The organism is Halosimplex halobium, assembly GCF_051414055.1.
Lineage (GTDB): Archaea > Halobacteriota > Halobacteria > Halobacteriales > Haloarculaceae > Halosimplex > Halosimplex halobium.
Map to the genome: position 1 here is coordinate 1 of NZ_JBLKNX010000010.1, position 55,677 is coordinate 55,677.

Here is a 55,677-nt window from a genome sequence, read left to right on the forward strand (position 1 = left end):
ACGCGCGGGTCGCGACCCGGACGCCCCCGCCGACCGCGAGTCCCGCGCGAGTTCCGGCCGCGCAGGGTCGCCCGACCGTCGACAGGGCGAGTCGGCGGAGCCGCGGACGACCGACGCGCGGGCGAGCGATCCGGGCCACGACGCGGTCCGCGACCAGGCCGGCGGCGCGGCCGATTCGCCGGGACGGACCGCCGACGCGGGCGCTCCCACGGACGAGCCCCAGGGGACCGGCAGGGGCGCCGACGCCGGGAACGCGGCGGGCGCCGCCACCAGTCCGGACCAGCTGGAGACCCACTCCATCCCGTCGCTGGACCCCTCGCGGACGACCAGCCGGGAGTCCGACGACGGGGCCGCCGCCGCTGCGGCGACGCCCGACGACGCTGCGGCGACAGGCTCGCCGAACCACGCCGCCACGTCGGCGGTCGAGGACCGCGCCGACTCCGCCTCGCCCGCCCGCGAGGGCGGCGACCGGGGCGGCAGGACCGATCCCCGCGACCGGGGGACCGCGAACGCCTCGGAGACGCGCCCCGAAGCCCAGTCGAGCGAGCCGCGGACCGCGAACGGGTCGCCGGCGGAGTCGCGGGCGAGCGAGCCCGAACCCCGGCGTCAGGGGGCCGACGAGCGGGTCGCGGAGCTCGAAGAGGAGCTGGCCGACCGCGAGCGCGAGATCGAGCAGCTCGAGGCGGATCTCGCGGCCGCCGAGGACGAACGCGACGACCTCCGGTCGCAGCTGGAGGACGTGCGCGCCGAGCGTGACGACCTGCAGTCCCGCATCGAGCGCGTCGAGTCCGAACGCGACGACCTGGAGCGCGAACGCGACGAGCTGGAGTCGGAGGTCGCGGAGCTACAGTCCGAAATCGAGCGACTTGAGGGCCAGATCGCCGAGATCGAGGAGGAATTCGGCGCGGCGGTCGACGCCGAACAGCGGCTGAGTCCGGGCGAGGCGCTCGACCAGACGAACCTCTTCGTCCGCTACGGGTCGAAGGGCAAGCCGACGCTGGAGACGGCCCACGCCGGCGAGGCGGGCCGCCAGGAGGTCGCCGAGAACCTCGGCCTGGAGTACCACACCCAGTTCGACAGCGACTCGGTCTCGGTCGGCGGCCGCCCGTTCGACGAGTTCCTCCACGACACGATGCAGTTCCGCTTCGTCACCTGGGTGATCGAGGACCTGCTCTACGAGATCCGCGACACCGGCAAGGTGTCGGCGCTGCAGGACCTCTACGACGCGATCCCGAAGATCGACCGCGCCGAGCTCAACGGGTCGGTCAGCACCGAGTACACCGAGGACGGTCAGGAGCGCCGGAGCCAGGAGTCGTTCGACGTGGTGATGCGCGACCGGATGGGCAACGCCCTGCTGACCGCGAATATGAACGACTCCCGGCAGGCGGCCTCCGAGAGCATGATGTCGTCGCTCGTGACGGCCTCCTCGCACGTCGGCGAGTCCACGGAGTCGCTGGGCGCGTCGTTCCTCGTCACGTCGAGCTTCTTCGAGCCGGAGGCGCTGGAGACGGCCGCAGAGGCGACCAGCGGGGGGCTGCTCAGCCGCGACAAGCGGGAGAGCTTCGTGAAGCTGACCCGCAAACAGGGGTATCACCTCTGTCTCGTCGAGGCGCGAGAGGAGAAGTTCCACCTGGCGGTCCCGGAACTCTGAGACGGTCCCGAAAGCGCAGTGCTCGACTGCGGTCCCGAAAATTCAGTTCTCGACTTCGGCCGCTTCCTCGATCTTCATGCCCTCGAGCTTCTCGATGATATGGTCGATCTTGTCGTCCAGGTCCTCGACGAACTCCCCCGTCTGTTCCGTCGTGATGGCCCCCTGGCTCGACGGCTCGATGAGGTTCTCCTCCTCGAGGACGCGCAGCGAGTAGCGAACCTTGTGGTGGGGGTAGCCCGTCTCGTTGGACATCTTCACGATCCCGATCGGCTCGTTCTGGATCACCATCCGCAGAACCTGCAGATGACGCTCCAGCATATCTACTTCCTTCTCAAGTCTGTCTATCATGGCAATTGTTAACTTGTGTTTGAGGGTTTTAAAGGTTGCTGTCGGTCCGGGAATCGACGGAGGGCGAGCGGCCCCGACCGCGGCGTTCTTGCCGGAGGCCGCGCGACCGGCTAACACTTTCGGACTTCCCCGTGGTACCAGTTAACGATTCCGGTCGGGCGGGCGGCCGACCGGCAGCGGTCGATCGCCGGACAGCGCACGGACTGTCGGGAGCGACACCCGGTCGGCCGGGCGGCGGGGCGACCCGGCGGGGCGAACGCCGGACCGTAATCTGTTTACACCGGCCAGCGGAATCTCGGGTGTATGACCGTCACCATCGTCGGTTCGCAGCTCGGCGACGAGGGGAAGGGTGGCATCGTCGACGTCTACGGCGAGGCGGCCGACGTCGTCGTTCGCTACCAGGGCGGCGACAACGCCGGCCACACCGTCGTCCACGAGGGCGAGGAGTACAAGCTCTCGCTCGTGCCGAGCGGCGCGATCCGCGGCAAGGTCAACGTGCTCGGCAACGGCTGCGTCGTCAACCCCCGCACGCTGTTCGACGAACTCGACGCCCTCCGCGAGCGCGGCCTCGACCCCGACGTGCGCGTCGCCCGGCGCGCCCACGTCATCCTCCCGTACCACCGGCTCCTCGACGGCATCGAGGAGGAAGTCAAGAGCGAGGACGACGACGAGATCGGTACCACCGGCCGCGGCATCGGCCCCACCTACGAGGACAAGGCCGGCCGCCGCGGCGTCCGCGTCGGCGACCTGCTCGACCCCGAGGTCCTCCGGGACCGGCTGGAGTACGCCGTTCCGCAGAAGCGCGCCCTCGTCGAGGACGTGTTCGGCCTCGACGCCGACGACCTGGACGACCCCGAGGCGCTCGACGTCGAGGCCCTCTACGACGAGTTCGCCGGCTACGGCGAACGGCTCGCCGAGGAGGACATGACCGTCAACGCCGGCGACTTCCTGGCCGACCGGCTGGCCGCCGGCGACAACGTGATGTTCGAGGGCGCGCAGGGTACGATCCTCGACATCGACCACGGCAACTACCCGTTCGTCACCTCCTCGACCCCGACGGCGGGCGGCGCGGCCGTCGGCTCCGGCGTCGCCCCGGGCGTCGTCGGCGACGGCGAGGTCGTCGGCATCGTCAAGGCCTACCTCTCGCGGGTCGGCAGCGGCCCGATGCCGACGGAACTGGGCGGCGTCCCCGGCGACACCCCGGGCTACGACGGCGACCCCGAGAACCCCGAAACGGAACGCGAGGAACTCGCGACCTACATCCGCGAGGAGGGCGGCGAGTACGGCACTGTCACCGGCCGCCCGCGACGGGTCGGCTGGCTCGACGTGCCAATGTTGCGCCACGCCGCCCGCGTCAACGGCTTCACCGGGCTTGCCGTCAACCACGTCGACACCCTCGCCGGGCTCGACGAGGTGAAGGTCGGCCACGCCTACCGGCTCGACGGCGAGGAACTGCACACCATGCCCGCCACGACCGAGCGGTGGGCCGACTGCGAGGCCGAGTTCCGCACGTTCGACGGCTGGGAGGAGTGTGACTGGGGCGAAGTCGCCGAGGACGGCTACGACGCGCTGCCCGAGAACGCGAAGACCTACCTCGCGTACCTCGAGGACGAACTCGACGCTGACGTGTACGCCGTCGGCGTCGGCCCCGGCCGCTCGGAGACCGTCGTTCGCGAGTACCCCTTCTGACCCCGGCCCGGACGACCCCGCCGGTTTATGGCCGCCGGCCCCGTCGGTTCGCGGACACTGACCCCGTCGGCCCGGGACACCGACCCCTCTCGGCCCGGGACACCGGCGCCTCGTCCCCACCACGACCGACCCCTCCTGCAATATTTTCCGCTCCGCGAAAGGTACTTGCCCGCTGCCGATCCACGGGTATGTGTATCAGACACACGGACGGGCTCGGCCGGGTCGGCGAGCCCGGGGAGTGATGAACCGCGGTCGGAGTCGCACGAGGGAACAGTGTCAGCACACGACTCACCGATACGGCGGAGCGTCGAGGTCGAGTACTGGGTGATAGACGAACGGGGGCGGCTGACGGAGCCGGGGGCGCTGGTCGACGCGTCGCCCGGCGCCGAGCGGGAGTTCGTCGAGCCGCTGCTGGAGATCAAGACGACACCCTGCGCGACGACGGCGGCGCTGCGCGAGGAACTCACGGAGCGGGTGGCGACGGTCCTCGACCGTGCCGACGAACTCGGCAAGCGGCTCGTCCCGCTCGCGACGCCGGTCCACGCCGATGAGATCGCCGAGATCCCGTCGGCCCGCACGCGCGTCCAGAACGAGGTCGTCGGGTCGGACTTCGAGTACGTCCGCCACTGCGCGGGCACGCACGTCCACGTCGAGCAACAGCCCGGGGTCGCGGTCGACCAGCACAACGCCTTCGTCGCGCTCGACCCGGCGCTGGCGCTTGTCAACGCCTCGCCGTACTTCCGGGGCCAGCGCCTCGCCGCGGGCGCGCGCTCGAAGCTCTACCGCTGGATGGCCTACGACGACCTCCCCCACCAGGGCCGGCTGTGGCCGTACGTCGACGACCGCGAGGAGTACACCCGCCGGCTGGAGCGACGCTACGAGGACTTCGAGACGGCCGCCATCGACGCGGGCGTCCAGCGCCGGGCGGTCGCGAAACACTTCGACCCCGAGAGCGCCGTCTGGACGCCGGTCCAGTTCCGCGAGGCGTTCTCGACCGTCGAGTGGCGCTCGCCCGACGCCGCGCTCCCGAGCGACGCGGTCCGGCTCGCCGACCGCCTCGCCGCGCTGGTCGGCCGGCTGGACGAGGTCGACGTGCGGATCGAGGGCGACCGCGGCCGGATCGGTCACGACGAGCTCGTCCTCCCGGAGTTCGACGCCGTCATCGGCTACGTCAACGACGCGATCCGGGACGGGCTTACCTCCTCGTCGGTCCGGTCGTATCTCGACCGGATGGGCTTCGACGTGTCCGCCTACGACCCCGTGTCCCACGAGATCGACGGCCGGGCGACCGTCTCCCCGTCCGAGGCCCGCGACATCCGGCTGGAACACGCCGACCGGCTCGCCGCCGACGTTCGCCGGGTCGGGCCGCTCGTCGGCGACTGACCGGGCCGTTCGTCAGTGACGGACCGCGCAGCTCGGCGGGGACGACCCGCACTCCGCCGCCGACGGCGCCTACTCGTGGTGGTGGACCCAGTCGGCGAACTCGACGAACGACGAGGCGCCACAGCCGCCGCAGGCGTCCGGCGGCTCGAAGCTGTGGCTCCCGCCGGACTCGTGGATGGGAACCCCGGCGTGGACGACCAGACACCGTTCGCAGACGTACCGTTTCGGCTCCTCGGGGAGGTGTGCCATGGCGGCGCTACCGCCGCGGATGCAATAGCGCTGTTGCCGGCGCCTCCCGGGTGACCCCGGGCGGCATGGGCCGCGGGTCGAGTCGGACTGTCGGCGGCGTCCCGTCCCGGGTAGTCGAGTCGGACTGTCGGCGGCGTCCCGTCCCGGCCGGCGCGGGGTTCGACGGCGGCTCGCACCCGTCCGGCACGCTTTTTTGCTCGCCGTCCGGAGGTGTGGCCATGAAGGAGGACCTGCTGGACATCGTCTGCTGCCCGCTGGACAAGCACGACCTCGAACTCGACGTCACCGAGCGCGACGACGAGGAGATCATCTCGGGGACGCTCACCTGTACCGACTGCGGCGAGGTCTACCCCATCGAGGACGGCATCCCGAACCTGCTGCCGCCGGACATGCGCGACGAGGCGCCGGCCTGAGCGGCGGACGGCCCTGAACCTTTTTCTACCGGCCGCGCCGACTCGGAGACGTGCCAGGGGATACGCTGCCCGTCCACGTCAACCGGGACTCGCTCCACGCGCTGGAGGTGCCCGACGCCTTCGAGACGGACGGGTCGTTCGACATCGGCGTGGTCAACCACGGCGGGTCGGTCCACGTCCACCTCCACCTCGACGACGACCTCTCGGAGATCGCGGCCCTGGAGGCCAGCAACCACTTCGTCGACGGGGAGAGCCGTCGGGCGGTCCACGTCGGCGTCGAGGGGGCGGGCGAGGCGACCGGGACGCTGAAGATCGCCTCCGCCTACGGCGCCGAGACCCGCTACGTCACCGTCCGGATCACCGAACCCGAGGAGGAAGAGTCCACCGTCGAGGTCGACGAGTCCCTCTCGGAACCCCAGCCCCGCGAGCCCGACGAGGGCAGCGACGGCGGGTCCGTCCCCGTCGCCGCCAGCCCGCAACTGGCCGTCCTCGGCCTCGGCGTCGCCGCGCTGGCCGTCGCCGCGGTGCTCGTCGTGTTCGTCGACGACATCGTCGTCGTCGCCGGCGCGGTCGCCGTGCTCGTCGGCGTCCTCGTCGCCGTCTACATCGCGCTCGCCGGCGAGTGACCCGGTGACCCGGGGCGCCCAGCCCTGGTCTACTCGCTCGCTTCCTCGTCTGCTTCCTGCTCGTCGGCCGACCCCGCCTCGCCGTCACCGCTTTCGGCGTCGTCGTTCGCGTCTCCCCCTTCGTCAGGCTCGGTCGGCGTGCCCGAGAGGTTTCCCTCCTCGTCGAAGCGCTTGGCGCGGAGGAATCGCGCGCGATAGCGGTTGGCGTCGTCTCGCACGTCGGCCTCGCGGATCTCGTCGGCGCGGCCGTCCGCGACGGCGTCGATTATCGCCTCGACCTGTTCCTTCTCGCTGGGCGTGAGCTCGAACTCGTAGGTACGGGACTGCTCGCCCTCCAGTTTCGTCCAGCGGCGGGCGGCGGAGATGACCAGCGAGCACGGTTCGCGGCAGGGGAACTCGCCGTCGCCGCCGTCCACGTTGAGGTCGGTCTCGTCGTCGTACTGCCACTCCCGACGCTTGAGACACTGCGAATCGTCGCAGCAGGCCTCCGCGACCCAGTCGACGTGCTCGTGGCCCTCGCCGCGGTCCCAGGTGCTGACAACCCCGTAGATCCCGGTCTGGCGGTCGACGGTGTCGCGCCAGTGGGACACGTCGAGGTCGCCCTGCCGCTCGCGGTGCCAGTTGGCGACCGTCGCCGGGTAGAAGTACTCGACGGCGGTGACCAGGTCGGCCGCGTCCAGGTCGGGGAACCACCAGCCGGTCCGCAGCGTGGGCGCGGTCTTGAGCGGTCGGTAGCGCTCGCGGTCGTCGTGTTTCGCGATCTCGCGGGCGTCCAGCGGGTCGTCGTGGTCGTCGAGGTCGGCGGGGTCGGCGTCGGCGTCGTCGACGTGGCGGAGGTCGTAGCGCCGGGTGCCGGTCCCGTCGACGGTGGCGGTGACCCGTAGCTGGCCCCACTCGCGGGTGAGGCCCGCCGCGAGCGCGTCGTATCGGTCGGGGACCCGCTCGTCGTCGGCGCGTTCGAGCCAGCGGAGAAAGGCCCACCGCTCGTCGGCCTGCGGCGCCTCGGCGTGCCAGAAGTACCAGTTGGTGACGTGGGCGGCGTAGTCGGCGGCGGCGTCGGACAGGTCCTCGCCGTGGACGACCCGCTTCGACCCCTCGTCGGTGGCGAGGACGTACCCCTCGCCCTCGGTCTCCGCCGCGAACCCGTCGAACTCGATGCCGTCCGCGGCGGCCTCGGCGACCGCCTCCACCTGCGCCGGGTCCACCTGCGCGTTCATACCCGGAGTGAGGGACCGCGCCCGAATAAAGCCCTCCGTCTGCGACGAACGACGGTCACCGCCGGGGGGTCCACAGCCCGTAGAGGATACAGCAGAGGCCGACGACCGTCGCCAGGTCGGCGGCCAGCGCGAACGCGGTGCGGACCGTCGACCGCAGGCCGGGGGCGAACGTCGCGACCGCGTCGAGGAGCGCGAACCCGCCGAACAGGACGCCGGGCGTCCAGAACGCGACGAGGAAGCCCGCGGCGACGAACAGCATCGGCAGGCTCTCGTTGCGGCGGTAGCCGCGGTAGGCGACGTAGCCGACGGCGAATCCGAGGACGGCGATCAGGGTGGTCGTGACAGCCGGGACGAGTCCGCTGGCCGTCGCCGCGAAGTGTAGCGGTGCGCTCATCTCAGGTCCTCCACGAACTCGGTGAAGCGGTCGGCCATCCGTCCGGTGCGGCTGAGCCGTATCTCGAAGCCGTCCTCCGTGAGGTCGACGACGGCCCGGTCGAGCGTCGCGGTGTACACCTTGTAGTGGTGGCCGTCGTCGTCGACGCGGGTCTGTTCGGCGACCAGGTCCTGCTCGCGAAGCGTCTCCAGGCGGCGGTAGACGGTCGGCCCGGACACCGAGCAGCGCTCGGCGAGTTCTTCCGCCGAGAGCGGTTCGGCGGCCGTGGCTTCGAGGATCGTCCGCGCGCAGTCGTCGCCGAGCAGCGACGCCACGGTGTCGACGTCGGTGTCCTCATCCACACGTATCCACCGTCCTCCCGGAGTGTCAAGCCAGTGGCTCGACTTCACCCAGTGAAGCCGCGGCTACCATCTTAACTGGTTCGGCGCGCTACGTTCGAGTGCAATGGTCGCAATCGACGAGACCACCCTCGGCCTCGCGTTCGCCGTCCTCGGCGTCGTGTTCTCGATCGCGTGGCTCGCGCTCGGGCTGTACGGCATCAACTCCCTCCGCGAGATCCGCGCGGCGCTCGCCGACGACGACGCCGAGGTCGACGGTTCGTAGCCGCCCCTGACGCATCGCCCTCCAGTCACCGCCCCGCCGGCGGTCACCCGCCGGGTCGTCCGACGGTCGTCGACCTCAGTCGTCGGCCGGTTCGGCGCTCCCGGTCTCCGCCCGCACGCGCTCGACAGCGTCGGCCACGTCGGCGCCCGCGTCGGCAGCCCGTTCGAGCACCACGTCGGCCATCAGCGGCTCGGTCCCCACGGCCCCGGAGTACCAGATCCGGTGGCCGTCGACCTCGGCGGGGGTGTCCCAGCCCTCGCGGTAGTCGTCGGTCAGCCCCATGTCCTCGGGGATGTCCTCCTGGGTGTGGTAGCCGTCGGCGATGAACAGGGGTACGACGACGACGTCGTCGCTGTCGAAGAAGTCGGTCACGTCGTCGACCTCGGGGTCCTCGTCCATGAACAGCGCCTCCACCTCGTCGAACCGATCCATCTCCGCGATGCGGTCGGCGTGGTACTCGATGGCCTTCGCGGAGTTCTCGTTGCGCTCGGTGCCGTGGCCGACGACGGCGAGGCCGAACCCACCGTCGGAGAGACTCCGACGAGCCTCCGAGTCTGACGAGTCGGAGACCTCGCCCACGTCGGGGTCGCCGGTCACCGACTCCGCACGGCGGACGATCACGTCGCTCATCGCCTCGTGGGTGCCGACCGGGCCGCAGTAGTGGACCGTCTTGTCCACGTCCGTCGCTTCGAGCGTCGCGTGCGTGGCGCTGGTGCCGTCCGAATCCCAGGCTTCGGGGTCCCAGTCGTCGAGGCGCAGTTCGCGGGGGATGACCTCCTCGGTGAAGTAGCCCTCCGAGACGAACAGGGGGACGACGTACACCTCGTCGCTCTCGACGGTCCGGAGGACCTCGCGGAAGGACGGTTCCTCCTTCCAGAACCCCTCCCGGACCTCGTCGAATGCGCCGGTGGCGCGGATGGTGTCTGCGTGGTCGAACGTCGGTGCGCTCGACCCCGCGTTGAGGTGCGAGCCGTGGGCGACGATGACGAGCGCTTCCATACACGCCGATACGGACGAGTCCCCCAAAGGGGTGTCGTTGGCCGTCGCCGACGGCGGCGCCGGAGCGACAGATTTCGACCGCACCCCGGGATTTTTCGCACCCGGCGTCCATCCGGCGGGTATGACACTCGCCGCGGACACCCGCGAGGCCGTCCGGCGCCACCCGTTCCTGTACGACGCGCTCCGGGCGGGCGTGGTCAACTACACCGCCGCCGCCCGCTTTCTCGACGTGGATGGCGAGACCGATGCGGTGGTCGCCGCGCTCCGCCGGTTCGCCGAGGATCTGCCCGACTACGAGCGCCCAGGCGATGCCCCGCCGGTGAGCATGGAGAGCGGACTGGGCGAGGGTGACCCCGCCGACGCCGTCCTCGCGGTGGGCGACCTGGCGCTCGTTCCGGACGCGGGGTCGCTGACGGCGATCACCGCGGGCGGCGAGGCCGACGCCGCGGCGCTCCGGCAGGTGCTCGGCCGGCTGGCGACCGCCGGGGTGGCCGTGGAGGCGGCCGCCGTCGGCGGCGGGTCGCTGGTCGTGGTCGTCAGCCGCCGCGACGGCGCGGATGCGGTGCGGGCCGTCGAGGACGCGCTCGGAGGGTGACCCGGGTCCGGACGCCGGACTTTCTTGACACCGGGCGACCGACTGGTGCCCATGGCCGGCCACGACGTCCTCCTGGTCACTATCGACAGCCTCCGCCGGGATTTCCTCGGTGCGTACCGCGACCGACCGCGCGTGTGTGATTATGACGTCGCGACGCCGAACCTGGACCGATTCGCCGAGCGGGCCGCCGTCTTCGAGAACCATTACGCCGGGAGCCTGCCGTGTATGCCCCAGCGTCGCGAGTTCATGTGCGGGATCCAGGAGTTCCTCTGGCGGCCCTGGGGTCCGGTCGAGCCGTACGACGCGACCGTCCCCGCCCTCGCCGGCGAGGCCGGTGCCGTCACGCAACTGGTTACCGACCACTACCACTACTTCGAACACGGCAGTCACGGGTACTACGAGGACTACGACGGCTTCGAGTTCGTCCGCGGCCACGAGTACGACCACTGGCAGACCGCACCGCGGTTCCCCGACGAGCGACTCCTGGCCCAGGACAACCGCCACGACGTCGACCCGGCCGACCCCGGACCCGGACGTGCGGGCGCGTACGCTCGCAACGTCGCCGAGTTCGACGACCTCGACGAACGGGACTTCTTCGCCCCGAAGGTGTTCTCCCGGACCGCGGAGTGGCTGCGTGACAACGACGAGTGGGACCAGTGGTTCTGCTACGTCGACTCCTTCGACGTCCACGAACCGTTCCACTGCCCGGAGCCGTACGCGTCGATGTACACCGACGAGGATCCGACGGACCGGGAGCTGGTTCACTGGCCGGACTACGCTCCCGTCGAGCAGCAGGGGCTGACCGACCGCCAGCTGGAGTTCGTCGTCTCGCAGTTCGCCGGCAAGGTCACCATGGTCGACCGCTGGTTCGGTCGCGTGCTCGACCGGCTCGACCGCCAGGACGCCTGGGACGACACCGTCGTCGTCGTGACCACCGACCACGGGGAGATGCTCGGGGAACACGGGTTCGTCATGAAGAACTACATGCCGGTCTACGACGCCATCGCGAACACGCCGCTCATGGTCCACCACCCCGACGGCCACGCGGGACGAGTCGACGCCCTCACGTCCGCGGTGGACGTCTACGCCACCCTCCTGGAGAGCCTCGACGCCGAGGTCCCCAACCGTACCCATAGCCGGAGTCTCCTCCCGCTCGTGCGCGGTGACGCCGACCACCATCGCGACTACGCCCTGTACGGTTACTTCGGCGCGGACGCCTGCGTCACTGACGGCCGGTACACCTACTTCCATCCCGGCGACACGGACGCGACCGTGAACATCTACTCGACGATGCACATGCGCGGGAAAGACGGGGAGGCGGAGGTCGACAGCTTGCCGTACGCCGACGACGCGGTCTGGCGGTACCCCGCCGGGTCGGGGCGTCGACAGGCGGCGGAACCGATGCTGTTCGACACCGCCGAGGACCCGGGCCAGGAGCGGAATCTCGTCGACGAACGGCCGGCGGAACTGGAGCGCATGCGCGGACTCCTCGGGGACGCCCTGGCCGAACTCGACGCGCCGGCCGAACAGGTCGAGCGGTTTGGACTGTCCTGACTGGTTCTCACGCGGAGACGGACCCGCGGCGCGTGTCGCCGGGTGGCAGTTCCCGACACGCATCCGACGGATTGAAGCGCACGCCCGCGCTGGCATCCGACAATGACGCTCCAGCTTTCGAACACGCTCACGGGCGAGCGGGAGGCGTTCGAGCCGGTCGACGACGACGAGGTCACCCTCTATCTCTGCGGCCTGACGACCTCGGACCCGGCCCACGTCGGCCACGCCCGGACGTGGACCCACACCGACGTGGTCCACCGGTGGCTGGAGTACCTGGGCTACGACGTGCGCCACGTCGAGAACTTCACCGACGTCAACGAGAAGATCGTCGCCCGCGTCGGCGAAGTGGGGGAGGACGAAGCCGAGGTCGCCCGCCACTACACCGAGTCGTTCATCGAGGACATGCGGGCGCTCAACCTCAAGCGCGCCGACGTGTATCCCCGCGTCTCCGAGCACATCGACGAGATCATCGCGATGGTGGAGACGCTGATCGAGGAGGGCTACGCCTACGAGTCCAACGGGTCGGTGTACTTCGACGTGACCGCCGACGACGACTACGGCAAGCTCTCCAACCAGGAGGTCGAGGAGTCGGAGGTCCAGGGCGACGAGGACGAACTCGCCGAGAAGCGCAACCCCGCGGACTTCGCGCTCTGGAAGGCCGGCGGCGTCGACCCCGAGGAGATAGCGGACCACCAGCACGAGGACGCGGCGCCCGCAGAGGAGGCCGCCCAGCAGGCGCAGACCTGGGACTCGCCGTGGGGCGAGGGCCGGCCGGGCTGGCACATCGAGTGCTCGGCGATGTCGACCACCCACCTCGGGGAGACCTTCGACATCCACGTCGCGGGGTCGGATCTGGTCTTTCCGCACAACGAAAACGAGATCGCACAGAGCGAGTGCGCGACGGGCCAGGAGTTCTCGAAGTACTGGCTGCACACCGGGATGGTCCAGGTGGCCGACGAGAAGATGTCCTCGAGCCTGCAGAACTTCACGACCGCGCGGGCGGCCATCGAGGAGTTCGGCGTCGACACCCTCCGGACGTTCTTCGTCTCGACCGTCTATTCGGCGGATCCGACCTTCTCCGAGGAGACGCTGGCCGAGGCCGAGGAACGGTGGGAACAGCTCGAACGCGGCTACGAGCGGGCGGTCGAGGCCGCCGACAGCGTCGACGCCTACGCGAACGCCGCCGACCCGGCCCTGCGGGAGGCCGTCGAGTCGGCTCGCGCGGACTTCGAGGCGGCGATGAACGACGACCTCAACACCCGCGAGGCGATGGCCGCCCTCCTCGAGCTGGCCTCGGCGGTCAACGCCCACGTCGACGACCGCGACCGCTACGACTTCCCGGGGCTCAAGCGGGCCATCGACGCCTTCGAGGAACTCGGCGGCGACGTGTTCGGCCTCTCGTTCGGGACGGCCGACGGCGGCGAGGTGCGGGTCGCCGAGGACCTGGTCGAACTCGTGCTCGACCTGCGCGAGCAGGAACGCGAGGCGGGCAACTACGAGCGGGCCGACGAACTGCGCGACCGCCTCGACGACATCGGCGTCGCGGTCGAGGATAGCGACGACGGGCCGACCTACCGCTTCGAGTAGCACGGGCATCGACTTCCGCCGGTGTCACTCGCCGCCGCTCCCCGGTCCGCGCCGGCGGGTTTATCTTTCGCCGCGATAATTTCGGTTACATGATACGGTCACGCGAGGCGGGTATCGGCGTCACGCTCGTCGTCCTGCTTGCGACGGCCGGGTGTATCGGCTTTCTCACCGGGAGCGAACCGCTCGGGTTCGCCGCGAACGCGACGGAGGTCGACGACGCGACGCTGGAGGAGACGGGCTACCAGCTGGCGGCCAGCGGCTCGCCCAACAGCACGCACAACGTCTCGGTGGCGGGCCAGACCCGCCAGGTGGTCGTCTCTAGCGAACTCCGGCGGTACAACCGCACCGTCACGCTGGCCGAGGGCGTGGAGGGCGACTTCGCGCGGGTGACCGTCTTCACGTCGCCCGCCGCGACGGTCGCGGGCACGTCGGTCAACCCCATCGGGTCGCTCTCGGACGAACGGCTCCTCCGCCGGTTCGTGAGCGCCTCGTCCGGGCTGTCGGACGTGGAGTTCCAGTCCAACCGGTCGGTCGAGTTCCTCGGCGAGTCGCGGACGGTCTCGGAGTACACCGCCACCCAGCGGATGGGCGGCGTGGAGACGAACGCGACGATCCACCTCGCGACGGTCGAACACGACGGCGACTTCGTGACCGTCGTCGCCGTCCACCCCGAGGCGGTCGACGAGCGCTCGCGGGTCGACACGTTGCTGGCCGGACTCCGCCATCCGCCCGAGTGAGAGGACAGCCGCCGCCCGAGCCGTTTTCGCTTCCTCTCGATTATCCGCCGCCGCCGGCGACGCCGCTCCCGATCGCGGCGCCGCAGTCGGCGCACCCGACCACGTAGAACCGCTTGGAGGAGCGGAAGATCCCGGCCATCTTCGCGTCCATGTCGACGAACTCCACGTCCTCTTTCTCGGCGAGTTCCGTCTCGCATTCAGGGCAGTGGACCATACACTCGGCCACTCCGCGGGACCCGGTAAGTGTCTTGTCCCGCCGGAGTTGTCCTCCGCGGTGGCGAGCGCGGCAGAGAGCGACCAACGCCTGACGGCCGACGGGCGACTGCAGCCGGCATACGCTTTTGTCGCTCGCGGCCGTCGGAGAGGGACATGAGAGCGGCGCTCCCGGTCGGCCTCGCGCTCACCGCGGCCGGCACCGTCGGGTACGCGGTCGCCGTCGCCGCACCCTACCCAGGGCGGTCGCTGTCGGTGACCGCCGTGATGGTGGGCGTCACGCTCGCGGCCATCGGCCGGTCGAAGCCGCCGGAGGGCGAGTCGTGACGGCCGCGCTCGTCTACCGGGCCGAGGAAGTCACGGAGTACGACGACCTCGCCGCGGCCCGCGCCGCGCGGGGGACGACCTGGGTCCACGCCGCGGACGCCGACCGCGCCGAGATGGACCGGGTCGCCGAGGCCTTCGACATCCACCCGCTGTCCGTCGAGGACGTGTGCAAGGGCGTCCGCCCCAAGACCGAGGAGTACGACGACTACACCCTCGTCGTCGTCAAGCGCGCCGCGCTCCGCGGCGGCGAGACCACCTTCGACGAGGAGATCCGGGACGTGCCCGTCGGCGTCTTCGTCGGCGACGACTGGCTGGTCACCCTCTCGCCCGGCCCCGCGGACCCGGTCGACGGCGTCCGACAGGCGGTCCGCTCGGGCGACGAGCGGCTCCTCCACCGCGGCGCCGACTTCACCGCCTACCGCGTCGTCGACGTTGTCGTCGACGAGTACTTCGCCCTGCTCGACGAGATCGAGGACGACATCGAGGCCGTCGAGGAGGCCGTCACGACCTCGACGGACATCGAGACGCTCGAAGCCATCAACAGCGTCCGCCGCGAACTCCTCTCCTTTCGCAAGCTCGCCTGGCCCACCCGCGAGGCCGTCGGCGTCCTCGCCCGGGGTGACCCCGCCCAGGTCGACGAGGAGACGGAGAAGTACTTCCGGGACGTGTACGACCACCTCGTCCAGCTGGTCGACCTCACCGAGACCTACCGCGACCTGGCCTCCGGCGCGCGGGACATCTACCTCAACACCCTCTCCCAGTCCACCAACGAGGTGATGAAAGTCCTCACCGTCGTCGCGACCATCTTCATCCCGCTCACGTTCGTCGTCGGCGTCTACGGCATGAACTTCGCCGACAGCCCCTACAACATGCCCGAACTCGCCTGGCCCTACGCCTACCCCGCGGTCATGGTCGGAATGTTGCTCGTCGCCCTCGTCATGCTCTCCTATTTCCGCGGGCAGGACTACATCTGAGCGCCTGTGACCGTCCGCCGTGGCGCGCGCTGGAGCGCGCTTTCATGCGCGCGACCGTAGCCGCGCGAGGGATGAGGGAGCGAGCGGAGCGAGTGAGCGAATCGGCTGGGGAGGCTCGTGGCGGTCTGCGGTGCTGTGCGGGGCGGTCTGCGGTGCGGTCCTGGCGGACTGAAAGGGCGAGGCGGGCTCGCGTTCATTTTAGTCGTCTGAGCGGGCACTATCCGCGCGGGCGGTGCGGAGAGCGCGGATATCCCGTCTCAGCGACCGCGAGCACGCCGAGGGCTTTCAGCGCTTACTGTCGAGTGCGGTCGATCCAACTCCTGGCGAGCGCGCCGAGGGCGTTCATCATCTGCTGTCCCCTGCAGTCGAGACGACAGGTAACGAGCACCGAACTCGCGGTCTCGAAAACAAGTCACGATCACCCACTCAAACACCCAGAATCAACGGAACCAACAACACACCCATCAGCGAGGCCCGGCGAGCGCCGAACGTCACGGGGACCAGCCCGACCACCGTCGAGGCACCGAACACGCCGACGCCGAGCGGGCCGGTCAACACGGCGATCACGACCACGACGAGACAGAGCACGCTCACAGAGAGCCGCGTGTAGTCGGCCCGGCCGACCAGCCGCAGGTACCCGTCGCCCAGCGTCACCACGAGCACGAACCCGCAGGCCGCGGCGGCGAGGACGCTCCCGAGCAACAGCGGCAGGTCCAGCGGCACGCCGGCCTCGTCCATCGCGACCATGACGCCGGTCCGGGGTGTCCCGAGGGCGATCAGCGCCAGCAGCGCAAATATCGTATTCGCGGTGTTCACGCCGCTGGTCGTGACGACGAATCCGCGCGCACCGTCGGGCTCGCGCTCCGCACCGATCCCGCCACCGCCGGGGACGGCGAGCAACGCGACCGTCGCGGCGATGGCGCTGGACACGCCCGGGACGTACCCGACCACCGCGCCGGAGAGGGTCCCCGCGAGCGCGAACCCTGCGACGGTACGCGGAGCGGTCGCCACGGCGGGGTCGTCCTGCGGGGGGACGCCCTCGCCGGTCAGCGCGTCCAGCAGGACCGGCGCGCCGAACAGCCCGGTGAAGATGGGCGCGAGCATCCCGCCGGAGTCGACGAGCCCGCCCGCGGGGAGGTCCAGCGCGACTGCGCCCAGTCCGCCGCTGGCCGCGACCGACAGCGCGGCGCCCACTCGCCCGCGGTTCGTCGACTCCGTGGCGACGAGGACGAGGACGACACCGGCCAGCAGGATCGACAGGTTCGCCCGAAGCGTCGGGTAGAGTGCGGTCATCGCCCGGGTCATCGGAACTGCGAGGGGGACCGCGAGCACCACGGCGCCGGCGCTCCCCAGCGCGGACAGCCGGAGCGCCTCGCGACCACGACCGGCGAGGACCAGTCGGTGGCCGGGCAGCGCCGAGCTGGCCATCGCCGGGTCGGGCACGCCCAGCGCGAGCGCCGGCACCACGTCGAGGAACGTGTGGACCGTCCCGGCGGCCAGCATCGCCGCGCCGACGTACCGGACCGGCCCCGGGATCGCCGGCGCGATCCCGGCGAGCAACAGTGCGAACGTGTTGGCGTGGATCCCCGGCGTCAGCCCGCTGACGGTCCCCAGGGCGACCCCGCCGGCCACGAACCCGCAGAACAGCAGCGTCGCCGACGGGTCGACGGCCAGGCCGGGGCCCAGTGGGTCCATCGCGCCGGAGTGGTCCCGGGATGGCGGATAAACTCTGGGTCCCCGGGTCGGTCGCCCTCCGTCTTCCCCGGCAGCGAACCTCACCGACCGCCCCGGAGGTTTATATCGGAGAGCGGGACCAGCGACTCGCGTGTCCAGAGTGGCCCGGCTCGCGGCGGTCTGTCTACTGGTCGCGGGAGCGGTCGGTCCGGCGGTCGGTGTGGTCGCCGACCCCGGAACACCGTCGAAGGCGACGGGGGCGAACCAGCCGACGGACCCGCGGATCGCGGCGGTCTACCCGAACCCCGTCGCCGACGGCGACCACGGCGAGTTCGTCGTCCTCGACACGCCGAACGGAACCGATCTCGGCCAGTATCGGCTCTCCGACGGCGACGGCGAGCTCGTCCTGCCGAACCGGACGGTCGGCGGTCGCGTCGCCGTCACGACCACGCCCCGGCCGGTCCGGAACCTCACTCGCCGCCCGGTCGTCGCGGCGGACGGGAGCGTCGCACTGGCCAACGGCGGGGAGCGGATCCGGCTCCGGCGCGGCAACGCGACCGTCGCGCGCGCCCGGTACCGCGAGGCGCCCGAGGGCGAAATCGGCCGGTTCGGCGACCGCGGGACCCTCTCGTGGCGACCGCTGGGCCGGACCGACCGGCCGGTCGTCACCGCGACCGGGGGAACCGCGCGGGCGTTCACGCTCCCCGACGCGCCGGGCGTGCCGCTCGACGTGCTTCGCAGTGCCGACAGCCGGATCCTGCTGGCGGGCTACACGTTCACCTCCGGGCGCGTCGCGCGGGCGCTCGAACGGGCAGAGCGGCGCGGCGTCGACGTGCGCGTCCTCCTGGACGCCGAGCCGGTCGACGGGATCACCGACCGGCAGGCCCGGCTGCTCGACTCGCTCGTCGACGCCGGCGTCACCGTGAAACTCCTCGGCGGACCCCACGGCCGCTACGCGTTCCACCACCCCAAATACGCCGTCGCGGACGGCCGCGCGGTCGTGCTGACGGAGAACTGGAAACCCGCGGGGACCGGCGGCCACGCCAGCCGCGGGTGGGGCGCGGTCGTCTCACAGCCCCGGATCGTCGAGGGGCTCGCCGAGACCTTCCGCGCCGACGCCGAGTGGCGGGGCGCCCGCCCGTGGTCACAGGTCCGGCGCGGCCGCTCGTTCGACCGGGCGAGCGTCGCGAACGGTTCGTATCCCGGCCACCGTGAACCGGAGACGGTGCCCGTGAACCGCACCCGGCTGTTCGTCGCGCCGGACAACGCGGGCCGCGCGGTCACCGCCGCGCTCGCCGGCGCCGACGAGTCCATCGACGTGATCCAGATGAGCGTCGACGGGCGGGACCAGCGCTTCCTCCGCGCGACGGTCCGGGCCGCCCGCCGCGGCGTCGACGTGCGCGTCCTGCTGAGCGGCGCGTGGTACGTCGAGGAGGAGAACCGCCGGCTGGTCGAACACCTCCGCGGCGTGGCCGAGCGCGAGGACCTGCCCCTCGCCGCGAGGCTCGCCGAACCTGGGGGCGACTTCGAGAAGATCCACGCGAAGGGCGTCGTGATCGACGGCGACCAGGCGCTCGTCGGCAGCCTCAACTGGAACGGCGAGTCGGTCCGGAGCAACCGGGAGGTCGTCCTCTCGCTCGAAGGCGAGGCGGTCGGCGAGTACTACGAGGCGGCCTTCGCTGCCGACTGGAACGGTGGGGGGAGCGGGCCGTCGCCCCCGGTCGGGATCGTCGCAGGCGTCGGCGGTTGCGCACTGCTCGCGGTGCTCGTCGCACGCCGGATCGAGTTCGGCGAGAACGTGGGTGTCGGTGGCTGACGTTGCCGGAGGGGAGAGCTCAGTCCTCGGTGAACGCCGCCGAACTCCCGAGCTCCTCGTCGATCTCGGCGTCGGCCATCTTCTCGACCAGCGCGTCGATGACGGTCTCGCGCATCCCGCGGACGAACTTGATCGAGCCGACGACGAGGTGGCCGCCGCCGCTGACGCCGCCGCCGTCGACCTCCGCCTTCAGTTCCTCGACCATCGTCGGGATGTCCAGCCGGACGCCGTCGGAACGGAGGACGGCGAAGTCGGGGCCGTAGCCGATGGTGATGACGGGGTCGCCGGTCTCGGCGACCTTCGAGTCGTGGATCTTCCCCGTCGTCTTCCCGGGCGCGGGGTAGGTGAACCGGTGGGCGTGGTTCTCCACGTCGATGCGGTAGAGGTGGGCGTCGTTGTCGAGTCGCTCGTGTTCCACGTGGGGCATCGCGGCGTCGAGCTGACGCTCCACGTCGCGCTCCGCGCGGGTCGCGAGGAACGAGACGAGCTCGCGGTGGCGCTCCTCGTCGTCGCAGTCGACGTTGAGCGCGTCGGTGACGAGCTGGCCGCCGTCGTCGTACTTGAGCCAGAAGGTGGCGTAGTCCAGCGCCTCGCCAACGTCGCGGAGTTCGGCCTCGTCGTAGCCCTCCTCGCGGGCGAGTTCGAGGTAGTCGTCCATGGCGTCGGCCTCCGAGCGGTCCGAGAGGCCGGCGACCGCGGGGACGTGTCGGAGGTCGTCCGTGATCGACGGGTCGATCATCCGCGCGAGTTCGACGCACATCATCCCGGTGGTGATGCGGTAGTCCTCGTCGTGGAGGTAGGGGTTGACGTGCTCGTCGAGCAGGTCGCCGACGGCGTCGGGGTCGGGGTGGTGGTGGTCGACGACGACGATGGGCACGTCGTAGTGGGCGAGGTTGCGGTAGGCGGGGGTGTCCTCCTCGGTCGAGCCGTTGTCGAGCATCAGCAGCAGCGGGAGCCGCTGGCCGTGGCGCTCGCGGTCCTCCAGGGCGAAGTTCAGGTCGCGGGTCACGTCCTCCATCTCGTAGTACGGCGCCTTGCTCGGCAGCCGCTTGAGGAGGTGCTGGGCGGCGTCGGGGTCCTCGTAGGTGTCCGCGATGAACCGTTCCAGGGCCACCTGCATCGGGACGCTCGCGCAGATGCCGTCGCCGTCGGCGTGGTGGCGCATCCGGATGGGACGCCCCTCCAGGATCTCCCGGCGGAGTCGCTGGGCGACCGCGCGCAGGTCGTCGCGCAGTTTCTCGAAGGCCGCCCACTCGACGAGCGGGTCGGGGTCGTGGGGCTCGGCCAGCGCGTCGAGGTCGTCGGCCTGCTCGGCCCGGACGCTCTCGGCGTCGTCGCCGTCGAGCACCTGCAGGTCGTCGATTTCCACCTGGACGGCGCCCTCGCGCGTCTCGACGTAGCCGTCGACGCGTACCACGTCGTCCAGTTGCACGTCCTCGTAGGCGCGGACGCCGGCCTCCTCGAAGGCCGTACAGGGGGCGATGCCGGTCGCGTCGCGGACCTGGAAGACGGTCGGGCCGCCGGTCTGTTTGATCTGGACGACCACGCCCTCCAGCGTGACCGACTCGCCGACGACATCGCCCAGGTCGGCGACGGCGTGGCTGTCGCGGCTGACGGACTCGACCTCGTAGTCGGGCAGGTCGACCTCGTCGAAGGCCAGGTCGCCGTTCTCCCGCACTTCTTCGAGTTCGACGACGAGTTCGTCGCCGACCTCGTAGGTGCCCAGCAGGTTCGAGGCGTGGACGAGCCCGGACACGTCGTCCGAGAGGTCGACGAAGACGCCGTACTCGACGACGCCGTTGACCTCCGCGAGGTACAGATCGCCCTCGGAGACGTACTCGAAGTCGCAGTTCGGATCGAGGTCGTAGACGGTCGTCCCGCCATCGGGGACGGCGACGCCGGAATCCCCGGCGTCAGGTACAGGAGTCATTTGTACTCGATACCGCCCCGCCCGCAGTTTAACCTTCGGAAACACATCGGCGCCCATCTTTTCCCCTCGGGGGTACCACAGGTGCGCTTCGCGCGGCGAGGACACTCCCGATCGAAAACAGGGGAAAAGCGGGACAATATAGAACGTCACGAAACAGGTCACGAAGCGGTTGATTTCAGGTACACTGGGAACGATTGACCTCCTCCTCCGCCTGAAGGCGGAGGAATCCGGCCATCGGATTCGGGCGGTTGACATCCTTCGGTTCCAACCCGCACTCGGAGGGAACCGGCGACACACCGGGGGAACTCTCGATTGTCTCCCTCGTAGGGCTGTGGCCCGGTCAATGAGGCCCCATCGGAGTCCGTGTCATCGCCGTGCGAACCACCGCCGGTTCGCCACCCCTTGTGGTTCGGGGACGGCATCTCACCGACTCCGTAGCATCCGTGTTGACAGGGGCCACGGGCTAAATTCCATCGACAAACGGGCCGAGTGTCGCTCGACCTCCGCCTAAAGGCGGAAGTATGCGCTTGCATCTCTATCATCTGCTAAGTAGACGTGCAAACCCACTTTTTGCTACGGAGAGCTCCTCGCTCGGCCTTCGGCCTCGCTGCGGGGATCCTCCGTGGCAAAAACTTGGGGAAAAAAGACCGGACGGCGCGCTCGCTTCGCTCGCTTGCGTCCGGTGAACCGCCTCGCTCACTGCGTTCGCTCGACGGATGCTCGCATGCTAAGTCCATCACCTGCATTGAGCATCCGGCGCCGAAGGCGCCGGTTCTTCCGCTGGAGCGGGGCGACGCCCCGCGGAAGCGGCCTTTTTCACCCATGTTTTTGGCGGAGGGGTGGGCGCGGTTTGCCCACCCCTCCGCGAAAAAGATGGTTTGGAAAGCCTTGTTACGCGGGCTACCCGAGACGTTGGTATGGGACTGTTCCGCTCGGGCGAGGTGGTCGGCATCGCCGAGGCCGCCCTGGAGTTCGCGCTGGAGGCCTCGGAGGACGCCCACCCCGACGAGTACATGGGGTTTCTGCGCGGCGAGGACGCCCGGAAGTTCGACCTCGACTACGAGGGCACCGTCCTGACGGACGTGCTCGTCATCCCGGGGACCGAGTCCAACCCCGTCAGCGCCACCGTCGACTCCAGCATGATCCCCAACAACTCCCGGGCGGCGGGGTCGATCCACTCCCACCCCAACGGCGTGCTCCGCCCGAGCGACGCCGACCTCCAGACGTTCGGCAAGGGGAAGGTCCACATCATCGTCGGCGCGCCCTACGGGCGGTCGGACTGGCAGGCGTTCGACCGCGAGGGCGAGCCCGTCGACCTGCCGGTACTCGATATCGAGATGCCCGAGGACGAGTTCTTCGACTTCTCCCAGGAGGACATCGACGCCGAGCTCATGGAGGAGCGCGATTACGGGACCGAGGGAGCCGACTTCCGCTCGGAGCCCGACGACGAGTGGGGCGAGCGATGACCGAGGAGCGAGTCGACGATGGACCGGACGACCGGCGACCACCCGGTGACGACCGCCTCGTCGTCGCACAGGGCACCTTCGACATCCTCCACCCCGGACACCTCCACTACCTCCGGGACGCGAAGGCGATGGGCGACCGGCTGGTCGTCATCGTCGCCCGCTCGACGAACGTGACCCACAAGGAACCCCCGGTGGTCCCCGGCCCGCAGCGCCGGGAGATGGTCGCCGGGCTCGACCCCGTCGACGAGGCGCGACTGGGCCACCCCGAGGACATCTTCGCGCCCATCGAGGAGCTCGACCCGGCCGTGATCGCCCTGGGCTACGACCAGCACCACGACGAGGAGGGGGTCCGCGCCGCGCTGGCCGAACGGGGCATCGACTGCGAGGTCCGCCGCGCGAGCGCTTACGAACCCGACTACGAGGGGCTGCTCTCCTCGGGCCGGATCGTCGACCGGATCCTCGACGAACGCGGGTAGCCGTCGGTTTCGCACCGTCGAACGCACGCTCCGGGGTGTCGGCAGATTGTGTAATCAACGAATGATTTAATCCACAGCGGCGCGCCTCGGGGGGTATGCAACGGGTCACGGTGGAGGACGTGCCGTCGTGGGCGTATCGGGGGTTGGAACTGTTCCTGCTGGGGCCGACGGTCCTCTCGGCGCTGTTCGGCATCGGGATCATCGTCGTGGGTGTGTTGAGCCTGGGATCGAGTTCCGGCGGCGCCGCGGGTGCCGGCGCGGCGGGGGCTGCGGGGACGGGCGCCTCGGCCGGCACGACGGGCGCCGGCTTCACGGCGCTCGTGGGCGGGATGGCGGTCGTCTGGCTGCTCGCCATCGTACTGGGGCTGCTGTCGATCGTCGCCGTCCCGCTCTTCCTGTACCTCGACGCCTCGAAGGTGGCCGAGCAGGGTCTGGAGTGGGAGCCCAGCCCCGGGCTGTACGTCGTGCTCGGTTTCTTCGTCAGCGGGCTGGCCGTGTTACACTACCTCTACAAGCGCCACGAGTACGTCGTCGACTGGGTCGGCTCGGAGGCGTGGTGGTACGTCGCGATGGCCGGCGCCGCGCTCGGCATCGTCGGCGTCGTCGGCGCCGCCGCCAACCCCATCATGCTCGGCGTCGCGATGCTGGGCCTCCCGCTGTTCGTCGTCGGGATCTACAGGGACGCCACCTTCGTCCGGCTCAACAGCGAGTGGCGACCCAACCCGGTGAACCACTTCCTGATCGGACTGCTCTCGGCGGTCCTCGTCGTCCCCGGCGTGCTCTACTTCGGGTACTTCGCCTACAAGCGACACAGCCACGTCGGGCTGGTCTGAGCGAAACCGGCGCCAGCGGCGGCGCTGGTCGGTTTTCGCGACCATCGCCGACAGCGAGACGGACGGGAAAATCCGAGCCCGGTCGAACGGAGCGAAGCTACAGCAGGTCGTGCTCGGCGAGGCGTTCGACGCCCTCGCGGAGTCGCTCCTCGTCGTTGGCGTAGGCCAGGCGGACCCAGCCGGGGGTGCCGAACGCGCTGCCCGGCACGGTCGCGACGTGGGCCGTCTCGATGGCCTCCTCGGCCCAGGCAACGTCCTGTGGCTGGTCGCCGTCGCCGTCGATCCGGCTGTCGGCGACGGGCAGCATCAGGTAGAACGCGCCGTCGGGGACGGGCACGTCCTTGCCGTGCTCGGCGAACAGATCGACGAGCATGTCGCGGCGGTCTTCGAACGCCGAGCGCATCTCCTCGACGGCCTCGTCGGTGTTCTCCAGGGCCTCGACGCCGGCGTGCTGGACGAAGTTGACCGCGCAGGTCACCGAGTGGCCGTGGATCTTGCCGGCCTGGTCGACGACCGACTCGGGGGCGGCGTAGTAACCCAGCCGCCAGCCCGTCATCGCGTAGGCCTTCGAGAAGCCGTTGAGCGTGATGGTGCGGTCGGCCATTCCGTCGAGCGTGCCGATGCTCGTGGCCTCGACGCCGTCGTAGGTGATCTCCTTGTAGATCTCGTCGGAGATCACGGTCACGTCGTGCTCGACGGCGATGTCGCGGACCCCTTCGAGGGCCTCGTCGGAGTAGACGGCGCCGTGGGGGTTGCCCGGGGAGTTGACGACGAGGATCTCCGTGTCGTCGGAGACGGCCGCGGCGAGGTCGTCGAGCGCGGGTTCGAGCTGGAAGTCGTACTGTGCGGTGTCGACGCGGTTCAGCGAGCCGTCCGAGAGCTTCACCATCGCCTCGTAGGAGACCCACGCGGGGTCGACCAGCGCCACCTCGTCGCCGTCGTCGATGAGCGTCTGGAAGACCTCGAACAGCCCCTGCTTGCCGCCGGGGGTGACGACGATGTTCTCGGTCCCGTACTGGGAGAGGCCGTCGTCGCGGAGCTTGTCGACGATGGCCTCCCTGAGTGCGGGGATGCCGTTGGAGGGGGTGTAGCCGGTGTGGCCGGCGTCCATCGCCGCCTTGCCGGCTTCCTTGACGTTCTCGGGGGTGTCGAAGTCGACGATGTCGCCGACCGAGAGGTCGACGACGTCGACACCCTCGGCCTCCAGCTCGGAGGCCTTGTTGCTGATCGCGACGGTCGCGCTCGGTTCGATCCTGTCGACGCGTGCTGCGAAGTCCATGGTTGTGTCTGTAGTCGTCCGCGGTGTGGTCACGGGAGCTGTTCGACGAGGTCGACGGCGCTGTCGACGACGGTCGCGCCGTAGTCGGTGCGCGCCTTCGCCTCCGCCGCGCTCATGCCGGGGCCGATGACCCCGAACGCGACCGGGGTGTCCCGGTCGAGGCTCACGTCGGTGAGTCCCTGGGCGGCGGCGTCGGCGATGACCTCGTCGTGGTCGGTGTCGCCCTCGACGATGGCGCCGATGACGGCCACGGCGTCGATGTCGTCGCGGCGGGCCAGCCGGTCGGCGGCCAGCGGCGTGTCGTAGGAGCCGGGCACCTCGACGGTCGCGGCGACCTCGGCGTCGCGCTCGGCGGCGGCCTCGCGGGCCGCAGCCTCCATCGCGTCGACGACCGACCCCTCCTTGTCGAACTGGGCGACCACCAGACCGAGCTGTACCATATCCGGGGCGAAGCGAGCGCGCATAAAAGAACTACCGAACCCGACGCGCTCGACCGCCGGGCGGGCACCGACGCGAGTGTTGCCCACCGAACGCCGCCGGAGAGGGACACGCTTATTCCCGCCGGTGGGCAACCCCGGCGCAATGACACTCACCTCGCCCGGACCGACGCTCGGCGTCGTCGGCGGCGGCCAGCTCGGCCGGATGCTCGCCGAGGCCGCGGCGCCGCTCGGCGTCGAGGTCGTCGTCAGCGACCCGACCCCCGACGCCCCGGCCGCGCCCGTCGCCCGCGACCAGGTCGTCGGCGACTTCGACGACCCCGGGACCGTCCGCGAACTCGCCGAGCGGTCCGACTTCCTCACCTTCGAGATCGAACTCGCCGACCCGGACCTGCTGGAGCGGGTGAGCGAGGAGACGGACACGCCGGTCCACCCCGACCCCGAGACGCTGCGGATCATCGAGGACAAGCTCGTCCAGAAGCGCCGGCTGGCCGAGGCGGGCGTCCCGGTCCCCGAGTTCCGCGAGGTGAACTCCGCCGACGAACTCCGCGACGCGCTCGACGACCTGGGCTACCCCGCGATGCTCAAGGCCCGGAAGGGCGGCTACGACGGCCGCGGGAACGTCCCCGTCGAGTCGCCCGACGACGTGGAGACGGCCTTCGCCGAGATCGTCGACGCCGCGCAGGGCGGGAGTCAGGCGGACCCGTCGGGCGTCGCGATGGTCGAGGAGATGGTCGACTTCGAGCGCGAGCTGGCGGTGATGGGCTGTCTCGGCAGCGAACGGTGGGGCGACAGCGGGGCGCCCGAACGCGACACGTTCCCGGTCACCGAGACGATCCACCGCGAGGAGATCCTGCGGGAGACCCGGTCGCCGCCGGCGGCCGACGGGGCCGTTCGCGAGCGCGCACGCGAGGTCGCCCTCGATGTCCTCGACGTGATGGAGGGCCGGGGCGTCTACGGCATCGAACTGTTCCAGGGACCGGACGACGAGATCCTCCTGAACGAGATCGCGCCGCGACCGCACAACTCCGGCCACTGGACCATCGAGGGGTGTCACACCTCGCAGTTCGAACAGCACGTCCGGGCCGTGACCGGCCGGCCGCTGGGCGACACCGGCCGGCGCGCGCCCACAGTGTCCGCGAACATACTGGGCGATGTCGAGGAACGCCAGGTCGCCAGGCTCTCCGGCGAGGACGCCGTCTTCGCGCGGCCGCGCGCCCACCTCCACTGGTACGGCAAGCGGGAGGTCTACCGCCTCCGGAAGATGGGTCACGTGACACTCGTCGGCGGGGGCGACGAGCGGACGGACCGGCTGCTGGCCGACGTACGCGAGCTACGGAACGAGCTGACGTTCCGGGACTGAGAACGGGCTGCCGTTCCGGAACCCGGGGCGGGTTGCGGTTCCGTGACTGGCGGCGGACTCACCGGCCAGGCCCCACCGACCGGGATGCGGTCACAGGGAGGACGGTCCGGTCACAGGGGGGACGGTCCGGTCACGCCGTCGCCGTCGGGCGCCCGGTCGGCCTGCGGGAGTGCGATCTCGATCGTCGTCCCGTCGGGGCCGCGCTCGACGACCTCGACCTCGCCGTGCGAGCGCCTGACGATCCAGCGGACCAGCCACAGCCCCATGCCGCTGGCGTGGAACACCGGCGAGATCTCGCGGTGTTCGGTGATGATGTTGGCCTCGTGGTCGGGCAGCCCCGGCCCGTCGTCGCTCACCAGCACGGTCACCGCCCCGCCGTCCGCGTCGACCGCGACCCGGACGTTCGACGCGCTCGCCTCCCGCTCGCCCCCGTGCTCGACCGCGTTCTCGACCAGCTCCTCGACCGCCTGCCCGACGGCGGGGATGGCCCTGGCGGTCGCGTCGTCGTCGCCGTCGTACGTGACATCCGTCCCGCCGGGGCGGGTGTCGAACTCCTCGACGATGCCCGCGACGACCGCGTCCACGTCGACGGCGCCGTAGTGGTGTTCCTGCAGGAGGACCTCGGTCGCGTCGTGGGCCTTCTCCGTGAGCTGCATCAGGTCCCGGGCGGCCGACCGGATGCGCTCCGCCGCGGCGTCGCTGCTCGCATCCGGGGGCTCGCGCCGCTCCAGGAACTCGGCGGTGCCGTCGACGACGGTCATCTTGTTGCGCATGTTGTGCCGGAGGACGCGGCCGAACACGCGGACCTGCTCCTCGCGCTCGCGGCGCTCGCTCACGTCCCGGCCGACCCCCACGACCAGGTCCTCCCCGTCGGGGTCGTCGAACAGCGCGGCGACGAACTCGTAGGGGATCGGCCCGCCGTTCCTTGGCTGGACCTCCGTGACCCGGCGGGCCGACCCCTCCTCGAACACCTCGGCGACGAACGTCGCCAGCCGCTCGGTCGCGTCGCCCTCGAACAGCTCCGTGACGCCACAGCCCGCCAGTTCCTCGCCGTCGTAGCCGGTGACCGTCTCGACCGTGCGGTTCCAGTCGACGAGTTCGCCGTCGCGGTCGAGCGCGTAGAACAGGTCGTCCAGCGAGTCCAGCATCGCCTGCATGTACCCGCGCTGGCGCGCGAGTTCCCGCTCGCGCCGCTTGCGGGTGGTGATGTCGCGCGCGACGTAGACGACGTGGTCGTACGCCTCGCCGCGGACCGGCGCGATCCGCCCCTCGAACCACCGCTCGCCGCCGCCCACGTCGAGCGTGTACTCGAAGGTCCGGACCTCGCCGGTCTCCAGCGCCGCCGCCAGGTTCGTCACGATCCGGTCGGCCGTCCCGTCGTCGAACACCTCGTCGACCCGCTCGCCCAGCAGTGCCTCGGGGTCGTCGTAGAGCAACTCCCGGGAGGCCGGGCTCGATAACACCTGCACGTACCGGCCGTCGGCGTCGAGGATGAACCCCACGTCCGGGAACGCCGTGACCAGCGCGTCGAGCTCGGCCGCCGGCGGGAGCGACCCGCCGTCCCCCAGTGGTGGCACCATTCCCCGAATATCGACCGCTCAGACGAATGAAAGAGGTGCCCGAACACTGTGGTGGTTCCCCGTCGGCTCGCGCCTGCGGGCTGGCGTCGCTCGCGGTCGCAGTCCGGTCCGGATCGCACACGCTTACGGCCCCGCGCCGCGGACACTCGCCCATGACCGCCGACTCCGTCCAGTCGATAATCGACCAGCTCCACGAACAGGCCGAGATGGACCTGCCGAACGAGGCGACCCCCGACGTTGGCATCGTCATGGGGTCGGACTCGGACCTGCCGACGATGGCCGGCGGCAAGGGCAAGCGGCCGGGCGCGACGGCCGCGCTGGCCGACGAACTCGGCTTCGCGGAGCAGACCGACTACGAGGACGCCCCCGACAGCCGGTTCACCTTCGAGACGTTCGTCGTCTCCGCCCACCGCACGCCCGACCTGATGTACGCCTACGCCGAGACGGCCGAGGAACGCGGGATCGACGTGATCATCGCCGGCGCGGGCGGCAAGTCCGCCGACCTGCCGAACATGACCGCCTCCATCGCCTACCCGCTCCCCGTGATCGGCGTCCCCGTCCAGGAGAAGTCCGTCGACTCGGTCATCGGGATGCCACAGGGCGCGCCCATCACCGCCGTCGACGCCGGCAAGTCGTTCAACGCCGCGCTCACGGCGGCCCAGATCCTCTCCCGGCAGCACCCCGAGATCCGCGAGCGCCTCGTCGAGTACCACCAGGGGCTACAGGAAGGCGTCGGCGAAGTCTCCCGGGACCTCCACGAACTCGGCACGCCCGGGTTCAAGGACGCGTACTGGGACGAGTCGTAGCCGTCGCGTTCGGGACTGGCCGCTCCGCGGCCGGTCATTCGGCCGGCTTCCGCCCCGAGACGACCCGTACCTCGTCGGCCTGCCTGAACGGGCCGCCCAGGTCGTCGAGCCGCTCGCGCAGTTCGGCCTCGAACTCCGCTTTCTCGTCGCCGAAGGTCGCGGGCGAGCAGAAGGACAGCGAGAAAACGTAGCCGACCACCTCGTCGACGGTCCACTCGCGAGTCCGATCGAAGGTCGCCACTTCCACGTCCGCGAACCCGTGGTCGGCGAGCATCTCGTCGTACGGGTTCTCGTAGGGCTCGGTGCGCGGGCCGGTGCGTTCGGGCAGGTCGTCGAGGTATTCGTCGGCGAGGTCGTAGACTTCGTCCTGCCACGCACGTTCGCCGCCCGTGAGCCACTCGGTGTCGCCGAAGACGGCGACGCCGCCGCCCGGGCGGGTCAGCTCGCGGATCCGGTCGAGTGTCGGCCGGCGGTCCATCCAGTGGAACGCGCGCCCCATCGTCGTCACGTCGAACGGTCCCAGGTCGTCGCCCACCGACCCGCGGAGGTCGGCGTCCGAACCCTGGACCCACTCGATGTTGTCGGCCCCGTCCCGGCGGGCCTGCTCGCGCGCGCCGTCGAGCATCGCCTCGCTGGGGTCCATCCCCACGACGCGGCCGGCGCGGGCGGCGAGCGGGACGGCGATCTGGCCGGCGCCACAGCCCAGGTCCAGCGCGCGCGAGGACTCGTCGAGGGCGAGGCGGTCGACGAGGTGGTCGAGCGGCCGGTCGCCGTATCGGGGTCGGTACTCGGCGTAGTACGACTCGGCGCCGGCGAAGGGGTCGTCGGAGGGCACGGTCGGGAGCGGGAGCACCGGCCGAGGGGGCAAGAAGCTGTCGGCCATGGCGATCGGTAGGTCGGCCGTACCGCCGGTCGAACGTGTTTCGGGGGAATCGCGGCTCGAAACCGCCCGAGGACAACAATCAACCCTTATATGGCACCACCCCAAACCGTCGAACGATAGAGAGTCATGAGTAACCCATGGATAGCCATCGGGGCGCTCGCCGTCGTGGCGCTGGCCATCCCCATCACGATGATGGTGGCGTCGGCGCTGCTGCGGCCGAGCGTGCCGGAACAGGGGAAACGCGCCGTCTACGAGAGCGGCGAGGTCCCGACGGGCGACACGCGCATCAAGTTCAACATCCAGTACTACATGGTCGCGCTGTTGTTCGTCGTCTTCGACATCGAGACCGTCCTCATCTTCCCGTGGACGGTCATCTACCGCGACGCGGTCGCCAACGTCGGGCTCGCCGAGGCGCTGGTCCCGATGCTCGTCTTCGTCGGAATCCTCGTCATCGGGCTCGGCTGGGCGTGGCGCAACGGTGCGGTCAGATGGATCCGCAGCCCGCGCGCGCAAGCACAGCGGGTCGAACAGTAACCATGAGCAGCGACCACACACCAACGGCCGACGGCACAGACATCCAATCGACCCAGGAGGCCCGGCTGGGCGAGGGCGCGGACGACCGGTTCAACTCGACGCTCCGTGAGGCGTTCGGCTCCACGCCGTTCATCCTCACGAAGTTCGACAAGTTCATGAACTGGGTGCGGGGCTCGTCGATGTTCATGCTGCAGTTCGGGATCGCCTGCTGCAGCATCGAGATGATGCACACCTACGCGGTCAAACACGACCTCGACCGCTTCGGCGCCGGCGTCCCCCGCGCCTCCCCCCGGCAGGCCGACGTGATCATCGTCCCGGGGACCATCGTCTCGAAGTTCGCCCCGCGGATGAAGCGCGTCTACGACCAGATGCCCGAGCCCAAGTTCGTCGTCTCGATGGGCTCGTGTACCATCTCCGGCGGCCCGTTCCAGGAGGGCTACAACGTCATCAAGGGCGCCGAGGAGGTCATCCCGGTCGACATCCACGTCCCGGGTTGCCCCCCGCGGCCGGAGGCGCTCGTCTACGGCGTCGCCAAGCTCCAGGAGCGCATCGCCAACGGCGAGTCCGCGCCCGTGACGGTCAAGCCCTACGAGCTGGAGCAGTTCGGCGACCTCGAACAGGACGAGCTCGTCGACAAGCTCGCCGCCGAGATCGACGAGGAGGACCTCGTCATGCGGTACAACTGGAGTGACTCGCCATGAGCCTCGAAGAACCGGAGAGCGACGTGCTCGCGACGGAGGAGCAGGTCGGCGTCTCCGACGGCGAACTCGACTACGACGAACTCGCCGCGCTGCTGGGCGACACCGTCGTCGACCGCGAGAGCCACGTCAACGCCGAGGGGTTCGTCGTCCGTCCCGACGAGGTACAGGACGCTCTCTTTACCCTGCGCGACGAGGCCGGCTTCGACCACTGTTCCTGCGTCACCGCACAGGAGTACGACGACCGCTACGAGTCGATCTACCACCTCAAGAAGTACGACGACCCCACACAGGAGGTGTCGGTCGTCGTCCCGACGCCGAAGGACGCGCCGCTCAGCGAGAGCGCCGAGCCGGTCTACCGCACCGCCGACTGGCACGAGCGCGAGGCCTTCGACCTCGTCGGCATCGAGTACGAGGGCCACCCCGACCCGCGCCGCATCCTCCTCCCGGAGACCTGGCAGGGTCACCCGCTCTCCCAAGACTTCAGCGGCGAGGAACCGCAGATCGTCACGCTCCGGGAACACGCCAACCCGCTCCAGGAGGACCACCGCGGGGAGGACGACACGGACACGATGTTCGTCAACATCGGTCCCCACCATCCCGCGACCCACGGCGTGCTCCACATCGAGACGGTCCTCGACGGCGAGCAGATCGCCGACCTGGACCCGGACATCGGCTACCTCCACCGCTGCGAGGAGCAGATGTGCCAGCAGAGCACCTACCGCCACCAGATCATGCCCTACCCCGACCGCTGGGACTACATCTCGGCGGGCATCCTCAACGAGTGGGCCTACGCCCGCGCCGCGGAGGACCTGGCGGACATCGAGGTGCCGGAGTACGCGCAGGTCATCCGGACGATGTCGGCGGAGCTGTGCCGGATCGCGAGCCACATGCTCGCGCTGGGCACGTTCGCGCTGGACATCTACGGGGACTTCACGGCCCTGTTCATGTACGCCATCCGCGACCGGGAGACGGTTCAAAATATCCTCGAGGACCTGACCGGCCAGCGGTTGATGTTCAACTACCTGCGGCTGGGCGGCGTGGCGTGGGACCTGCCCGAGCCCCGCGAGGAGTTCTTCGAGAAGATCCGCGACTTCGTCGACGAGCTCCCCGAGCGGCTCACGGAGTACCACGACATGATGACCTCCAACGAGATCCTCCAGATGCGGACGGTCGACACGGGGGTCCTGCCGCCGGAGGAGGCCAAGTCCTACGGCGCGACCGGCCCGGTCGCCCGTGGGTCGGGCATCGACTACGATCTCCGCCGCGACGACCCCTACGGCTACTACGACCAGCTCGACTGGGACGTGGTCACCGAGGACGGCTGCGACAACTTCGCGCGCCTGCTCGTCCGGATGCGCGAGGTCGAGCAGTCGGCCCGGATCATCGAGCAGTGCGTAGACCTGCTGGAGGACTGGCCGGAGGACGAACGCGAGATCCAGTCGAACGTCCCCCGCACGCTGCGGCCGGACCCCGACACGGAGATCTACCGCGCGGTCGAGGCCGCCAAGGGCGAACTCGGCATCTACATCCGTAGCGACGGCACCGACAAGCCGGCGCGGTTCAAGATCCGCAGCCCGTGTTTCTCGAACCTCCAGACCCTGCCGGTCATGTCCGAGGGCGAGTTCATCCCGGACATGATCGCCTCGCTCGGTAGCCTCGACATCGTCCTCGGGGAGGTGGATCGGTGATGGTCGCGCCCGCGCTCCAGTCGGGGACGCCGTTCCCGAAGATCATCGCCGACCTGCTCGGGCTCGACATCAACGAAACCTGGGTCATCGTCGTGACGAGTATCGCCGCCGCGGGCGTCATCGCGACGGTGCTGCTGACGATGACCGCGGTGCTGGGCATCTGGGGCAAGCGGAAGATCACCGCCGCGTTCACCGACCGCATCGCGGTCAACCGCCACGGGCCCTACGGCCTGCTGATCATCCCGGCCGACGCCGTGCGCCTGCTGTCGAAGGAGCTCATCGTCCCGGAGGGCGTCGACCGCCCGGCCTGGGACCTGGCGCCGCTGGTCATCGCCAGTTCCGCGTTGCTGGGCTTCGCGGTCATCCCCTTCGGCAACAACCTGCAGCTGGCCGACCCCGAGACGGGGCTGGCCTACGTGTTCGCGGTCGCGTCGATCGCGTCGCTGGGTCTGCTGATGGCCGGCTACGCGTCGAACAACAAGTTCTCGTTCCTCGGCGGGCTGCGCGCGGTCGCGCAGAACCTCGCCTACGAGATCCCGCTGGTGCTGACCGGCGCCTCGGTCGTCATCTTCGCCGGGTCGCTGCAGATGTCGACCATCGTCGAGATGCAGCGCCAGACGCTGGTGAACCTCGGCGGGATCCCGATCCCCTCGTGGTACGCCTTCGTCAACCCGTTCGCCTTCGTCCTGTTCCTCGTCGCGAACCTGGCGGAGGTCGGGCGCAACCCGTTCGACATCCCGGAGGCGCCGACCGAGATCGTCGCCGGCTACCAGACGGAGTACTCCTCGGTGTACTTCGTGCTCATCTACCTCGGGGAGTTCATCCACATCTTCCTCGGGGGCGCGATCATCGCGACGATCTTCCTCGGCGGCGCCTCGGGGCCGGTGCTCCCGGGCGTCGTCTGGTTCTTCGCGAAGATGATCGCCGTCTACCTGTTCACGCAGTGGGCCCGGTCGGCGATCCCGCGGCTGCGTATCGACCAGCTCATCCAGATCGGCTGGAAGGGCATGCTCGTCCTTTCGTTCGCCAATCTGATCCTGACCGCCGTCATCGTCGGGGTGGTCAACGCATGAGCGCCGCGCCGACCCCGACGCCCGCGACACGCGGAGGTGACTCCCAATGATAGGACTCCTCAAATCGATGGCAACGACGATGAAACACGCGCTCGACGGCGAGACGTTCACCGTCGAGTACCCCGAGGACGCGCCGGAAGTGAGCCCGCGGTTCCGCGGCGTCCACAAGTTCAGCCAGGAGCGGTGTATCTGGTGTCGCCAGTGCGAGAACGTCTGCCCGAACGACACCATCCAGATCGTCACCGACGACCAGCGCAACGGCGAGCAGTACAACCTCCACATCGGCCAGTGCATCTACTGCCGGCTCTGCGAGGAGGTCTGCCCCGTCGACGCCATCCTGCTGACCCAGAACTTCGAGTGGACCGCCGACACCAAAGACGAGTTCGTCCTCGACAAGGAACAGCTCAAGAACGTCCCCTGGTACAAGGACATCGACCCGCTCGAATCCCGCGAACCGGACCGCGGCGGCTGGATCGGCGAGGGGGAAGGCGAAGTCGACTACCAGTAAAGCGCGCACATTTTCCGGTTTTCCTGTCCGCGCGAGCGGAGCGAGGCCGACCCGACCGAGCGCGGACGGTCGGGCGGCGCAAATACGGGGCCGATCCCAATAGCGATAGGGCATCGGACCGAACGGTCGGTAGATGAGCGCGGATTCACTCGACCTCTACGAGACCCAGCGGCGGGCGCTGACGGTGCTGGTCAACGAGTACCAGCAGCGCGATTCGCCGGTGAGTTCGGGCGTCCTCGCCGAGCGGATGGACAGGACGCCGGGGACGATCAGGAACAAGATGCCACAGCTGGAGTCGCTCGGGCTGGTCGAGGGCGTGACCGGTCCGACCGGCGGGTACGAACCGACCGAGAAGGCCTTCCGGGTGCTGGACCGGGACCCCGACGCCGAACGCGAGTCGGTGACGGTCGCGCACGACTTCGAGCGCGTCGACGCGACCGTCGAGTCCGTCTCCTTCGCGAACGTGAACCACCCGTCGGACTGCCGGGCGTGGGTCGAGTTCCAGACCGCCATGCCGTCGCTGTCAGTCGGCGACCCCGTCGCTATCGGCCCGACCGCCCAGGGGGACCTCGTCGTGGCCGGCGAGGTCCACACGGTCAACGACACCGGGAACCGGATCTCGATCGCCGTCAGCGGGATGGAAGCGCCGGTCTCCGACGGATAATCGCACGGGCGGCCCCCAGCGGCTGAACCCGAACCCGGTCCCCGACGGACGACCCCGGGGTCGATTACCGGCGGACTGACCCCGAGACTCGCCACGGGCGACCGATCTCCCCGTATAGATCATGAACTTTTATTATCGATGGGTGCATCGGGAGAGGTATGTCACGGACGACGCTCGCAGTAGCGGTACGCTGATTCTCTCCCCCGACGGCGTCGTCCAGTTCGCAGACCGCCCCCGACACCCAACCGCAGATGAGCACACACGCGACCACCGAGACCCGAGACGCACCGACAGCCGAGACCGCGACCGACGAGCCCGAGATCGAAGCCGACGCCGACGAGCCGAGCGACGACGGGCCGGCGCCGATGGACCCGTTCGACGCCCACGACGCGGCGGCGACGTTCGGCGCCTCGACCCGGCGGCTCCCGAACACGGTCGACGCGGAGAACAAGTATATGGGCCGGTAACGACGGCCGTTCGAGCTGATCCGACCGGAGATACTGGTTGGTCCCTCCTGCGAGTTGAGTCGTTGTTCCTGTCGGGTCTGTCGTAGAAGGAGCGGAGACGACGCGGCCGGAGAGGGCAGCGAGCGATGAAAGCCCTCGGCCCGCTCGCTAGCTGCTGTGTCTACCGCAGGGTACAGCAGACGATGAAAGCCCTCGGCCCGCTCGCGGTCGCTGAGCGACATACCCTCGCGGCCTGCGTCCGCTTCGGGTAGGGGTCGCTCAGGCGACTACATAAACGCGAGCGCGCCTCGCCCTTTCAGTCCACCAGGACCGCGACCGCACCAGCAACCGCCCCGCACAGCACCGCAGACAGCCACGAGCCTCCCCAGCCGATTCGCGACACGCAAGTCGCGAATCCCTCGCGCGGTGTCGTCGCGCGCATAAAAGCGCGCTCCAGCGCGCGCCGACCGCACCGCGACCGCTTACCGGGACGCTCCTGTATGGACTGAGCATCCAGCGCCGAAGGCGCCGGTTCGCCGTCAGAACAAGCGCTGACGAGCCTGCGGTCGGTCCCGGTGTTCACTCCCGCAGACACCGAACGCGAGGGAGCGAAGCGACCGCTGCGTCCGGCTCATTTCTCCAAGCTTTTGCGGTAGCGAGGGACCGAAGGTCCACTGGACCGTGCGAACGGGGCGAAACGCCGTGAGCAGACGGCGGACTCCCGCAGCGGCCCGCAGGGCCGCGAGGAGCTCTCAGCCGGAAACAGTGGGATCTAGTCGTCGCCGTGGACCTGGTCGCGGATCTCCTCGGGGACGCTCGGGTCACGCAGCGTCGTGGTGTCGCCGAGTTCGTCGCCGTTGGAGATGTTCTCCAGCAGGCGGCGCATGATCTTGCCCGAGCGGGTCTTCGGCAGGTCGTCGACGAAGACCACGCGGGCCGGGCGGGCGAACTTGCCGATCTCGTCCTCGACCGCCTCGATGATACGGTCGCGGACCACCTCGTCGCTGGCCTCGACGCCCTCGCGGACGACGACGTACACGTCGGGCACCTCGCCCTTCTCGTCGTGGTCGCGGGCGGCGACGGCCGCCTCGGCCACGTCCTCGACCTCGGAGACGGCCGATTCGAGCTCCATCGTCCCGAGGCGGTGCCCGGCGACGTTCATCACGTCGTCGAGGCGACCGAGCACGCGGAAGTAGCCGTCCTCCTCGTGGACGGCGCCGTCGCCGGCCTTGTACACCCAGTCCTCGGGGTCGGAACTGTCGGTGTCCGAGAAGTCCTGCCAGTACTCCTCGATGAACCGCTCGTCGTTGCCGTAGACGGTCTGTAACATCCCGGGCCAGGGCTTCTCGATGACGAGGTTGCCCGCCTTGCCGCTGGCGGGCTCCATCGGCTCGCCGCTGTCGTCGTAGAGGGCGGGCTGGATGCCCGGGGCCGGCAGGCCGGCCGAGCCGGGTTTCATGTCCTTCAGCGCGGGGAGGTTCGTGATGAGGTGGCCGCCCGTCTCGGTCTGCCACCACGTGTCGACGATGACGGCGTCCTCGTCGCCGATGTGCTTGTAGTACCACAGCCACGCCTCCGGCTGGATCGGTTCGCCGACCGTGGTCATGTGCCGGAAGTCGAAGTCGTACTCCTCGACGTACTCCGAGCCCCACTTCATAAACATCCGCACGGCGGTCGGCGAGGTGTGGAAGATGTCCACGTCGTAGCGCTCGGCGATCTCCCAGATGCGACCCTTGTGGGGGTGGTCCGGCGTGTCCTCGTACATCACCGAGGTCGTCCCGAGCGACAGGGGCCCGTAGACGATGTAGGAGTGGCCGGTGATCCACCCGATGTCGGCGGCACACCAGTAGGTGTCCTCGGGTTCGATGTCCAGCACGTACTTGCTGGTGGCGGTGACGTAGGAGAGGTAGCCGCCGGTGCGGTGCTGGCAGCCCTTCGGCTGGCCCGTGGTCCCGGAGGTGTACATGAGGAACAGGGGGTCCTCGGCGTCGCGGGAGACGGGGTCGACGCGGGCGCGCTCGTTGTCGGCGAGCAGGTCGTCGGCCAGCACGTACGGGTCGTCGCTGCCGATCTCGACGTCCTCGTGGAGTTCGTCGTGGCGGGTCCAGAGGACGACCGTGTCGACGTCGGAGTCGGCCAGTTCCAGGGCCTCGTCGCACTTCTCCTTGTGGTTGAGGAACTCGCCGCGGCGGTAGTAGCCGTCGCAGGTGACGACCACGTCGGAGTCGGCGTCGTCGATGCGGTCGGCCAGCGCCTGGGCGGAGAAGCCGGCGAACACCTCCGAGTGGGGCGCGCCGATGCGCGCGCAGGCCAGCATCGTGACCGGCAGCGCCGGCAGCATCGGGAGGTGGCAGGTGACCACGTCGTCCTCTTCGACGCCCACGTCCTGCAGGGACGCGGCAGTGGCGTTGACGCGGTTGTACAGGTCCTGGTAGGTGATCGTCTCGCGCTCTTCTGCGTCGGTGCCCTCCCAGATGAACGCCGCCTGGTTCTTGCGCTCGTCGAGGTGGCGGTCGATGCAGTTGTACGAGGCGTTGAGCTTGCCGCCGGTGAACCACTCGTAGAAGGGCGGGTTCGAGTCGTCGAGCACCTCGTCCCAGTGTTCGTCCCAGTCGAGCAGTTCCGCGTACTCCTCGAAGGCCTCGGGGTAGTTCTCGTCGAAGCGGTCGTAGATGTCGGGATCGCTGACGTTGGCCTGGCCGACGAAGTCGGTCGGCGGCCGGAAGTACTCCTGTTCGGTCAGCCGCGATTCGAGGGGGGAGCCGTCCTCGGACATGGCTATCGACCCCTCCCTGTGACCCGTCGCGACCGGTGGCAGTCACTCCGTGACATGGTTCGTCCCCGATATCACCCAGGAGACTCTTAAGCCAACCGTCTAACTATCTATCCGTCACGTCCGGCGACGACCACCGGAGGGAGCCGTGGTATCCCCAGCCCGTACCGCGCGGCCGACCTGTCACTCGTCGTCGAAGAAGGCGGTGAGCAGTTTCTGCTGGGCCTTCCGGAGGTGGTTGTGCAGCGTCGGCGAGGAGACGCCGATGGAGTCGGCCAGTTCCTCGGCGGTCGACCCCCGCGGCCACTCGAAGTAGCCGGCGAGGTAGGCCGCCCTGAGGACCGACTGCTGTTTGTCGGTGAGGTCGTCCTCCAGCGAGCGGCGGAAGCCGTCGGTCGTCTGGACGGGCCGTTCGACCTCCTGTTTCGAGAGCAGCGCCGACGCCGAAAAGGCGGACTGGAAGCCGTTGAAGACTGTCCGCACGTCGGTCTCGGTGGTGAACTCGGCGGTGACCCGCTGGGCGCCGTCCGCGACGCTGAACTCGGAGACGTGGCCGCCCAGTTCCGTCAGGGTCGTGGCGGGCTCCTCGCCGGCGACGACGAACTCGACGAGGTAGCGCTCGCCGTAGTCGCGGATCAGCCGGGCGTTCTCGATGCCGGCGGCGTCGTCGGCGAACTCGACGACGTCCTCGGGGGACGCGCCGCGCATCGTCACGAAGTACAGCAGGCTCCCGCCCTCGCCGGGGACCAGGCCCTGGAGTTCGAACGCCGCGTCGAGGTCCCGGCTGGCCGCGACGAAAAAGGCGCGGTCGCTCTCGACGCGGAACTCCAGTTCCGTGACGCTGTCGGCCAGCAGCAGGTTTCGGCGCTTGATGTCGGTGATCGCCTGGCCGACCCCCCAGCCGAGGCTGGCCAGGAGGTCGCGCTCGGCGCTCCCGAAGGCGTCGGGCCCGGTCGCGCCCAGCGCGAGCAGTCCGTGGGTCGTGTCGCCGTAGGTGATCGGGACGACGGCGACGGCGTCGGCGTCCGGCCCGTCGCCGTCCGTCTCGACCGGCCGGAGCGGCCCCTCGCGGTCGTCGGCGGCGAGTATCCGCACCTCGCCCGGCTGGTCGGCGGCGACGCCGGGGACGTCGACGTCGTCGGTTGCGACCTCGGCCAGCGCCTCGGCGGTCGCCTCGTCGACCCCGGTCCAGGCCGTCGAGACGACCCCCCGGTCGCCCGTCGCCGAGCCGACCCACGCGAACTCGTAGCTGTCGGTCGCGGCCAGTCGGTCGCAGACACGCGAGGCGACCTCCGTCCGCTTCGACGCCGCGGCGAGCACCCCGGCGACCGCCCCGAGCGCGTCGATGGCGTCCGCCACGCGGGCGGGAACGGCCGCCCCGGTCGGCCCGTCGGCATCCGCCGCGGCCGGTCCCGCCCGGTTTTCGCCCGGAGCTACCCCGTCTTCGCCCGGAGCCGCCCCGCGCCCGTACGCGTGCGTCCCGTCCGTCACGTCTACACCGTCGCCGTTCGCGAGCGTGCCGTCCCCGTTCGCGCTCGCCCGGACACCGCCCTCGACCGGCGCCTCCACGTCCACCGGTCCGTCGCCGTCCGCCTCGACGAACGCGGCGACGTAGCGACCCCGCCGCGCGGCGGTGTCGTGCAGGGGCGCGGCGACCTGCACGGCCGGGACGGGGTCGCCGTCGGGCCGGGCGAGCCGGACGGGGACCGCCCCGGTCGCCTCGCCCGGCGGGCGGGCGTCGCCGTGGTACAGCGCGGTCACGGACTCGCCGACCAGATCCTCCCCCGGTGTGTCTGTCAGCGCGGCTGCGCCGTCGTTGGCGAACGCCACGGTCCCGTCGGCGTCGGTGACGACGACTGCGAGGTCCGCGCCCGTGAGCGCGCGCCCGATGTCTTCCGGCGTCCACTCGGCGGTCGGACCGTCCAGCCCCGTCCGTTCGAGGGCGTCGAGGACGGTGTCGACCCCCACGGGGTCGAGGTGGCGACACAGGGTGTCGAGCCCGTCCCAGGGGCCGACCGCGAGGACGACCCGCGGGTCGAGGCCCGCGTCGTGGACGAGCCGGCGGGCGTAGTACCCCCGGAGGTCCGTCGAGGAGACCCCGCGCAGCCGGTCGTCGCCGCTCCGGTCGGCCGCGCGCTCGCCGACTTCGGCGACGACCATCTGGATCCGCCGCGGCGTCACGTCGACGACCCGCTCGTCCTCGCCGATCCCCCGCTCGTTGACGTACCGGTCGACGGCCGAGCGCACGTCCGCCGGGACGTAGGCGTCCCTGACGGCCTCGCCGGCGTCGTCGACGACCGTCAGGAGGTGGTGGGTCCCCGCCCGCGTCGAGACGGTCCGCAGGTGTCCCGGACGGACCCGCGCCACCTCCGCCGGCCGGAGGCCGACCTCGCCGCAGAGACGCACGATCACGGCCTCGCGGTACGCCGTCGCCGCCCGGCGCAACCGCTCGTAGCCCGCAGTCGTCAGCGGTTCGGCGGCGTCGTCGGGGCCCCTGGTACGCTGTCCCATACTGGTCGTTTCGCGGGGACGCACTCGTGCGAAATAAAACTTCGCCGGATTCGGGAGTTTTGCCCGGGGCCGTGGGAGCATCGGGACCTATCGCCGGATCAGTGCGCGTACTGCGTTTCGGGATAGAGAAGAATACCGAAGGAACTTCGGGGCCATCACTCGCGGTCGAGCGCCGAGCGGATCTCGCCGACGATCTCGGGGTTGCGGAGCGCGCTGGTGTCGCCGAGCTCGTCGCCGTCGGCGATGTCCTTGAGCAGGCGGCGCATCAGTTTGCCCGAGCGGGTCTTCGGGAGCTCGGGGGTGAACACGAACGTCTCGGGGACGGCGAAGGCGCCGATCGAGCGCTCGACGCTGTCGGTGATGCGCTGGCGCAGCGCCCGCTCGGCCTCGTGGCGCTCGTCGGTGCTGACGAACGCGTAGACGGAGCCGGCGCTGCCGTCGCGCACGTCGACGACGGCCGCCTCGGCGACACCGGGCACGTCCGCGATCGCCCGTTCGAGTTCGGTCGTGCCGAGGCGGTGGTTCCCGACGGTAACCGTGTCGTCGACCCGCCCGAGGACGGTGACGTAGCCGTCGTCGTCGATGCGGGCCACGTCCTCGGTGACGTAGCGCCACTCGTCGGCCCGGTCGTCGCCGTCGAGGTCGAGCGGCATCCCCGGCCAGGGCCGCGTGACGGCGAGGCGCCCGCCCTCGGCTGCCGTCGTCTCCTCGCCGCCGGGGCCGACCACGGCCACGTCGATCCCCGGCAGCGGCGGCCCGGTCGAGCCGGGTTTCATCCGGTCGGCGCCGGGCAGCGTCGACAGCAGGATAGCGCCCGTCTCGGTCTGCCACCAGGTGTCGACGATGGGACAGTCGCCGCCGCCGACGTGCTCGTAGTACCACCACCAGGCGCTGGGGTTGAGCGGCTCGCCGACCGACCCGAGCAGCCGCAGGCTCGAGAGGTCGTGGGCCTCGGGGTGCTCGGTGCCCCACTTCATGAACGCCCGGATGGCCGTCGGCGCCGTGTAGAACACGTCGACAGCGTTGCGCTCGATGAGCTCCCACACGCGGTCCTTCTCGGGGTGGTCCGGCGTCCCCTCGTAGAGCATCGTGGTCGTCCCGAGCGAGAGGGGGCCGTACACGAGATAGGTGTGGCCGGTGATCCAGCCGATGTCGGCCGAACACCAGTAGGTGTCCTCGGGCTTCAGATCGAGGACGGCGTGGCTCGTCCACGCCGCGTGGGCGAGGTAGCCGCCCGTGGTATGTCTGACCTCGCTGGGTTCGCCGGTGGTCCCCGAGGTGTAGATGACGAACAGGGGGTCGCTGGCGGCCCGCGCGACGGGGTCGACCTCGGCGCCGCGGTGGTCGGCGACCAGGTCGTCGTAGGCGCGGTCCTCGTCGCCGAGCTGGACGCTCTCGTCGTCGAGGCGCTCGACGACCACCGTCTCGGTCACCTCGTGGGAGACCGAGAGCTTGGCGTTGTCGGCCTTGTTCTTCTGGTGGATCGCCGACCCCCGGCGGTAGTAGCCGTCGCAGGTGACCAGGTACTCCGAGTCGGCCCGCTCCATGCGGTCGGCCAGCGCCCCCGCCGAGAAGCCCGCGAACACGACGTTGTGCGGCGCGCCGATGCGGGCGCAGGCCAGCATCGCGATCGGCAACTCGGGGATCGCCGGCATGTAGAGGGTGACCACGTCGCCCTCGCCGATGCCCAGCGAGCGGAGGCCGGCGGCGAACTCGTTGACCTCGTGGTACAGGTCGAGGTAGGTGTAGGTCCGCCGCTCGCCGCGCTTGCCGATCCACTTGATCGCGGCCTGGGTCTTGCGGTCGTCGAGGTGGCGGTCGACACAGTTGACCGAGGCGTTCAGCTCCCCGCCGGGGAACCACCGGCGGCGATCGCCGGCGGCCTCGTAGGTCGTCGCCGGCGGCTCCAGCCAGTCGAGCATCCGGCCGGCCCGCGCCCAGCAGTCGGGCCACTCGCCCTCGAACGCCGCCGCGTCCTCCGGCGTGACGTTGGCCTGCTCGGCGAATGCGGCCGGCGGGTCGACCCCCTCCCGGTCGGGCGGGTTGGTCTCGACGACCGAGTCGTCGTCCATCCCGTGGGACTGGCGCGGGAAACGACATAAATGATCCGCGCGACACCGAGGGATGGGCAGCGGTTCGGCCCCGAGCCGAAGTGCCGAACGCGCCCGCTACCCGGCCCAGCGGGCCGAAATCCGTTATCTCGAGCGATAATTTGCCCCGTGAGTTTTTGTAGGGGTTCGTTGTTGGGTTCGGCACGATGACAGCGCGCACACCGGAGTCGATACTCCGCCGGGTCCGCGATCGGATCGGCGGCGCCAGCGGCGGGTCGCGAACCGACGCGGGCAGCGATTCACAGCCGGGATCCGACGGCGACTCGGGGGTCGAACCGGACGGCGGGTCGGTGGTCGGGGCCCGCGGCGGCGGCCCGTTCGGGGACCGCTACGACCCCGACCTCGACGCGCTCGAATCGGTGTACGGTGACGCCGACCTGGCCGCCGCGGGCGACCGACACGTCCGCGATCCCGCCGGGCTCGACGCCGACGAGGTCGGTGCGCTCGTCGACGAGTACCGCGAGGCCGGCATCGACGCGGGGTCGTTCGCCGCCTCCCAGCGGGTCGTGACCGACGCACTCGTCGATGCCGTCTTCGACCGGCTCCGCGAGGACCTCGACGGGACGGGCGACGGCGCGCTCGCCGAGGCGCGCGCGGACCTGCGGGACGGGCTCGCGCAGACGACCGACGCGTTCGCGGCCGGCGCCGCGGCCTACGAGGAGCGGGCGGCCGGCGACTCCGCCGGCGCGGACGGGGCCGTCGCCGCGGCCGAGACAGGCGGCGCGGCCGAGACCGGCGCCGCGGACGCGGTACCCACCGGCGAGGGGGCAGGTGCCGGCGCGCTGGATTACCACGACGTGCTCCACCACATCGGGACGCCGCTGTTCATCCTCGACGCCGAGGGGGAGATCCTGACGTGGAACGCCCAGCTCGAGCAGCTGACCGGCGTCTCCGAGGCCGAGGCCCAGGCCATGGAGATGGCGAGTATGGCCTTCTACCCGGACGGCCGCCGCGGCAAGACCCTGGCCGACAAGGTGCTCGACGCGCCCGAACGGACCCACGAGGAGTACGACGTGCCGAAGGTCGAGGAGGCCTCCTTCACCCTCTATCGCGACACGAGCGTCATGCAGGACCAGCACGGCGAGGAGGTCCACATCTCCTTCTCGGCGGCGCCCATCTACGGCGACGACGGCGAGGTGGTCGCCGTCGTCGAGATGGTCCAGGACCGCACCGCGGACGTGCTCCGCCACGAGCGGACCTCCGACCTGGTGACCGAACTGGAGGAGACCATGCAGGCCATCCAGGCGGGCGACCTCGACGCCCGGGCCTCCTTCGACAACGCGGAGGGCCACGTCGACGCGTCGCTGCTGCAGGTCGTCGACGAGCTCAACGAGATGGCGAGCACGCTGGCGGACCTCATCGAGCGGGTCGACGACAACGCCGACGACCTCGCCGCGGCGACCGACGAGTCGGCCGACGCCGCCGACGAGATCGAGTCGGCGGTCACCGAGCAGAACCGGATCCTCGCCGAGGCCGCCGAGGACATCCAGGACGTGAGCGCGACGATGGAGGAGATCGCGGCCACGTCGAACCAGGTGTCGGCCGCCGCCGGCCGCGCCAGGGAGGCCGTCGAGGACGGCGAGCGCGCCGGCGAGCGCGCCCAGGCCATCACGGACGAGCTCACCGACACCAGCGACGAACTCGTCGACGACGTGACCGAGCTGGAGGAGCGGATGGACGAGGTCAGCGAGATCATCGAGATCATCGCGGACGTGGCCGAGCAGACCAATATGCTCGCGCTGAACGCCAACATCGAGGCGGCCCGCGCCGGCGAGTCCGGCGAGGGGTTCGCCGTCGTCGCCGACGAGGTGAAGACCCTCGCCTCCGAGACGAGCGAGCACGCCGACGAGATCGCCCGCACGGTCACGGAGATCCAGTCCCAGGCCACCGAGACCGTCGACAGCGTCCGGGCGTCCAGCGCCCAGATCCAGCAGGCGGAGAAGGGGATCGGCGAGGCGCTCGACGCGCTCGACGAGATCGCCGAGGCCGTCGACGAGACCGCCGACGGCATCGAGGAGGTCGCCGACGCCAACGACAGCCAGGCCGACGCCATCGAGGGCGTCACGACCACCATCGAGGAGGCCCGCGACCACGCCGAGGCCGCCGAGACGGCCGCCCGCCGCATCGTCGAGACGACCGACTCCCAGACCGAGTCGGTCCGGGACCTGGTCGACAGCGTCGAACAGCTCCACGGCGCCGACCGCCGCTGAAGCCGCCGCTCGATAGCCGCGTTTTCCGAAAATCCGAAACCGGCCGCTCAGTCCGTTCCGTACAGCTCCGCGGCGCGCTCGCCGAGCGGGCCCGGACTCCGGCGGCCGGTCACGGCCTCCAGCAGGTCGCCGTCGGCGAAGAAGGCGACCCCCGGCGCGGCGTTGACCTCGTTCTCCCGGCAGAAGTCGGGACAGCTCTCGCCGTCCAGCCCGGCGACGGCGGCGTCGTCGGGCAGCGCCGCCAGCAGTTCGTCGATCTCGTCTTTCATGGCCTCACAGGGCTCGCAGCGGCGCTTCCAGACGGTTACGACCGCCCGGTCGTACTCGTCGACGAACGCCGCCCAGGAGTCGTCGTCGAGTTCGTCGAGCGCGTCGGGCACCGGCGACTTCGGGCCGACCTCGGCGACGACGGCGGCCATCTGGGTCAGCTCGCCGACGCCGTAGCCGTCGAGGTGGGCCGACAGCGCGAGATAGGTCGCGAACTCCCTGCGGGAGACGTCCAGTTCGTCGACGCGCTCGGCGGCCGCCTCGGCCGAGGGGAGGTCGAACGCGTCGGCGACCGACTCGTGGAACGCCGCGTCGTCCAGGTCGAGGTAGGTGTCGAGGTAGACGTGCCGGCGGTGCTCGAAGTCGTCCGTCGTCGTGACGGTGTCGGTCGCCTCGTCGTGGTCGAGGACGCCCTCCTCGACCAGCGTGTCGACGTGGGCGTCGACGGTCGCCTCGTCCATCGCCGGGGCGTCGACCCGGTCTCCTACCGCGTCGTCGGTCCCGTCTTCCACCGTGTCGTCGGTCTGGTCTTCCACTGCGTCGTCGGACGTTCCCGACACGGTTAGACCCCCAGGTACCGCTCGCGCGTCTCGTCGTCCTCGCGCAACTCGTCGGCGGTGCCCTCGAAGACGACGCCGCCCTGGTCGACGACGTAACACCGGTCGGCGATCTTCATCGCCGCGACGGCGTTCTGCTCGACCAGCAGGACGGTCGTCCCCTCCTCGCGGATCCGCTCGATGGCGCCCTCGACGGTCTCGATGATCTGGGGGGCCAGCCCCTCGTAGGGCTCGTCGAGCATCAGCAGGTCGGTGCTCTGCTTCAGGGCCCGGGCGATAGCGAGCATCTGCTGTTCGCCGCCCGACAGCGTGCCGGCCAGCTGGTTCTGGCGCTCGGCCAGCCGGGGGAAGTCCTCCAGGATCTGCTCGATGGACAGCCCCTCGTGTTCGAACTGCAGGTCCCGCCCGATCGTGTTCGAGCGGTTCTGGACCACGTCGGCGAGGTGGAGGTTCTCCTCGACGGTGAGGTTGCCGAACACCCGCCGTTCCTCGGGAACGTGCGAGATACCCAGCACCGAGATGTCCTCCGCCTCCATGTCGGTGATGTCCCGACCTTTGTACGTGATCGTCCCTTCCCGTACCTCGGGGGGACGCGCGCCGGCGATGCTGCGCAGCGTGGTCGTCTTGCCGGCGCCGTTGCGACCCAGGAGGGCGCAGATCTCGCCCTCCTCGACGTGCATGGACACGTCCCGGAGGATGTGACTCTGGTCGTAGTAGCTGTCGACGCCGTCGAGTTCGAGCAGGCTCACAGTTCGACACCTCCCAGATACGCCTCCTGGACGCTGGGGTCGCCCTGTACCTCGTCGGGCGGCCCCTCGGCGATGATCGACCCGCGGTTCAGCACGGCGATGCGGTCGGAGATGCTGAAGACGATCTCCATGTCGTGTTCGACCAGCAGGATCGTCAGGTCCAGCTGCTCCTGGAGGTCCTCGATCAACTCGACGGTGGCCTGGGTCTCCTCGGGGGACATCCCCGCAGTGGGTTCGTCCATCAGCAGCAGCGACGGTTCGCTGGCGAGGGCGATCCCGATCTCCAGACGGCGCTTGTCGCCGTACGGCAGGTCGGCGGCGCGGGTATCCCGCTGGTCGCGCAGGCCGACCGCGTCCAGCATGCTCAGGGTCCGCTCCTCGACCTCGGGGTAGCTGTTGCGGTGGGTGAGGAAGTTGAAGCGGAAGGAGCCGTGTTCAGCCCCGAGCGAGGCGATATTGGCGTTCTCCTCGACGGTGAGCTCCGGGAAGATCGACGCGGTCTGGAAGGACTTGCCGATCCCCCGCTGGACGACCTCGTGGGGTTCGAGGTCGACGATGGACTCGCCCTCGAAGCGGATGTCGCCCTCGGTCTCTTCCAGCATCCGGGTGATGAGGTTGATCAGCGTCGACTTGCCGGCGCCGTTGGGGCCGATGAGCGACAGCAGCTCGCCGCGCTCGATCGAGAGGTTCACGTCGTCGGTGGCAGTGAGGCCGCCGAACTCCTTGACGAGCCCGTCGGTCTCGAGGATGGCGCTCATCGGTCGTCACCCCCCAGCGCGTCGCCGACGCGGTCGCGGAGCCAGTCGACGCCGCCCCAGATGCCGTTGGGCAGGAGGACGACGACGAAGACGAACACGAGCCCGAGGATCATGTGCCAGAAGTCGCCGATCGTCGGCATCCCGCTGACGATGTTGGCGACGTACATGTACAGCCCCGCGCCGAGTATCGGGCCGAACAGCGAGCCGACCCCGCCCAGCACGGTCATGATGACGATCTCGCCGCTGACCGTCCAGTTGAGCGTGTTCTCGATGGGGACGAACTGGCGCTGGATGACGTAGAGGCTGCCCGCGACGCCCGCGAAGGCGCCGGAGATGATGAACGCCATTAGCTTGTAGCGCCAGACGTTGAGGCCGACGAACTCGGCGCGCTGTTCGTTCTCGCGGATCGCCCGCAGGACGATCCCGTACGGGGAGTTGAGGACCCGGTTGGCGACGACGACCGCGAGGACCGTCGCGATCCCGACGAAGACGAACATCCACGTCCGGATGAACATATCGGGGATGAAGGCGACCTCCGCACCCAGCGGCAGGAAGCCCAGCAGGGGGTCGACGGCGACCTCGTTGAACCCGTTCTCCCCGCCGGTCAACCACCCGAGCGGCGACAGGAAGATGTAGTAGATCATCTGCCCGAACGCGAGTGTGAGGATGGCGAAGTAGATGCCGCCCCGGCGCAGGGAGATCCAGCCGATGACCCACGCGAACAGGACCGCCGTGGTCGTGCCGACGAGGAGCATCGCGATCGGGCTGCCGGTGACGTTGGCGCTGAAGATGCCCGCCGCGTAGGCGGCCGTCCCCCAGAAGATCGCGTGGCCGAACGATAGCAGGCCCGTGAAGCCAAGCAGGAGGTCGTAGCCGACCGCGAAGATGCCCCAGATGAGCGCCAGGGTGACCAGGCTCCGGTACCAGACGTACTGGGTCGGGATCCCAAGCATCTCGGGGACGGCGACGAGCACGAACGGCGCGAGGAAGACCCCGAGGAAGGTGAGTACGGCGACGCTCACCTCGCGCTCGCGGACGGCGAGCCACCGGTCGTACAGCGACGGGGACTCGACCTCGGCGGAGTCGCCGGCCTCGGCCGACTTGACCTCGTCGCTCATACGCTCACCTCCTCGGAGCCGAGCAGTCCCTGCGGCCGCGTCAGCAGGACGACGATCGCGAGCACGTAGATGCCCACCTGGGACCAGGGGCTGAAGTTGAGCGTGAACCCACCGAGCGAGAGGCTCCCGAGCGAGATGAGCGTCACCTGGACCATCCCGATGAGCGTCCCGCCGAGAACTGCCCCTCGGATCGAGCCGACCCCGCCGATGACGACCGTGAGGAAGGCGGGGACGAGGATCGTCATCCCGATCTCGGGGTTGGTGTTCTGCAGGGGGCCGCCGACGACGCCGGCGATCCCGGCGAGCGCGGCGCCGATGCCGAACATCACGAGATACGGGCGGGTGATGCGGATGCCGAGCAGGCGGACCATCTCGGGGTCGCGCGTCCCGGCCTTGACGACCAGCCCGAAGTCGGTGTACTCGACGATGACGTAGACGGCGAGCACCAGCGCCGCGGTGATCGCGATCACCCACAGTCGCCAGACGTTGATCGTCACGTCCGACAGCGGGACGGCGATAGGCCCGGTCATCGGGAGGAGCCCGAACGCGGAGGTGGGGGCCTCGTAGCCGTAGGTCTGGGGGCCGATCAGCGCGTGGATGACCTCCTGGACGACGATGGCCAGCCCGAAGGTGACCAGGATCTGGTCGGTGTCGGGGCGGTCGTAGAACGGCCGCGCGACGAACCGCTCCATCGCGAGCCCGACCACGAACACCAGCACGGGGACGATGGCGAGCGCGGCGAAATAGCCCCACTCCAGCCCCAGCGTGGTGTAGCCCCACTCGGCGAGTTTGCCGTTCGAGACCGAGATCTCCTGGGTGATCAGCAGGCCGGCGTAGGCGCCGACGACGAACAGCGCCCCGTGGGCGAAGTTGACGAACTTGAGCGTCCCGAGGATGATCGACAGCCCGATGGCCAGCAGGACGTAGATGGCGCCCGTCTGCAGGCCGTTGACCAGCAGGACGATGAGTTCGCCGACGAGACTCACGAGGGCGTCACCTCGGTTGGGACTCGCCGACCGGGCCGGCGTCGCCGTTCGCTCGGCGCCCGGCGGCGGTGCCGTTCGGTGGTTTGGGTGTGCTTGTCACTCATTCTGTGTTGCGGATCCGGGAATCACGTACATAACTGTAGGGCCTAGTCGCGCGGGGGCTCACTCGTCGCCGTACTCGCCGAGTTCGCACTCGGCGGCGGGACCCTCGTCGCAGCCGTAGCCCACGTCCTCGCGCGCGGTGATGTCGACGATCTCGAAGAACTGGCCGTCGCCCTGTTCGGACTCGGGGAGGCCGCGGACGACCGGGATGGCCCGCTGGGCCTGGTGGTCACAGGCGCGCATGAGCTCCTCGCCCATGCCGATGTTGTCGTACTCGTAGCCCTCCAGCTCGCGGATGACCTCGGGCGGGTAGAACGTGCCGGCCCGCTCGACGGCCGCCGCGTACTGCAGCGTGCCGGCGTAGGCCAGCTGGGCGGGCCCGGAGGGGACCCGGCCGTCGTACTCCTCGCCGAAGAACTCGGTGAAGGAGTTCGACGGCTCGTTGTCGATCTGGGAGTCCCAGGCGACGGTGCCGAAGATCCCGTCGATGGCCCCGCTGGCGGCCTCGGCCATCGGGCGGTTGTACAGCGGCATGACGATCTCCATGTCCTCGTCGATCCCGGCGTCGACGGCGTCGGTCAGCGAGTTCGCCCCGTCGAGCCCGTAGTGGTTGAGGAAGAGCACGTCGGCCTCGGAGCTCTGGGCCTCCGAGAGGTACGTCGAGAAGTCGCTGGTGTCCAGCGGCGTCGCGACGCTGTCGACCTCCTCCCAGCCGGCCTCGGTCATGAACTGCCGCATCGACTCCTCGACGGTCTTGCCCCAGGAGTAGTCGGCGTACAGCTGGTAGAAGCTCAGGTCCTCGCCGTACTCGTCGGTGAGGACCGGCTTGAGTGCCTGACCGGTCATGTACGCGTTGAACATCTCCCGGAAGCTGTAGCGGACGCAGTCGCCCCCGGTCGTGTCGTTGGAGTGGGTCAGACAGCAGGTGAACATCACCTTCTCGCGCTGGGCGAGGCCCTGCTGGGCGATGGCGACCGCCGAGGAGGAGCCGCCCGCGAACATGATGACGTTGTCGCGGTCGATCATCCGCGAGGCCGACTGCTCGGCCGTCGAGGCGTCGGTCGCCGTGTCGCCCTCGACGTAGTCGATCTCGTAGCCGAGGACGCCGTCGCCCGAGAGGTCCTCCCACTCGTCGACCCAGCCGCCCCCGTTGTTGAGGTGCTTGACAGCCAGCTCGTACGCGCGCAACTCGTCCTCACCCTCGGAGGAGTACGGCCCCGACTGGGGGACGTTGAACCCGAACGTCGCCGTGTCATCGTCGATCGGGTAGTTCCCCAGCGAGGGGTAGTCGTCGGTTCCGTCGCCGCCACCGCCCCCGCCACCGCCGCCGCCCTCTGTACAGCCTGCCAACCCTGCCAGACCGACCGCGCCCGCTGCACCCGCTCGTTTCATCAGTCCACGCCGCGACACTCCACTGTCACTGTGTGACATGCTCTATCAGGGGACGACCTCCCTCATAATAGTTGTGCATAATTATAAAAAGTACCAGTCGAACGGCGTTCGGATCGCCCGCCGGGACCGGGGTGGTACCCTCGTGGGAAATTCGTATTTCTCCGCGGTTCGCGTCCCATAAAACGGGTTTCGTCTCCGGTGGTACGGCTGTCGACGGGCGGGTACCGCCGGTCCGTCGCGGACCGTGGCCCGGGAAACGGACGATACGTTTATCCGTCGGCCGCCGGAGCCTCCGGTCGGACGCGGTTCCCGCTACCCACCTCCACCCATGTCCGCCATCGAGACAGCGAACCTGACCAAGCGGTTCGGCGACGTGACCGCCCTCGACGACCTGTCCTTTTCGGTCCCCGAGGGCGAGATATTCGGCTTCCTCGGCCCCAACGGTGCGGGGAAGTCGACGACGATCAACATCCTGCTGGGGTTCACCCGTCCCTCCGCCGGGTCGGCCCGCGTGTTCGGCCACGACGCGGGCGCCGAGAGCAAGCGGATCCGCCAGCGGACCGGCGCCCTGCTGGAGGGGTACGGCGTCTACGAGCGGATCACCGCCCGCGAGCACGTCGAGCGGGCCATCCGGGCGAAAGACGCCGACGACGACCCCATGGCGATCCTCGAACGCGTCGGTATCCCGGAGGCCGCCGACCGGACGGCCGGCGGCTTCTCGAAGGGGATGCGCCAGCGCATGGCCATCGGGATGGCGCTGGTCGGCGAGCCCGACCTGCTCGTGCTCGACGAGCCATCGACGGGGCTGGACCCCAACGGCACCCGCGAACTGCGCGAGGTGATCCGCGAGGAGAACCGGCGGGGCGCGACCGTCTTCTTCTCCAGCCACCTCATCGACCAGGTCGAGGCCGTCTGCGACCGCGTCGGCATCCTCAAGGACGGCCGGATGGTCACCGGGGGCAGCGTGGCCGACCTCCGGGCGCAACTGGACGCGGCGACGGTCACCGTCACCGTCGAGCAGCGCGCCCCCGACTCCCTCCTCGAGGACCTGCGCGGTATCTCGGGCGTCGAGGCCGCGGAGGCGACCGACAACCAGGTCATCGTCTCGGCGCGGGGCGGCGACGCGAAGCTGCGGGCCCTGAACCGGATCGAGCGGGCCGGCGTCGGCTTCGCCGACTTCACGACCGACGACCCCTCGCTGGAGGAGATCTTCGAGGTGGCGACGCTCGGCCCCCGCGAGGACCGCGAGGGCCGCGGCGGCCGTGACGCCGCGGCGGCGTCGGCGGAGGGCGAGCCATGAGCTGGCGGACGGTCATGCGCGACGACCTGCTGGGGTGCGACGGTCGCGGCTGGGCCAGGGCGTCGCCGCGACGATGTTCGTGTTCACCGCCGGCATCGCCGTCCTCGTCGCGCTCGCGCACTTCTCCACGCCGGGCGGCGACCCGCCGCCGTTCGACACGATCATGTTACTCATTGGGAGTCTCCTCTCGGTGATCCTCCCGTTCATCGCGATGCTCGGCAGCTACGGCGCGATCATCGGGGAACGCGAGAGCGGCTCGGTCCGCTTTCTTCTCGGCCTCCCGAACTCCCGGTTCGACGCCTACGCGGGGAAGTATCTCAGCCGCTCCGCCCTGCTGGTCGCGGCGACCGCGGTCGGCCTGCTGGTCGTCGCCGCCGTCGGCTTCGGGGTCCTCGGCGAGCCCGACGCCGTCGCATTCCTCCTCTTTACCGTCGCGACCGTCGCGTTCGGCCTGCTGTTCGTCGGGTTCGGCCTCGCGCTCTCGGCGACGCTGGACTCCGAGACGCAGGTCACGACCGGTATCATCAGCACCTACGTCCTCTTTCGCGGGCTGTGGCCCGTCTTCCAGTGGGGCGGCCTCTACCTCACCCGTCCCGACGGCGAGCTGGGCGTCCGACCGTACCCCGAGTGGTACTTCTACCTCGGGCGACTCGACCCGCTGAACGCCTACGTGAAGGTCGTGAACGTGCTGTTCAACGACGACCGGTTCCACCCGCTGATCACCAACCCCCAGGCGGCCGAACTCGACTACCTCGCCGTCTCGACGCCCTACGCCGTCGCGGCACTGACCGTCTGGCTGGTCGTCGTCCCCGTCGTCGGCTACCTCCTGTTCGTCGACAAGGACGTGCTGTAGGACCCGCTCGCCGGGCTCCCTCCACCCGGCCGCCACCCCGAAACCCCGCTCAGGCGACGGTGGCCGACTCCTGGTAGCTCCCGTAGTGAGCCTCGAACAGCGACATGATCTCGCCCATCGTCGCGTAGGCCTTCACGGCGTCGACGACGTACGGCATCACGTTCTCGCCGGCCTCGATCGCGTCGTCGAGCGCGGCCAGCGCGTCCTCGACGGCTTCGTCGTCGCGCTCGTCCTTCACGTCCGCCAGCCGCTCGCGCTGTTTCGCCTGGACCTCCTCGTCGACCTTCAGGATCTCGGGTTCGGTGTCCTCCTCGACGGTGTAGGCGTTGACGCCGACGACGACCTCCTCGCCGTCCTCGACGCGCTCCTGGTACTCGTAGGCCGCGTCCTGGATCTCCCGGTGGAAGTACCCCTCGTCGATGCCCCGCAGGACGCCCTCGCGCATCGACCCGTCGCCCATCTCCCGGATCTCCTCGATGTACGCCATCGCCTTCTCCTCGACCTCGTCGGTCAGCGCCTCGACGGCGAAACTCCCGCCGAGCGGGTCGACGATGTCGGCGGCGCCGGACTCCTCGGCGATGATCTGCTGGGTGCGCAAGGCGACCCGCACGGCGTCCTCGCTGGGCAGCGCCAGCGCCTCGTCGAAGCTGTTGGTGTGGAGGCTCTGGGTGCCGCCCAGCACGCCCGCCAGCGCCTGGATGGTCACGCGGACGACGTTGTTGAGCGGCTGCTGGGCGGTCAGCGACTGCCCCGCCGTCTGGGTGTGGAACTTCATCGCCCTGCTGGCGTCGTCCTCGGCGCCGTACCACTCCTCGACCAGTCGCGCCCAGATCCGCCGGCCGGCGCGGAACTTCGCGACCTCCTCGAAGATGGCGTTGTGCGAGTTGAAAAAGAAGGAGAGCTGGGGGGCGAACTCGTCGACAGCCAGCCCACGCTCCTCGCAGGCCTCGACGTAGGCCAGCCCGTCGGCGAGCGTGAAGGCGAGTTCCTGGATCGCCGTCGAGCCGGCCTCGCGGATGTGGTAGCCCGAGATGGAGATCGGCTTGAACTTCGGCGTCTCGGAGACGGCGAACTCGACGGTGTCGACGACGATGTCCAGGGAGGGCCGGGGCGGGACGACCCACTCTTTCTGGGCGATGAACTCCTTGAGCATGTCGTTCTGGAGGGTGCCGCGGATCTCCTCGCGGGGCACCCCCTGCTGGTCGGCGATGGCGACGTACATCGCGTAGATGACCGGCGCGCTCGGGTTGATGGTGAAGGAGGTGGAGACCTCGCCCACGTCGATGCCGTCGAAGATGATCTCCATGTCCCGCAGCGTGTCGACGGCGACGCCCTCCCGACCCACTTCGCCGTCGCTCATCGGGTCGTCCGAATCGAGCCCCATCAGCGACGGCATGTCGAAGGCCGTCGAGAGGCCGGTCTGGCCCTCCTCGATGAGGTAGTGGAACCGCTCGTTGGTCTCGCTTGGCGTCCCGAAGCCGGCGAACTGCCGCATCGTCCACGTCCGCCCGCGGTACATCGTCGGGTAGACACCCCGTGTGTACGGCGGTTCGCCGGGGAACCCGAGGTCCGCCTCGTAGTCCAGGTCGGCCACGTCCTCGGGGGTGTAGAGCCGGTCGACCTCGTGGTTCGACACCGTCGCGAACCGGTCGGAGCGCTCGCCGTAGCCGTCGAGGACGGGCCCGAGCGTCTCGTCCTCCCACTCCTCGCGGGCCTCGCGGATCTCGGCGAGGTCCTCGTCGTCGAACATGCCCGCAAATATTGCCGGAGCGCGCATAAGGGTTCGGGCGCTGGCGCGCGCGAACTCGCGCCCGCTCCCGAAGCCCACCTTTTTCAGTTCGGGGATCGTGTCCTCGCGCATGGGACTCGTTACGGGCCTGATCACGTTCGTCGTCGGCGTACTGGTCGGCGGGTTCGGCATCTACGTGGGCGCCGAACTGGTCGGCGGCGGGAGCAGCTACGAGAAGGCGGTCACGACCGCGATCGTCGGCGCGCTCGTCTGGGCGCTCGTGGGGACCTTCTTCGGCTGGATCCCGCTTTTGGGCCCGGTGCTGACGTTCGTCGCCTATCTCGCCGTCCTGAACGTGATGTACGACGGCGGCTGGGTCGAGGCCGCGGCCATCGCGGTGGTCGCCTGGCTGACGCTCGTCGTCGTGTTCACGGTGCTCGGCCCCCTCGGCCTCGGGGTCTTTTCCGGGGTCGGTGTCCCCGGCGTGTAGGGCCGGCACCGAACCCAGATTTTCGTCTGGCTATCACGACCGGGAACGGACGGGA

At 69.9% G+C, this 55,677-nt stretch carries 52 protein-coding genes; 29 read left to right on the forward strand and 23 right to left on the reverse strand.

Translation table 11 applies throughout. The annotated features are described in order from the left end of the window. Window positions 1–1,651, forward strand: a 1,651-nt coding sequence (locus ACMGFG_RS11345) for a DUF7527 domain-containing protein (protein ID WP_436930443.1), incomplete at its 5' end; no start/stop codon positions are given. Between the two features lie 42 nt (window positions 1,652–1,693). On the opposite strand, the gene ACMGFG_RS11350 is transcribed toward ACMGFG_RS11345, so the two are convergent. Then, complete coding sequence (locus tag ACMGFG_RS11350; protein WP_135364319.1) at window positions 1,694–1,999, reverse strand: hypothetical protein; 306 nt, start codon at window positions 1,997–1,999, stop codon at window positions 1,694–1,696. Window positions 2,000–2,302: 303 nt separating this feature from the next. Here ACMGFG_RS11350 and ACMGFG_RS11355 point away from each other — a divergent pair, with 303 nt between their 5' ends. Then, window positions 2,303–3,688: an adenylosuccinate synthase gene (locus ACMGFG_RS11355; protein ID WP_436930444.1), complete on the forward strand. Its 1,386-nt coding sequence runs from the start codon at window positions 2,303–2,305 to the stop codon at window positions 3,686–3,688. Between the two features lie 273 nt (window positions 3,689–3,961). Then, window positions 3,962–5,071 carry a glutamate-cysteine ligase family protein gene (locus ACMGFG_RS11360; RefSeq protein WP_436930445.1) on the forward strand — a complete coding sequence of 370 codons (1,110 nt, stop codon included), beginning with the start codon at window positions 3,962–3,964 and terminating at the stop codon, window positions 5,069–5,071. Window positions 5,072–5,140: 69 nt separating this feature from the next. On the opposite strand, the gene ACMGFG_RS11365 is transcribed toward ACMGFG_RS11360, so the two are convergent. Then, on the reverse strand, window positions 5,141–5,320 hold the full coding sequence (locus ACMGFG_RS11365) for a hypothetical protein (protein WP_436930446.1): 180 nt from the start codon (window positions 5,318–5,320) through the stop codon (window positions 5,141–5,143). Between the two features lie 218 nt (window positions 5,321–5,538). Between ACMGFG_RS11365 and ACMGFG_RS11370 the strand changes: the two genes are divergently transcribed. Both ACMGFG_RS11370 and ACMGFG_RS11375 read left to right on the forward strand, forming a co-directional pair. Continuing rightward, window positions 5,539–5,733 (forward strand): methytransferase partner Trm112, encoded by a 195-nt coding sequence (locus ACMGFG_RS11370; protein WP_436930447.1) that lies wholly within the window; start codon window positions 5,539–5,541, stop codon window positions 5,731–5,733. Window positions 5,734–5,783: 50 nt separating this feature from the next. After that, entirely contained in the window at window positions 5,784–6,359 is a 576-nt protein-coding gene (locus ACMGFG_RS11375; RefSeq protein WP_436930448.1) for a DUF7524 family protein, read from the forward strand. A 29-nt stretch (window positions 6,360–6,388) separates the two neighbouring features. Here the strand turns inward: ACMGFG_RS11375 and ACMGFG_RS11380 are convergent, their stop codons facing one another. The 3 genes from ACMGFG_RS11380 to ACMGFG_RS11390 are packed head-to-tail and all read right to left on the reverse strand — an operon-like array spanning window position 6,389 to window position 8,311. Continuing rightward, a complete protein-coding gene (locus tag ACMGFG_RS11380; RefSeq protein ID WP_436930449.1) occupies window positions 6,389–7,576 on the reverse strand; it encodes a DR2241 family protein in 1,188 nt (395 codons plus the stop codon). A 55-nt stretch (window positions 7,577–7,631) separates the two neighbouring features. Next, the gene (locus tag ACMGFG_RS11385) at window positions 7,632–7,970 is read right to left on the reverse strand and encodes a DUF7521 family protein (protein WP_436930450.1); all 339 of its coding nucleotides are present in this window, start codon (window positions 7,968–7,970) and stop codon (window positions 7,632–7,634) included. After that, complete coding sequence (locus ACMGFG_RS11390; RefSeq protein ID WP_436930451.1) at window positions 7,967–8,311, reverse strand: ArsR/SmtB family transcription factor; 345 nt, start codon at window positions 8,309–8,311, stop codon at window positions 7,967–7,969. The genes ACMGFG_RS11385 and ACMGFG_RS11390 overlap by 4 nt, the downstream gene beginning before the upstream one ends. 103 nt (window positions 8,312–8,414) lie before the next feature. Between ACMGFG_RS11390 and ACMGFG_RS11395 the strand changes: the two genes are divergently transcribed. After that, window positions 8,415–8,573: a hypothetical protein gene (locus ACMGFG_RS11395; RefSeq protein WP_436930452.1), complete on the forward strand. Its 159-nt coding sequence runs from the start codon at window positions 8,415–8,417 to the stop codon at window positions 8,571–8,573. 75 nt (window positions 8,574–8,648) lie between these two features. Here the strand turns inward: ACMGFG_RS11395 and ACMGFG_RS11400 are convergent, their stop codons facing one another. Then, the gene (locus tag ACMGFG_RS11400) at window positions 8,649–9,572 is read right to left on the reverse strand and encodes a CbiX/SirB N-terminal domain-containing protein (protein WP_436930453.1); all 924 of its coding nucleotides are present in this window, start codon (window positions 9,570–9,572) and stop codon (window positions 8,649–8,651) included. Between the two features lie 121 nt (window positions 9,573–9,693). Here ACMGFG_RS11400 and ACMGFG_RS11405 point away from each other — a divergent pair, with 121 nt between their 5' ends. From ACMGFG_RS11405 to ACMGFG_RS11420, 4 genes are all read left to right on the forward strand, one after another. Continuing rightward, window positions 9,694–10,167: a DUF7523 family protein gene (locus tag ACMGFG_RS11405; RefSeq protein WP_436930454.1), complete on the forward strand. Its 474-nt coding sequence runs from the start codon at window positions 9,694–9,696 to the stop codon at window positions 10,165–10,167. Between the two features lie 51 nt (window positions 10,168–10,218). Beyond that, window positions 10,219–11,721: a sulfatase family protein gene (locus tag ACMGFG_RS11410; protein ID WP_436930455.1), complete on the forward strand. Its 1,503-nt coding sequence runs from the start codon at window positions 10,219–10,221 to the stop codon at window positions 11,719–11,721. A 102-nt stretch (window positions 11,722–11,823) separates the two neighbouring features. Further along, on the forward strand, window positions 11,824–13,308 hold the full coding sequence (gene cysS / locus ACMGFG_RS11415) for a cysteine--tRNA ligase (protein ID WP_436930456.1): 1,485 nt from the start codon (window positions 11,824–11,826) through the stop codon (window positions 13,306–13,308). Window positions 13,309–13,397: 89 nt separating this feature from the next. Beyond that, the gene (locus ACMGFG_RS11420) at window positions 13,398–14,045 is read left to right on the forward strand and encodes a DUF6517 family protein (protein WP_436930457.1); all 648 of its coding nucleotides are present in this window, start codon (window positions 13,398–13,400) and stop codon (window positions 14,043–14,045) included. 40 nt (window positions 14,046–14,085) lie between these two features. Here ACMGFG_RS11420 and ACMGFG_RS11425 read toward each other — a convergent pair whose 3' ends face one another. After that, a complete protein-coding gene (locus tag ACMGFG_RS11425) occupies window positions 14,086–14,259 on the reverse strand; it encodes a hypothetical protein (protein WP_436930458.1) in 174 nt (57 codons plus the stop codon). 155 nt (window positions 14,260–14,414) lie between these two features. Between ACMGFG_RS11425 and ACMGFG_RS11430 the strand changes: the two genes are divergently transcribed. Next, on the forward strand, window positions 14,415–14,585 hold the full coding sequence (locus tag ACMGFG_RS11430; protein ID WP_436930459.1) for a hypothetical protein: 171 nt from the start codon (window positions 14,415–14,417) through the stop codon (window positions 14,583–14,585). Then, entirely contained in the window at window positions 14,582–15,559 is a 978-nt protein-coding gene (gene corA, locus ACMGFG_RS11435; protein ID WP_436930460.1) for a magnesium/cobalt transporter CorA, read from the forward strand. The genes ACMGFG_RS11430 and corA overlap by 4 nt, the downstream gene beginning before the upstream one ends. Window positions 15,560–15,985: 426 nt before the next feature. On the opposite strand, the gene ACMGFG_RS11440 is transcribed toward corA, so the two are convergent. Beyond that, on the reverse strand, window positions 15,986–17,254 hold the full coding sequence (locus ACMGFG_RS11440; protein ID WP_436930461.1) for a tripartite tricarboxylate transporter permease: 1,269 nt from the start codon (window positions 17,252–17,254) through the stop codon (window positions 15,986–15,988). A 130-nt stretch (window positions 17,255–17,384) separates the two neighbouring features. Between ACMGFG_RS11440 and ACMGFG_RS11445 the strand changes: the two genes are divergently transcribed. Then, entirely contained in the window at window positions 17,385–19,049 is a 1,665-nt protein-coding gene (locus ACMGFG_RS11445) for a phospholipase D-like domain-containing protein (protein WP_436930462.1), read from the forward strand. 19 nt (window positions 19,050–19,068) lie between these two features. Here the strand turns inward: ACMGFG_RS11445 and han are convergent, their stop codons facing one another. Further along, window positions 19,069–20,979, reverse strand: a complete 1,911-nt coding sequence (gene han / locus ACMGFG_RS11450) for a Hef-associated nuclease (RefSeq protein WP_436930463.1) — start codon at window positions 20,977–20,979, stop codon at window positions 19,069–19,071. 917 nt (window positions 20,980–21,896) lie between these two features. On the opposite strand from han, the gene ACMGFG_RS11455 reads away from it, so the two are divergent. The 3 genes from ACMGFG_RS11455 to ACMGFG_RS11465 all read left to right on the forward strand — a co-directional run bounded on the left by ACMGFG_RS11455 (window position 21,897) and on the right by ACMGFG_RS11465 (window position 23,754). After that, window positions 21,897–22,445: a JAB/MPN domain protein-containing protein gene (locus tag ACMGFG_RS11455; protein WP_436930464.1), complete on the forward strand. Its 549-nt coding sequence runs from the start codon at window positions 21,897–21,899 to the stop codon at window positions 22,443–22,445. Next, window positions 22,442–22,921: an FAD synthase family protein gene (locus ACMGFG_RS11460; RefSeq protein ID WP_436930465.1), complete on the forward strand. Its 480-nt coding sequence runs from the start codon at window positions 22,442–22,444 to the stop codon at window positions 22,919–22,921. The genes ACMGFG_RS11455 and ACMGFG_RS11460 overlap by 4 nt, the downstream gene beginning before the upstream one ends. A 95-nt stretch (window positions 22,922–23,016) precedes the next feature. Beyond that, the gene (locus tag ACMGFG_RS11465; RefSeq protein WP_436930466.1) at window positions 23,017–23,754 is read left to right on the forward strand and encodes a hypothetical protein; all 738 of its coding nucleotides are present in this window, start codon (window positions 23,017–23,019) and stop codon (window positions 23,752–23,754) included. A gap of 97 nt (window positions 23,755–23,851) precedes the next feature. On the opposite strand, the gene ACMGFG_RS11470 is transcribed toward ACMGFG_RS11465, so the two are convergent. Both ACMGFG_RS11470 and ribH read right to left on the reverse strand, forming a co-directional pair. After that, complete coding sequence (locus ACMGFG_RS11470) at window positions 23,852–25,033, reverse strand: pyridoxal phosphate-dependent aminotransferase (RefSeq protein ID WP_436930467.1); 1,182 nt, start codon at window positions 25,031–25,033, stop codon at window positions 23,852–23,854. Between the two features lie 29 nt (window positions 25,034–25,062). Beyond that, entirely contained in the window at window positions 25,063–25,473 is a 411-nt protein-coding gene (ribH, locus tag ACMGFG_RS11475; protein ID WP_436930468.1) for a 6,7-dimethyl-8-ribityllumazine synthase, read from the reverse strand. Window positions 25,474–25,615: 142 nt separating this feature from the next. Here ribH and ACMGFG_RS11480 point away from each other — a divergent pair, with 142 nt between their 5' ends. Further along, window positions 25,616–26,833, forward strand: coding sequence for a 5-(carboxyamino)imidazole ribonucleotide synthase (locus ACMGFG_RS11480; protein WP_436930469.1), 1,218 nt, complete (start codon window positions 25,616–25,618; stop codon window positions 26,831–26,833). A gap of 110 nt (window positions 26,834–26,943) precedes the next feature. Here ACMGFG_RS11480 and ACMGFG_RS11485 read toward each other — a convergent pair whose 3' ends face one another. Further along, window positions 26,944–28,413 carry a PAS domain-containing protein gene (locus ACMGFG_RS11485; RefSeq protein WP_436930470.1) on the reverse strand — a complete coding sequence of 490 codons (1,470 nt, stop codon included), beginning with the start codon at window positions 28,411–28,413 and terminating at the stop codon, window positions 26,944–26,946. A 152-nt stretch (window positions 28,414–28,565) separates the two neighbouring features. On the opposite strand from ACMGFG_RS11485, the gene purE reads away from it, so the two are divergent. After that, window positions 28,566–29,219: a 5-(carboxyamino)imidazole ribonucleotide mutase gene (gene purE, locus ACMGFG_RS11490; RefSeq protein WP_436930471.1), complete on the forward strand. Its 654-nt coding sequence runs from the start codon at window positions 28,566–28,568 to the stop codon at window positions 29,217–29,219. A 34-nt stretch (window positions 29,220–29,253) separates the two neighbouring features. Here purE and ACMGFG_RS11495 read toward each other — a convergent pair whose 3' ends face one another. After that, a complete protein-coding gene (locus ACMGFG_RS11495; RefSeq protein WP_436930472.1) occupies window positions 29,254–30,102 on the reverse strand; it encodes a class I SAM-dependent methyltransferase in 849 nt (282 codons plus the stop codon). A 126-nt stretch (window positions 30,103–30,228) separates the two neighbouring features. Between ACMGFG_RS11495 and ACMGFG_RS11500 the strand changes: the two genes are divergently transcribed. The 7 genes from ACMGFG_RS11500 (at window position 30,229) to ACMGFG_RS11530 (ending at window position 35,737) form a co-directional block, all read left to right on the forward strand. Beyond that, window positions 30,229–30,636, forward strand: a complete 408-nt coding sequence (locus ACMGFG_RS11500) for an NADH-quinone oxidoreductase subunit A (protein WP_436930473.1) — start codon at window positions 30,229–30,231, stop codon at window positions 30,634–30,636. Window positions 30,637–30,638: 2 nt separating this feature from the next. Continuing rightward, window positions 30,639–31,337, forward strand: a complete 699-nt coding sequence (locus tag ACMGFG_RS11505; RefSeq protein ID WP_135364348.1) for an NADH-quinone oxidoreductase subunit B — start codon at window positions 30,639–30,641, stop codon at window positions 31,335–31,337. Continuing rightward, entirely contained in the window at window positions 31,334–33,025 is a 1,692-nt protein-coding gene (locus ACMGFG_RS11510; protein ID WP_436930474.1) for an NADH-quinone oxidoreductase subunit D, read from the forward strand. Before ACMGFG_RS11505 ends, ACMGFG_RS11510 begins: the two co-directional genes overlap by 4 nt. Continuing rightward, entirely contained in the window at window positions 33,025–34,098 is a 1,074-nt protein-coding gene (locus tag ACMGFG_RS11515; RefSeq protein ID WP_436930475.1) for a complex I subunit 1/NuoH family protein, read from the forward strand. The genes ACMGFG_RS11510 and ACMGFG_RS11515 overlap by 1 nt, the downstream gene beginning before the upstream one ends. A 46-nt stretch (window positions 34,099–34,144) precedes the next feature. Continuing rightward, a complete protein-coding gene (locus ACMGFG_RS11520; protein WP_135364351.1) occupies window positions 34,145–34,606 on the forward strand; it encodes a NuoI/complex I 23 kDa subunit family protein in 462 nt (153 codons plus the stop codon). 133 nt (window positions 34,607–34,739) lie between these two features. After that, a complete protein-coding gene (locus ACMGFG_RS11525) occupies window positions 34,740–35,270 on the forward strand; it encodes a TrmB family transcriptional regulator (RefSeq protein ID WP_436930476.1) in 531 nt (176 codons plus the stop codon). A 251-nt stretch (window positions 35,271–35,521) separates the two neighbouring features. Next, complete coding sequence (locus tag ACMGFG_RS11530) at window positions 35,522–35,737, forward strand: hypothetical protein (RefSeq protein WP_436930477.1); 216 nt, start codon at window positions 35,522–35,524, stop codon at window positions 35,735–35,737. Window positions 35,738–36,488: 751 nt separating this feature from the next. Here ACMGFG_RS11530 and acs read toward each other — a convergent pair. The 3 genes from acs to ACMGFG_RS11545 form a co-directional block, all read right to left on the reverse strand. After that, window positions 36,489–38,492: an acetate--CoA ligase gene (acs, locus tag ACMGFG_RS11535; RefSeq protein WP_436930478.1), complete on the reverse strand. Its 2,004-nt coding sequence runs from the start codon at window positions 38,490–38,492 to the stop codon at window positions 36,489–36,491. A gap of 180 nt (window positions 38,493–38,672) precedes the next feature. Next, window positions 38,673–41,000 (reverse strand): bacterio-opsin activator domain-containing protein, encoded by a 2,328-nt coding sequence (locus tag ACMGFG_RS11540; protein WP_436930479.1) that lies wholly within the window; start codon window positions 40,998–41,000, stop codon window positions 38,673–38,675. Between the two features lie 155 nt (window positions 41,001–41,155). Further along, a complete protein-coding gene (locus tag ACMGFG_RS11545) occupies window positions 41,156–43,072 on the reverse strand; it encodes an acetate--CoA ligase (protein WP_436930480.1) in 1,917 nt (638 codons plus the stop codon). A gap of 185 nt (window positions 43,073–43,257) precedes the next feature. Between ACMGFG_RS11545 and ACMGFG_RS11550 the strand changes: the two genes are divergently transcribed. Then, window positions 43,258–45,321: a methyl-accepting chemotaxis protein gene (locus ACMGFG_RS11550; RefSeq protein ID WP_436930481.1), complete on the forward strand. Its 2,064-nt coding sequence runs from the start codon at window positions 43,258–43,260 to the stop codon at window positions 45,319–45,321. A 47-nt stretch (window positions 45,322–45,368) separates the two neighbouring features. Here ACMGFG_RS11550 and ACMGFG_RS11555 read toward each other — a convergent pair whose 3' ends face one another. The 6 genes from ACMGFG_RS11555 to ACMGFG_RS11580 all read right to left on the reverse strand — a co-directional run bounded on the left by ACMGFG_RS11555 (window position 45,369) and on the right by ACMGFG_RS11580 (window position 51,250). Continuing rightward, window positions 45,369–46,124, reverse strand: a complete 756-nt coding sequence (locus ACMGFG_RS11555) for a thioredoxin family protein (RefSeq protein ID WP_436930482.1) — start codon at window positions 46,122–46,124, stop codon at window positions 45,369–45,371. A 26-nt stretch (window positions 46,125–46,150) separates the two neighbouring features. Continuing rightward, complete coding sequence (locus ACMGFG_RS11560) at window positions 46,151–46,894, reverse strand: ABC transporter ATP-binding protein (RefSeq protein WP_436930483.1); 744 nt, start codon at window positions 46,892–46,894, stop codon at window positions 46,151–46,153. Beyond that, entirely contained in the window at window positions 46,891–47,652 is a 762-nt protein-coding gene (locus tag ACMGFG_RS11565) for an ABC transporter ATP-binding protein (protein ID WP_436930484.1), read from the reverse strand. Before ACMGFG_RS11565 ends, ACMGFG_RS11560 begins: the two co-directional genes overlap by 4 nt. Next, entirely contained in the window at window positions 47,649–48,770 is a 1,122-nt protein-coding gene (locus ACMGFG_RS11570; RefSeq protein WP_436930485.1) for a branched-chain amino acid ABC transporter permease, read from the reverse strand. Before ACMGFG_RS11570 ends, ACMGFG_RS11565 begins: the two co-directional genes overlap by 4 nt. Continuing rightward, the gene (locus tag ACMGFG_RS11575; protein ID WP_436930486.1) at window positions 48,767–49,756 is read right to left on the reverse strand and encodes a branched-chain amino acid ABC transporter permease; all 990 of its coding nucleotides are present in this window, start codon (window positions 49,754–49,756) and stop codon (window positions 48,767–48,769) included. The genes ACMGFG_RS11570 and ACMGFG_RS11575 overlap by 4 nt, the downstream gene beginning before the upstream one ends. A gap of 162 nt (window positions 49,757–49,918) precedes the next feature. Then, a complete protein-coding gene (locus ACMGFG_RS11580) occupies window positions 49,919–51,250 on the reverse strand; it encodes a substrate-binding protein (RefSeq protein WP_436930615.1) in 1,332 nt (443 codons plus the stop codon). Window positions 51,251–51,578: 328 nt separating this feature from the next. Here ACMGFG_RS11580 and ACMGFG_RS11585 point away from each other — a divergent pair, with 328 nt between their 5' ends. Both ACMGFG_RS11585 and ACMGFG_RS11590 read left to right on the forward strand, forming a co-directional pair. Continuing rightward, window positions 51,579–52,550 (forward strand): ABC transporter ATP-binding protein, encoded by a 972-nt coding sequence (locus tag ACMGFG_RS11585; protein ID WP_436930487.1) that lies wholly within the window; start codon window positions 51,579–51,581, stop codon window positions 52,548–52,550. Between the two features lie 34 nt (window positions 52,551–52,584). Further along, the gene (locus tag ACMGFG_RS11590; protein WP_436930488.1) at window positions 52,585–53,403 is read left to right on the forward strand and encodes an ABC transporter permease subunit; all 819 of its coding nucleotides are present in this window, start codon (window positions 52,585–52,587) and stop codon (window positions 53,401–53,403) included. Between the two features lie 49 nt (window positions 53,404–53,452). Here ACMGFG_RS11590 and ACMGFG_RS11595 read toward each other — a convergent pair whose 3' ends face one another. Beyond that, window positions 53,453–55,153, reverse strand: a complete 1,701-nt coding sequence (locus tag ACMGFG_RS11595; protein WP_436930489.1) for an acyl-CoA mutase large subunit family protein — start codon at window positions 55,151–55,153, stop codon at window positions 53,453–53,455. A gap of 109 nt (window positions 55,154–55,262) precedes the next feature. Between ACMGFG_RS11595 and ACMGFG_RS11600 the strand changes: the two genes are divergently transcribed. After that, a complete protein-coding gene (locus ACMGFG_RS11600; RefSeq protein WP_436930490.1) occupies window positions 55,263–55,622 on the forward strand; it encodes a hypothetical protein in 360 nt (119 codons plus the stop codon). Window positions 55,623–55,677: the final 55 nt, after the last annotated feature.

Excerpts from the sequence above, each read along its gene's own strand:
- ACMGFG_RS11350 (WP_135364319.1), bottom strand. The coding sequence starts at position 1,999 with ATGATAGACAGACTTGAGAAGGAAGTAGATATGCTGGAGCGTCATCTG.
- ACMGFG_RS11355 (WP_436930444.1), top strand. The coding sequence starts at position 2,303 with ATGACCGTCACCATCGTCGGTTCGCAGCTCGGCGACGAGGGGAAGGGT.
- ACMGFG_RS11365 (WP_436930446.1), bottom strand. The coding sequence starts at position 5,320 with ATGGCACACCTCCCCGAGGAGCCGAAACGGTACGTCTGCGAACGGTGT.
- ACMGFG_RS11370 (WP_436930447.1), top strand. The coding sequence starts at position 5,539 with ATGAAGGAGGACCTGCTGGACATCGTCTGCTGCCCGCTGGACAAGCAC.
- ACMGFG_RS11380 (WP_436930449.1), bottom strand. The coding sequence starts at position 7,576 with ATGAACGCGCAGGTGGACCCGGCGCAGGTGGAGGCGGTCGCCGAGGCC.
- ACMGFG_RS11385 (WP_436930450.1), bottom strand. The coding sequence starts at position 7,970 with ATGAGCGCACCGCTACACTTCGCGGCGACGGCCAGCGGACTCGTCCCG.
- ACMGFG_RS11395 (WP_436930452.1), top strand. The coding sequence starts at position 8,415 with ATGGTCGCAATCGACGAGACCACCCTCGGCCTCGCGTTCGCCGTCCTC.
- ACMGFG_RS11400 (WP_436930453.1), bottom strand. The coding sequence starts at position 9,572 with ATGGAAGCGCTCGTCATCGTCGCCCACGGCTCGCACCTCAACGCGGGG.
- ACMGFG_RS11405 (WP_436930454.1), top strand. The coding sequence starts at position 9,694 with ATGACACTCGCCGCGGACACCCGCGAGGCCGTCCGGCGCCACCCGTTC.
- ACMGFG_RS11410 (WP_436930455.1), top strand. The coding sequence starts at position 10,219 with ATGGCCGGCCACGACGTCCTCCTGGTCACTATCGACAGCCTCCGCCGG.
- cysS (WP_436930456.1), top strand. The coding sequence starts at position 11,824 with ATGACGCTCCAGCTTTCGAACACGCTCACGGGCGAGCGGGAGGCGTTC.
- ACMGFG_RS11420 (WP_436930457.1), top strand. The coding sequence starts at position 13,398 with ATGATACGGTCACGCGAGGCGGGTATCGGCGTCACGCTCGTCGTCCTG.
- ACMGFG_RS11425 (WP_436930458.1), bottom strand. The coding sequence starts at position 14,259 with ATGGTCCACTGCCCTGAATGCGAGACGGAACTCGCCGAGAAAGAGGAC.
- ACMGFG_RS11430 (WP_436930459.1), top strand. The coding sequence starts at position 14,415 with ATGAGAGCGGCGCTCCCGGTCGGCCTCGCGCTCACCGCGGCCGGCACC.
- ACMGFG_RS11440 (WP_436930461.1), bottom strand. The coding sequence starts at position 17,254 with ATGGACCCACTGGGCCCCGGCCTGGCCGTCGACCCGTCGGCGACGCTG.
- han (WP_436930463.1), bottom strand. The coding sequence starts at position 20,979 with ATGACTCCTGTACCTGACGCCGGGGATTCCGGCGTCGCCGTCCCCGAT.
- ACMGFG_RS11455 (WP_436930464.1), top strand. The coding sequence starts at position 21,897 with ATGGGACTGTTCCGCTCGGGCGAGGTGGTCGGCATCGCCGAGGCCGCC.
- ACMGFG_RS11460 (WP_436930465.1), top strand. The coding sequence starts at position 22,442 with ATGACCGAGGAGCGAGTCGACGATGGACCGGACGACCGGCGACCACCC.
- ACMGFG_RS11465 (WP_436930466.1), top strand. The coding sequence starts at position 23,017 with ATGCAACGGGTCACGGTGGAGGACGTGCCGTCGTGGGCGTATCGGGGG.
- ACMGFG_RS11470 (WP_436930467.1), bottom strand. The coding sequence starts at position 25,033 with ATGGACTTCGCAGCACGCGTCGACAGGATCGAACCGAGCGCGACCGTC.
- ribH (WP_436930468.1), bottom strand. The coding sequence starts at position 25,473 with ATGGTACAGCTCGGTCTGGTGGTCGCCCAGTTCGACAAGGAGGGGTCG.
- ACMGFG_RS11480 (WP_436930469.1), top strand. The coding sequence starts at position 25,616 with ATGACACTCACCTCGCCCGGACCGACGCTCGGCGTCGTCGGCGGCGGC.
- ACMGFG_RS11485 (WP_436930470.1), bottom strand. The coding sequence starts at position 28,413 with ATGGTGCCACCACTGGGGGACGGCGGGTCGCTCCCGCCGGCGGCCGAG.
- purE (WP_436930471.1), top strand. The coding sequence starts at position 28,566 with ATGACCGCCGACTCCGTCCAGTCGATAATCGACCAGCTCCACGAACAG.
- ACMGFG_RS11495 (WP_436930472.1), bottom strand. The coding sequence starts at position 30,102 with ATGGCCGACAGCTTCTTGCCCCCTCGGCCGGTGCTCCCGCTCCCGACC.
- ACMGFG_RS11500 (WP_436930473.1), top strand. The coding sequence starts at position 30,229 with ATGAGTAACCCATGGATAGCCATCGGGGCGCTCGCCGTCGTGGCGCTG.
- ACMGFG_RS11505 (WP_135364348.1), top strand. The coding sequence starts at position 30,639 with ATGAGCAGCGACCACACACCAACGGCCGACGGCACAGACATCCAATCG.
- ACMGFG_RS11510 (WP_436930474.1), top strand. The coding sequence starts at position 31,334 with ATGAGCCTCGAAGAACCGGAGAGCGACGTGCTCGCGACGGAGGAGCAG.
- ACMGFG_RS11515 (WP_436930475.1), top strand. The coding sequence starts at position 33,025 with ATGGTCGCGCCCGCGCTCCAGTCGGGGACGCCGTTCCCGAAGATCATC.
- ACMGFG_RS11520 (WP_135364351.1), top strand. The coding sequence starts at position 34,145 with ATGATAGGACTCCTCAAATCGATGGCAACGACGATGAAACACGCGCTC.
- ACMGFG_RS11525 (WP_436930476.1), top strand. The coding sequence starts at position 34,740 with ATGAGCGCGGATTCACTCGACCTCTACGAGACCCAGCGGCGGGCGCTG.
- ACMGFG_RS11530 (WP_436930477.1), top strand. The coding sequence starts at position 35,522 with ATGAGCACACACGCGACCACCGAGACCCGAGACGCACCGACAGCCGAG.
- acs (WP_436930478.1), bottom strand. The coding sequence starts at position 38,492 with ATGTCCGAGGACGGCTCCCCCCTCGAATCGCGGCTGACCGAACAGGAG.
- ACMGFG_RS11540 (WP_436930479.1), bottom strand. The coding sequence starts at position 41,000 with ATGGGACAGCGTACCAGGGGCCCCGACGACGCCGCCGAACCGCTGACG.
- ACMGFG_RS11545 (WP_436930480.1), bottom strand. The coding sequence starts at position 43,072 with ATGGACGACGACTCGGTCGTCGAGACCAACCCGCCCGACCGGGAGGGG.
- ACMGFG_RS11550 (WP_436930481.1), top strand. The coding sequence starts at position 43,258 with ATGACAGCGCGCACACCGGAGTCGATACTCCGCCGGGTCCGCGATCGG.
- ACMGFG_RS11565 (WP_436930484.1), bottom strand. The coding sequence starts at position 47,652 with ATGAGCGCCATCCTCGAGACCGACGGGCTCGTCAAGGAGTTCGGCGGC.
- ACMGFG_RS11570 (WP_436930485.1), bottom strand. The coding sequence starts at position 48,770 with ATGAGCGACGAGGTCAAGTCGGCCGAGGCCGGCGACTCCGCCGAGGTC.
- ACMGFG_RS11580 (WP_436930615.1), bottom strand. The coding sequence starts at position 51,250 with ATGAAACGAGCGGGTGCAGCGGGCGCGGTCGGTCTGGCAGGGTTGGCA.
- ACMGFG_RS11585 (WP_436930487.1), top strand. The coding sequence starts at position 51,579 with ATGTCCGCCATCGAGACAGCGAACCTGACCAAGCGGTTCGGCGACGTG.
- ACMGFG_RS11595 (WP_436930489.1), bottom strand. The coding sequence starts at position 55,153 with ATGTTCGACGACGAGGACCTCGCCGAGATCCGCGAGGCCCGCGAGGAG.
- ACMGFG_RS11600 (WP_436930490.1), top strand. The coding sequence starts at position 55,263 with ATGGGACTCGTTACGGGCCTGATCACGTTCGTCGTCGGCGTACTGGTC.